Below are 57,210 nucleotides of genomic sequence, written 5' to 3'. Positions count from 1 at the left end.
TCCCGTGGTCCTGGTGGTCGCCTTTTTCGCGATCGGCCTCGTGGTGGAGCAAAAGCGAGCACACGCCAGCTGGCTGATGCTTCTCAATCAGATGCTGCCCATCTTGGTCGCAGGCGCGACCGGCGGCGTGATCACTCTTCTCTGGCTCAAGACGAAGAGCACCACCGTCGACGCCTTCCTCGCCACCAGCTATCCCGGAGCGCGACTGACGAAGACCGGATCCAGCGATCTCCTCTCCCTGGCGCGCGTTCTGGGCTCCTCGTTCTCGGAGTCCCTCAAACGCGGCGGTGGATTTCTCGGCACCAACTCCTCGGAGGCATCCACCTTTTTCCTGATCGGCGTCTTCATGCTGCCGGTGGTCGGCTGGATCATCTACCGTTCCGCCAAACGCCACTCTGCCCTGCCGTGGACGCTCATCGGGCTGACCGCGGTGGTCCTCCTTTTTGTTGCGTTCTTCTACGTGCCCGGCTGGGATGCGGTCGCACATCTGCTCTACCTGGATCGCACCTCCGAGGGGCGCATCCGAATCGGGCTGGGGCTTGCATCGATCGCGATACTCGCCTATGTCATCCGTTCTATCGATCAGGAGGCCGTCAGGCCGAGGACATCTGTGGCTCTGGCCACCGGCGGACTGTTCCTCCTGTCCCAGCTCGGTATCGCGGCCGCGATCTACGTCGGTGAGGGGCGGGCCAGACTGTTCCACGACGCGCCGCTCTGGTGGGCCTACGCACTCGTGTCGGCTGCGGCCATTGTCTTTTTCTCTCGGCGCCGCCTCGTATTGGGCACGGCCGCCTTCCTCGTGGTCAGTCTCCTGAGCACGATCACGGTGAATCCCGTCTATCGGGGTGTCTTTGACCTGCGGACCACTCCCGAGGCACAGGCAGTCATGCACATCGAGAAGACCAGGCCAGGAGCCTGGGTGGGGATCGGCGGGGTGGAGGTCAGCGCGATCCTGCTCGAGTCCGGTGCGGAGGCCTTCAACGGCGTGCAGGGAGCACCGTCGGCGACGATGTGGCGAGAGATCGATCCGCGGTCCCAGTACAAACCGCTCTGGAACCGGCTTGCCGGCATCGGTTGGGTACCGGGTTCGGGAGAACCGAGCGTCAGCAATCCGGCACCGGACCAGATCCTGGTGACCTTCGACGCCTGCTCATCCTTCGCACAGGACCATGTCGACTACGTGCTCTCCGACAATGACCGGCTGCCCACACCGTGCCTGACCGCCGAGAAGCGTTTCACGCCCAATAGTTCGACGTTGACGATCTACCGGGTGATCCCCAAGCGAGGTTGACCGGAGTTCATAGCGCGGGGGCGAAGCCGGAATCGTGTTCTCGCAGGGAAGCAAGGTCCGCTTCCACCATGATGTGCACCAATTGCTCGAAATCGACACTCGGTCGCCAGCCGAGGCTTCGAAGCCTCGCGGGGTCGCCCACAAGCTGTTTGGGATCCGCCGGCCGATAAAGCGCGCGATCGATGGTCACATACGCCTCCCAGTCATCGATTCCCACATAGGAAAAGGCGGTCTGGACGAATTGCCGGACCGAATGCGCTCTCCCGGTTGCCACTATGTAGTCATCGGCTTTCGACGAAGCCAGGATCGTGATCATGGCATCGACGTAATCGGGCGCATACCCCCAGTCACGATGCACGTCGATATTGCCGAGCACTAACCGGTTCGAGAGACCAAGTGAGATCTTCGCTGCCCCGCGCGAGATCTTGCGGGCGACGAATGACTCCGGTCGGCGAGGCGACTCATGGTTATACAGAATCGCGGAACTCGCATGCATGCCGCGAGCACGATAGACACCGACCATCTCGTGGGCGAACGACTTCGCCGCGCCATACGGAGTGACGGGAATCCGAGGAGTCTGCTCTCGTTGCGGTACGTCGAGGGTGTCACCGAAGATCTCGGCACTCGATGCCTGCAAGAATCTCACCTCACGAGACGAGGTTTCCTGGAGGCGCCACGCAGCTTCGAGTAAACGCACCGGACCCACCCCGAGCACATCCGCCGTCTCGGTGGGAAACTGCCAGGACCGTTCGACGGAGGTGTTCCCCGCCAAGTTGTAGATATGCGTGGGTCGCACGCTGACCACTGTGTCAACCATCCCGGCTGTGTCGGCGAGGTCGGAGACATGGGTCACCACAGAGGGAAAAGCGGCAGCCAGCCGGGCCGCACCCTCGTCCGAATGACACAGGCCGTGAACTTCGTGGTCCTCTCCCACCAGCCGCTCGACGAGGTAGGCGCCATCCTGTCCGTTCGCCCCCGTGACCAGAATCGTCTGCTGCGGATCAGTGGCGGGCATGGCGCCAAGCTTACGCGAGCGTCGGATTGTTCAGTGGCAGGTCACCGCGCGACGATACGCCAACACATGAGCGTCTCGGCAGTTCTCCCAGGTGAAGCGAGCTGCGTGGGACACCCCGACCGCCGACAGCTCGTCTCCACGATCGATGGCCAATGCGATCGCATCGGCAATGGCACCCGGGTCGAGGGGATCGAATAACACCGCGGCATCGCCGCACACCTCGGGGATCGAGCCGGCAGCTGAGGCCGCAACGGGACAGCCCGAAGCCATAGCCTCAAGCGGCGGAAGGCCGAATCCTTCGTACAGACTCGGGAAGACGAGTGCAGAGGCCGAGCGATAGAGATCGTGCAACTCGGCGATTCCAACCAGGCCCCTGCGATCCACCCACTCCGGCAACTCGCCCAGCGTGTCCAGACCGCCCCCCGTCAGTACCAGCCGAAGGTCGGGAATCCGACGGCGCACCAATCGCATCGCCTCGATCAGGCGTGCATGGTTCTTGTGCGGCCAGCCGCGAGCCGGATAAAGAACGAAGTTCTCCCGTCGTCCGTGGTTGGGAACGAACCGGGAGATGTCGACGCCGAGGTGCGCCACCTGGATCTTCTCGCCGTCGATTCCGAGAAGGTCGATCATCCGCTGCTTCGCGAATTCGCTGATGGTGATGATGCCGTCGGCCCGGCGAGCGACCCCTTCGTAGAAATGACGCCGGTACAGCAGCTCCGCACGGCTGAACAGCTGCGGCAGATCGAGATGTTGCACGTCAAGAAGCGTCTGCACGAGGGCCTGGCGCTTTGAGGGACGCGGTGCAGGCACGGTGAACGGGAAATGGACCACGTCGGCCGAGGACATGGACGCGCGAAGGGAACGTCCGTGCATGGTGGCCGAGGCGAGCGAGGCGAGGCGCTCACGAGTGGACGATCCACCCTTGACCGAGCCGACGATCGTCTCCGGGATGCCCTCGCTGAAACCGGCGGCCGCCGAAGGAACGAACGCGCGGGCTTCGAGTCCGGGGACGTCCACAAGCTGGCGTGTTAGTTCTCGTGCATAAGTCTCACTGCCGCCCATGCCTCCCGGCACGAGGGTGAGCATCGGCAGCGCCACGCTGAGAATCGTGGAATCGTCATGGTGATTGACCAAAGGGAGCCCCATCATCACGCCCGGGAACTGACCCGCCTGGCCGCCACAGACGACGCCCATCGGATCGGATAGTTCCACACCGGGCTCAGCGGCCGAAGCGCCCGAGGAAGATGCCGCGTCTTGACGAATTCCGATTCGAGGCTGGACTTCGTGCGGTTGGCCACCGTCAGCGAGTCGGGATGCCAGCGAAACGCCGACACCGGCTTCCTGGTCCAGGCAAATGAGCCATGCTTACGCAGCGTGAGAAAGGCGTCGAGATCCATCGCGTATTTCAGCGTGACATCAAATCCTCCGATGGCCTCCAAGGCGTCCAACCGAATCATCGTGCCTGGATGGGGGATCAGATCCGGGCCCCACGGCAGCAGGAATTTCGCAAGCGCGCCGGCATTGCTGGTTGCGAGAAGCTTTCCGCTGGGGTCGATGTACTCGCAGCCGCCATAGGCGAGAACGGTCCCTGGCCTCTCTTCGATGAGCGTCTTGAGCGTCAGCAAGCCACCTGGACGGAACAGATCGTCGTCGCCGATCCAGGCGTAGTAGGTCTCGCTCGTCCGCGCGGACAGCCCCAAATTGGTCGCCGCGGAAATGCCCCGGCCAGGGTCGTCCACGAGGACCGCGCCGTGATCGGCGGCCAGCATGCGAGCATCCACGGCGGTCGTCGGCGCCACCACGGCGAGCGTCAGTTCCACATCGTTGCGCTGCAGATCGATCGCCTCCAGGGTCTCCTGCAAGGTGTCCAGTCGATCGCCGAGCGTGGGGAGAACGACGAGGATGTCCGCTTCAGTCATGGTGGTCTTTCGAATCGTTGAGAGGGAACGCTGTGGATGATGCCGATGCCTGCGCGCGCCGATTCGCCCGCACCAGGTACCCGCCGTGCACGAGCAGCCCTACCACCGGACCGATGAACAAAGCAAGAACCGTGCGCACAGTGAAGTCCACCGGCAAGAACAGGACAACGATAGTGGCGATGGCACCCGCGACCCAGCCCGCGCTATAGACGAGATGCTGCGATCGGGCGAGAACGGCAGGTGCGCTGATGCAGAGCGCTGCCATGAGCGCCGAGGACAGCACGAGCACGCCGATGAGCCATCCAGCCGGCTGCAATCTGCTGGCGGGAAAGAGGAAGTCGAAGATCGGCGGCCCGACCAGCCAGCCGAGTGCTGCCAGCACGATCCCGCCGAAGAGCACGGCCGCCTGCAGACGAAGGAACACCTTCCAGAAGGTGCCGACGTTGTCGCGGAAGGTGACGGTGAAGTAGCTCTGCAGCGACATCGCGACGATGATCAGGGGAGCTCTGGCGAGAGTGATGACGAGGACATAGAGCCCGATCGTGTCCGCGGATTGCCCGCCGGAAGCCAGCTTGAGGAAGAAGGGGAATCCGCTCACCATCGCGCCCGTGGCCGCAGCCGCGATGGCAGTGCGGAGTACGTTCCAGGTCAGGGCACGATAGCCCACATCGAGTTGTGTCCTGCCGACGATCGAACGCCGGATGAAGAGCCAGAGCACGAGGAGCGCTCCGGGAAACGGAAGCGCCGCCGCCCAAGCGAGGGCCACGACGTTATGAGTGAAGGCCAGCACGAGGGCCAGCGCAGCAAGACGGAGCAGGGCGTCTACCACGATCATGAGCGCCAGCGACAGCCACGCAGCGACGCCGTAGAGCGATCCGCTGAGCACGGCAACGAGCACATACGACGCGGCCCCGATCGCCAACGGCCAGACCAATCCCCAGCCTTGCACCGGGAAAACGGCCGAGACCCAGACGGGAGCGGTGCCGACGATGACGACGAAAACCACCAGGGCTGCCACGATGGCGAAGTTCCGCGCTCGGCCGCCACGCCCGAGCCCAGGAACGCCCACGGGCCTCGTGCCCCGCGCGATCTCCTGCTGGATTCCGGCCAGCGTTCCGACGACGAGGTAGAGGAATGACCAGAAAACGGCGAAGAACGCGTAGTGTTCGAGCCCGATCCGGTTCGGCACCAACCAGGTGACGATGTAGGAGGCCACACCCGCAACCGCCGTCGCCACGAGGATGAAGGCGAACCCGGAGATCCGCGCGGGTCGTCGCCCCGCGGGCCTGCCATCCGTCACAGCAATCATCCTAATGTCGAGCCGGATTCGTGCTCGGCGCTCACGACCTTGCCTGAACGCCGGATTGGTAGTATCGGGGCATGCCATCGGCTCTGGAAAGAACGCTTATCGTCATGCCAGCGTTCAACGAGGAGGCGTCCGTCGCGGCGGTCGTGCATGAAGTGTTCGAGACGCTTCCCGGAGCGACTGTGCTGGTCGTCGACGATGGGTCCTCGGACGCCACGACGGAGGAGGCTCTTCGGGCAGGCGCTCTCGTGGCTACGCTTCCCTTCAACCTCGGCGTCGGAGGAGCGATGCGTACGGGCTTTCGATATGCCCTGGACAACGGTTTCTCCAATGTCGTGCAGGTCGACTCCGATGGTCAGCACGATCCTTCGAGCGTTCCACGCCTCCTGGAAGGACTGGAATCGGCCGATCTGGTCCTTGGAGCACGCTTCGCCGGCGAGGGCGACTACACGGTGCGCGGTCCACGCCAATGGGCGATGAAGGCACTCGCCGCGTTCTTGAGCCGGACGACGAAGACCCGGCTCACCGACACCACCTCCGGGTTCCGCGCCAGTGGGCCGAGAGCCGTCGCACTTTTCGCCAGCCATTATCCGGCCGAGTATCTCGGTGACACCATAGAGGCGCTGGTCATCGCGGCGCGAGCCGGCTGCGTCATCCGACAGATTCCGGTCTCAATGCGTCCCCGAGCGGGCGGGGTCCCCTCGCACGACCCGTTCAAAGCGACCGCGTATCTTGCCAGAGTGGGAATGGCCCTGGTGTTCGCGCTGTCCCGTCCCGCTTCGTCGCTGAGGATCGAAACCAAGTGACCGTCACTACCACAAGCTATATCTTCGGTATCGTCTCCGCTCTTCTCGCGCTTGGCGTCGTCGTCGAGTTGCTGCGACGTCGCCAGCTCAGGGAGCGCCACGCGATCTGGTGGCTCATCGCGGGCACGCTGGCGCTCATCGTGGGCGTCTTTCCCTCAACGCTGGAGTGGGCCGCTTCTCTCATCGGCATCGAGGTCCCGCTTAATCTGGTCTTTTTCGTCAGCATTGCGGTGCTGTTTCTGGTCTGTCTGCAACACAGCGCGGAGCTGACGCGCCTCGAGGCCAAGACCCGGACACTCGCCGAGCGTGTCGCGTTGCAAGACCTGCGCCTTCGTCAGCTCGAGCATCCTGCCGACGACGAAATCGAGTAGTGCCGGCCATACCTGGTATGCTCTCCTCTGATGACAATACCTCGGTTTTTTCGCCATCGGTTCAGTTCGGTCATGTTCGTACCGATCCTGGCCCTGCTCAGTCTCGTGTTCTGGGGACTCTCCTCCCCCGCCGGCTCCTCGCCCGACGACGATTTCCATCTCGCCAGCATCTGGTGCGGAGCAGGCGAACGGGCCGACATCTGCACACAGCCCGACGATAAGCCGGACCAGAGGACGGTTCCACAGGCTTTGCTGGGCGGTTCCTGTTATGCGATGAAGCCGGCAGAAAGTGCGGCGTGCCAGGGGCGCGATTTTGGCACAGACCCGCAGAAAACGATGACGACGGATCGGGTCAACCTTCCCGGTGGCCTTTATCCCCCCGTCTACTACGCGGCGATGAGCGTCTTCGTCGGTTCGAACGTCGAGGTATCGGTCCTCGTCATGCGCATCGTCAACAGCCTGATCTTCGTCGCCCTCCTGACGAGTCTGTACCTGCTCCTTCCCTGGCATCGACGATCCACTCTGGTCTGGGCGACGGCGATCACCATGGTGCCGTTCGGCATGTTCCTGGTGCCGTCGACGAACCCCAGCGGATGGGCAGTGTTGTCAGCCTCCGCGCTATGGATCGCGCTGCTCGGGTACTTCGAGTCGTCCGGCCGGAAGAGAGCGGGTCTCGCCGTCGTTGCCGCTCTCGCCACAGTGATAGGAGCTGGCGCGCGGGCCGATTCCGCGGCCTACGCTGGACTGGCCATCATCGCCGCCGTCATTCTCGCGTTCCGCCGGGACAGGAAATTCCTCCTGCAGTGCATCCTGCCGCTCGTCCTCGCCGCGATCTGCGCGTTTCTCTACCTCTCGGCCGGACAATCCGATGCCGCACCGTCTGCCGGCGGGATCGATTGGGGCGTTGCCGTCACGAACCTCCTCGGCGTGCCGAGCCTCTGGACAGGGGCCTTCGGCGGATGGAATCTCGGCTGGCTCGACACGGCGCTCCCCCCACTCGTCTGGGTGGTGACGTTCGGAATCTTTTGCGGATTCCTGCTCCTCGGCCTCGGCATACGGCATCGTCGTAAGGGCATCGTCGCCGCACTGGTCTTCGCCGCTCTCTGGCTGGTCCCGACTTTCGTCCTGACGCAGGCCAAGGTCCTGGTCGGCAGCTTCGTGCAACCCCGCTACATCCTCCCGCTCATCCTGATCCTGGGCGGGATCGCGCTATTGCAGCATCGCTCGGCTTTCCTGCCGCCGTCGCGGATCCAGCTGGTCGTGACGGTCGTCGGCCTCTCGCTCGCCAACGCGATCGCGCTGCATACCAACCTCCGCCGCTACGTCACCGGAGCGGAGGTCGGGGGATGGAACCTCGACGCCCGGGTCGAGTGGTGGTGGAACCTGCCGTTCTCTCCCATGTTCGTCTGGATCGCCGGATCGCTGGCCTTCGCAGCCATGCTGGTCCTCATGACCGCTGTCTGGAATCCGGAGGGCAGGGTGCGATTCGCGAACCGTCCGGAACCGATGACGGTGGACACGCTCGCCGGGTGACTAGCGTCGACGGAGCCGGTTCCGCACCTTCTGCAGCACGACGCGGACTCCCCCGTTGCTGAGATGATGGCGCACCAGCCGCACGTTGTGCCGGAAACCGTACGGCTTGCGACGCTTCTTCCTCACCGGCACGGTCGCACTACCGTCGTTCGACGCGAGACGCCGCTCCAGGAGGTCGGCGGCACGGTGGGGCGCCTGAACGAAGTCGACGAGCGGAGCGAGCGTGTTCTCCCAGAAGAAGCGCTCCCGCACCCGTCGGATGTTGTCGCGACTGCGGGAGATGAACTCCTCGTCGAACAGGATGCGCTCGAGCGCCGTCGCGAGGGCCTCGACGTCCCCGGAGGGAACCACGATCCCGAGGCCCTCCTCGGCGACAAGCTCGGCGAACGTGTCGCCCTCCGTGACGACCATGGGAAGCTCGGCCCACAGGTAGTCGAGGATACGTGTGCGGAATGAGAAGGTCGTCTCGACATGGGAGAAGTGGGTGCTCACGCCGGCATCGGCCTCGGTGAGGAAGTTCTGCCGCTCCGAGTAGTCGACCCAGGAGTCGTTGAAGAAGACCGAGGCATCGAGGACACCGAGGTCGGCGGCGAGCGCACGCGATTCGCTCACGATCGCCATCTCCGGCACACCGGGATGCGGGTGCTTGGTGCCCTGGAAAAAGAGGCGGACACTGGGCCGGCTCCTCGCCAGCTCGGCCACCGCCCTGATCAGCGCTTTCGGGTCGAACCAGTTGTAGAGGCCGCCAGACCAGAGCAGCACTTTGTCGTCCGCTCCGATTCCCGCATGCACACCCTTGAGCACCTGAACGCGGTGCTCCGGCGGAGTGCGGTCCAGCCCGAACGGCACGATGTCGATCAGACCGGTGAGGTCGGGGTCGTCCGCATAGTTGGCGGGATTGATGCGTCCCAAAGCCGCGAGCTGGCCGAGATAGAAGAATCTCTGTCGCTCCGAGGCGCAGAGCAGGAAGTCGGCACGCGCGAGCTGCTCATTGAGCGTCGCCGTCGCATCCGCGACCTGCTTGTCCCAGGTCGCTGCGGGCAGTTCTCTGGCCTGTTCGAGCTGCTCCAGATGCATCGGGTCGTAGATGTCGGCGACGACGATCTTCTCGGTGTCCTGCAATGCCTCAAAGACCTGCATCGCGTGACCCTGGAAGACGATGACGTCCGCCCACGCCTCGAGCGGTTCGAAGGCTCGGTTGTCTCCCGCCCGGACGTGCACAACGCCGAACGGCGCCTCCACCGGTTCGAGCGATGACATCGTCACCAACCTGACCTCGTTCCGCGCGGCGAGAGCCTCGGCCATATGCCAGGCCCGGATGGCTGGGCCGGCCATCTTGGCGCCGATCGGATCGCCCGTGATGACCAGAACCTTCGTCAGCTCAGGCCGCTCCAGCACCTCGAAGGCCTGAACGATGTTCTCGTAGCCCTCCAGATAGGAGCCGTCGTCGTTGGACGGTGCGTCGACGCGACGGAACAACGACCAGATCGCCCGGTCGGACACGACCCTGGTGGCCTGGATCTGGTCGCGCGAGGCGGTCAGTGACGGGAGATGCTGCACAAACTGATCGATGGCATAGACGCTCGCGAGGAGCTCTTTCGACACCGGCTGTGCGGGATCGTCGTCTCCCCCCGACGAGCGGAAGTCAAACTCCGTCGAATCGTTGCCGGCCTTCGAGACGCCGCGTCGGATGGACAGGGACAGCGCACCGGGCAGAGCCTGGTCGAGACCCGCCTGCTCCAGATTCTTGTAGAGCGCGAAGAGGGCGTTCCGCTCGAGGAAGTAGTCCTCCTTGAACGAGCCGAACTTGCTCACCGAGCCATGGTGCTTGTGGAACGCCACGGACAACGGCTGATAGCGATAGCGGTAACCGAGCAGATTGAGGCGCCATCCGAGATCGACGTCCTCGAAGAACATGAAGAAGCGCTCGTCGAAGCCGCCGAGACGATCGAAGACGTCTCGGCGGACGAACATCGCCGAGCCGGTGCCGAAGAGCACATCGGCGGCCTGGTGCGCGTGGAACGGCACCCGCTCTCCGACGAATGGCTTGTATCCCATGCCGAACCAGGTCATGGCGGAGTCGATGTAGTCGACGAGGCCGCCATCCCAGTCGAGCACCTTGCTTGCGACGGCACCGATCTGCGGCGACTCGGCGAACGTGTCGACGGCCGCGCCGATCCACTGCGCGTCGGGTTTGGCGTCGCTGTTCAGGAATCCCACGAACTCGCCGGTGCTGTTGGCGACGCCAAGGTTGCATCCGCCTGCGAAGCCGAGGTTCTCGGCCGACTCCACGAGCTTCACCCACGGTGCGGCCTCGCGGATGAGCTGTGCGCTCCCGTCTCCCGAGGCGTTCTCCACAACAACGACTTCGAGCCGGTCCTCAGGCCAGTCGACCTTTCGCAGCTCGTTGACCGCCTCGATCGTGAGATCGGCGCCTCGAAAGTTCACGAGAACGACGGAGACAACGCCCGGCCTGGACTCAACCATGTCGAACCTCTTTCCACCGCACGCAATGCCCACACGAGCCTACGGCAATCATCACGCGGTCCGTTTCAGCTGCGCCGTCCCCGCACCGCTCTGATCATGTCGCTCATCGCACGGAGCGGAGCGGTGAGTCTCCAGGACGAGCTGGCTTCCATGCCCTGCACCCTCGTCGTGAGGCGACGCACCTGAAAGCTGCTCGCCGGCTCGATGCCGAGCGCACGATCGGTCGCCTGCCGCGGGTTGAGGCAGAAGGCGATGAGCGGCTGCAGGACCACCGCCCACTTCATGGTCTGCGAGAACTCGCCGACGCGGCCGGCGATTCTCAGACGTTCCGCATCGTCGTAGAGCAGGTCTTCGAGGGCCCTCTCAAGCGCGGTCACGTCCTCCGGCGGGACGGTACGGCCCAGATCGTTCTTCGTGACGATCTCGGCGAAGGTATCGCCGGTCGTGCTGACGATCGGCAGCGACGCCCACAGGTAATCGAGAATGCGGGTGCGGAAGCTGTACGCCGTCTCCAAATGGTCAAGATGGGTGCTGACACCGACATCGGCGTCGAGCAGATAGTCGGCGCGCTCCTCGTATGGCACCCACCCCTCGTTGAAGAAGACGACGCTGTCGAGCAGCCCGAGCTCCTTGGCGAGCTCCCGGGCCTGGAAGGCCATCTTCATCGTCGGCACGTCGGGATTCGGATGCTTCACCCCGAGGAAGAAGAGCCGGACGTCTGGCCGTCGGGACGACAGGCCGTGAATCGCCCTGATCAGGGTGAGCGGGTCGAACCAGTTGTAGATGCCGCCGCCCCAGATGACGACCTTGTCGTTCGGGCCGATGCCAGGCACCGTGCCCTTGATCCCATGGGTCCGCTGCACGGGCGCGGCGTCCTCGACACCGAACGGCACCACGTCGAGCAGCGAGCGCAGGCTCGCGTCGTCATCGTAGGTGGCCGGATTGACGCGACCGACCGCCGCGAGCTGCCCCAGCCAGAAATCGCGCTGCTTGTCCGAGGCGCACACCATGAAGTCGGCCCGCTCGATCTGCTCGTTGAGCACGCCCAACACCGAGGCCGACTCGAGGAACCGCTCGTCGGTGGGAAGCTCCTTGCCCTGCTCGAGCTGCTCCAGGTGCATCGGGTCGTAGATGTCGGCCACGATGATCTTGCTCGAGTTCTTCATCCAGGGCACGCTCGCGAGCAGGTGCCCCTGGAACACCACCACATCGGCCCAGCGCTCGTGCGCTCGCAATTCGGCCGTGGTCGCATGGAGCACCTCGAAGTCGGGATGATCGAGCGACGATGAACTCGTGGAGATCAGCCGCACGCTCGTGACCTTCGACAAGGCCTTGGCGATCTCGAAGGCCCGGATCGCCGGACCGGCCATTCGCTTGCCGAGCGAGTCCGCGGTCACGATGAGGATGTTTGGCGATGGGGACATAAACTACGTGGTCTTCCTGGATTGACGGACGCGCCCGCTCGAATGACTTCGAGGCGCCGCCTGTCGATGTTAACATCCGCTTGTCTCGGAGCGCTGAATGCCTGACTTCCCCGAAAGAATCGGCGCGCTCGCTAGACTGCACTGTGCCAGTGCGGATAGCCTCCGCCGAATTGACAAAAAGGACCCCGGCCTCGGAATGAGCTTGACACCGCCCAAAGTCTCCCTGTCTGCTTCTTCCCCGGCGAACGCCACGCCTAAGAGGGGCGCGGCTTTCCTTGCCTGGCTCAAGCGCGCTTGGGTCCCCGTCGTCCTCGTCGGCGTCGCGCTGCTGTCCTGCACGATTGTGACCCTCAATCACTCTCATCAGCTTTCGGCCTATGACGAGTGGGTCTACTACGACGCCGTGACCAAGGTGCCCACCCAGGGGATCGTGCATCAGGGCGAATACATCGGTGAGCCGGCGCTCGAAGAGATGGCCTGCTTCGGCGATCCATACGGCGCACGCGGAGAGAAATGCACCGGACCGAAAGGCGATTACAGCGATCACGCCGTTTATCCCCTCGGCGGCAAGACGACGGCGGACATCTACGCACCGGTCTACTTCGACATCACCTGGGTGGTCGCACAGCCCATTCGATGGGTCACCGGCCTCGATCTGCTGACCGCAGCGCGACTGACCGGATTCTTCTGGCTGGGCGCGGGATTGATCGCTTTCTATGCGCTCACGAGGGAGCTGAAGATCCACAGGCTGACCGCTCTCGGTCTTGGCCTGGTGGCCATAGGAACAGTGCCATCCATGTATGCCTTCACATACATCACCACCGATGCGCCCTGTTTTTTGGTCGGCGCAGGCCTGCTCTATCTGGGGGTTCGGTTCGTTCGCGGGACGTTCTCCGGTTGGTGGCTCATTCCCCTTTCCGCACTGGCCGTGCTGCTCAAGATCACCAACATCTTTGCGGTGGGCCTGCTCGCGCTCTACATGTTGATCTACGCGATCATGAAGCGGAAGCAGGACTTCTCTTCCCGGGATCGCGCACCAGCGCCTCCTCGCATCGTGCTCATCGCCGTTCTTTACACGGTTGCGGCGCTGGTGGCGGAAGTCCTCTGGTTGGCCATCCGCTCGGCCATCAGCATCGGACCCGGCCCCAACCAGGGAATCAACTCCCCCCTTTCGATCCGCGGACTAGCCAGCCAACTGACCACCTTCATCGGATTCAACTCCGCGTACACGGTCGACGGCGCCGTCATGCTCCCTTACGCGGTCCTGACCATCACCGGCGTTTTTGGATTCCTGATGACCGTCAGAGGCAGGGGCATCAAACGAGCTTTGAGCATTTCAACCGCTGTGGCGGTCGTGTTCTTTCCTCCCATTCTGGTTGTCGCTATGGGCATCGCGCTCGGGTCGGCATTCCCAGTGAGCACGCGTTACAGCGCGCCGTTGATGCCTGCGATCCTCGTCGCGATCGGGTTCATGATCCAGAACAAAGCGTGGCGCTACATTCTGCTCAGTTATGGAGCAGCTCTTGTGGCGATCGAGATCGCGCGCTCGTTCTACCTGCCGTAGGTCAACTCATTCGGGCTGAAGCAGATCACGAACGACGTCGCCGAGACCGCGACTGTACCGCTCATAACGCCCTGTTCCGGCCTCACGCAACACGAGCGGAACGCGCGCGATGCGCGAAGCGGGAAGTCCTTCCCGGAATCTCAGATGCACCAGCTTGTCCCTGAGCGCGTCGAGATACACGGGGGACACTCGGTTGCTAAAGGACTCCAGACGACGTAGTAACACCTCGGAACGATCGACCAGGTAGTGGTAGCGGTTGCCGCGGGGTTCAATGAGGCGTTTGGCCTTCTCTGCAAGACCCCGGCTGCGTGCGCCGATCTGATTGCGGTCATGCTGGCGATAGTCGATCAGTTCACGCTCTTCGATGTCGAAGCCATCGCTTGCTGCGGCGATCACGGCGAGCCATTCGTCGTGCACCCATGGTGCCGGAAAGGGGACAGCGATCTCGATAAGCCGTCGACGCAGGAGGGCTGTCGCGCCGGTCGAGAGATTGCGCCGCAGGAGCGCTTGGAACCCACGACCGGCATGAACCTCGGCGCGATTGGCCGAAGTGATGTCCAAGCCTTCGAAGAGTGTCTGACCGATCGGGATGCCCGCAGCATCGACAAGCCGGGCATCGGAACTGAGCAGCAGCAGCCCGGGCGATTCGTCGAAGCGTTCGGCGGCGACCGCCAGGCGGTCGGGATACCAGACGTCGTCCTGATCGCTGAGCGCCAGGAGATCACCGTGGCACGCTTCCAGCGCCTGCTGGAAGTTGGCGGTGACACCGAGTGCCTTCGGGTTCTGCAGGACCGTGACCGCGATGGAAGCGGCGCTTGCCTCCCCCAGCACGGAACGGACGAGCTCTACGGTGCCATCCGACGAGGCGTCGTCGGAGACCACGATCTCCGACGGCAGACGCGTCTGCGCGAGAATGCTTCGAAGCTGCTCTTCGACATAAGCCGCGCCGTTATGTGTACACATCGCCACGGAAACGGTCAGCGTCACGCGATTAACCTTCGAGGTGAAGCGAGTCCGTATAGGCCTTCACGGTGTCCTTGACAGGACCGACGGCCATGAGCGAGCCATGGTTCAACCACGCCGCCTGGTCGCACATCTCCTTCACCGTCGTCATGGCGTGGCTCACGAGGATCACGGTGCGGCCGTCTCGCTTGAAGTCCTTGAACTTCCCGAAACACTTCTTCTGGAACTCGGCATCGCCGACCGCAAGGACCTCGTCCACGACCAGGATGTCGGGTTCGACATGGATCGCGATCGAGAACCCGAGACGGACATACATGCCCGAGGAGTAGTTCTTCACCGGCTGGTCAATGAATCGCTCCACCCCGGAGAACTCGACGATCTCGTCGTATTTCTTGTCGATCTCCTTCTTGGACATGCCGAGGATCGAGCCGTTGAGGTAGATGTTGTCCCGCCCGGAGAGCTCGTGGTGAAAGCCGGAGCCGACCTCGAGCAGAGCCGCCATCTTCCCGTTGTGCGTGATCGATCCCTTGTCGGGCCAGTAGATCTTCGCCAGGCATTTCAACAGCGTCGACTTGCCGGAGCCGTTGCTACCGATGAGCCCGAACGTCGAGCCCTGCGGCACATCAAAATCGACGTCGTTGAGAGCCCAGAAGTCGTCGTGCACGGAGGTACGACCGCGCATGATGGCGGCCTTGATGGTCATGTTCCGCTCGTGATAGAGCCGGAACTTCTTGCTCACGTCGTTGACGTGGACGGCGATGCCGGTCATAGTGCCTCCGCCAGCCCTCTCTCCTTGCGGCCGAAGATCCACAGTCCGAGAGCAAAGGCACCGAACGCCCAGATCGCGCAGATCAGCAGATCGGACCAGTTCGGAAAACGGTTGTCATAGAGCAGTGCTCGAAAGACCTCGACGAAACGTTCCATCGGATTCCAGCCATAGATGTCGAGGAGCGTGATGTTCGTTCCCAGCAACCCGCCGATCTTCGCCGAGCCGTTCTGCACGAGGGAGATCGGGTAGATGATCGGCGTGAGGTACATCCAGAGCTGCATGACGATCGCGAGCAGATGTTCCGTGTCCCGGAAGTACACGTTGGCGATCGACAGCATGAGGGAGACTCCGGCGGCGAAGATCGCGAGAAGAAGCATCGTCACCAGGACCATAGGAAGCCACGGCAGGACGAATGCCCCGGCGATGCTCAGCACGATCGCGAGGACCGCCATCTCGAACAGCCAATTGAAGCCGACGGCCCCGACCTGGGCGAGCGGAAGGGCGACACGAGGGAAATAGACCTTCTGAATCAGCCCGGCATTGGCGACAAGCGATCCGCTTCCGGCGTTGAGCACGTTGGCGAAGAAGAGCCACGGCAGCAGGCCGCAGAGCAGGGACAGGGCGTACACCTTGAGGCCGCTCGGATCTCCCGTTGGAGGCGTCTGCACGAACAGCACGGAGAAGATGAAGGTGTAGATCAGCATCTGGGCGAGCGGATTCGCCAGCGACCAGAGCTGGCCGAAAATGGTGCGCTTGTATTTGCCCTTGATCTCGCGAAGAGTGAGATTCGCAAGGAGCTCTCTGGCCGAGAGGAGTTCCTTGAAATATCGCATTATGCCTCGCTGGGTGGGCGGCTCCGGGTGGGCCGCGAACCAATCTAGCCTAGAGGAGCAGCGCTGAGACTCTGCCCATCGTCCGAAGGTAAGATCATAAGCTCTATGACCAGGTCGCCGTCTCCGCCCCCCCTCGTCGGGGTCGTCACCGTGAGCTTCGACTCACGGGAGGTGTTGTGCGATTTCGCCGATTCGGTGCAGAAGGCGACGACCATGCCATTCCAACTGGTCATAGCCGACAATAAGCCCGTTGCGGGTTCGAGCGTCGCCGACATCGCCGACGCGCATGGCGCCGATTACCTGGCGCTGCCGTCGAATCCCGGCTATGGGGCAGCGATGAACCGGGCGGTCAGCACCCTCCCGCCCACCGTACGGTGGGTGCTCATCAGCAATCCGGACGTCGTTCTTGGCGAGGGATCGATCGATCTCCTGGTACGTGCCGCGGAGTCCGATGAGCGCATCGGATCCGTCGGCCCGGCGATCATCACGCCCGATGGCAATATCTATCCGTCGGCGCGGCGAGTTCCCTCGCTTCGAACTGGGGTCGGTCATGCGCTCTTCTACAACCTCTGGCCCAACAATGTGTGGAGTCGTGCCTATCTCAGCGAACTCGACGTCGAGCCGCGAGATGCCGGCTGGCTCTCCGGAGCCTGCCTCCTGGTCAACCGTGACGCATTTACCCGGATCGGCGGCTTTGACGAGGGGTATTTCATGTATTTCGAGGACGTCGATCTGGGCGATCGGTTCGCCAAGGCCGGGTTTCGCAATGTGTACCATCCGCAGTCGCGCGTCCTTCATACCGGCGCCCATTCAACGGGGACCGAGTCCGAGCGCATGCTCAGGGAGCATCACAGAAGCGCCAGCCGGTTTCTCAGCCGGAAATACTCCGGCGTCTGGCTGTGGCCAGTCCGAGCGGCACTGAAGGTGGGGCTGAAGGTGCGGTCAATGATCGAAGCACGACACGGCCGCCTTCGCGAGAAAGCCTAGAGAGGTCTCGCTAGCTCTCTAGGAGTCCCACCAGGTAACGCCCGTAACCGCTTTTCACCAGCGGCACCGCGAGCGCCGCGAGCTGACGATCGTCTATCCACCCGGCGCGCCAGGAGATCTCCTCGATGCATCCGATTTTGTGTCCCTGCCGGTCTTCGATCACCCGAACGTATTCGGATGCCTGCATCATCGACTCGAAGGTGCCGGTGTCCAACCATGCGGTCCCGCGGTCGAGCACCCGAACCTGCAGTTTTCCCGCCTGCATGAACCGTTCGTTCACCGTCGAGATCTCGAGCTCGCCTCTGGCGCTCGGCTCGATCGTCTTGGCGATCCCGACGACAGAATTGTCGTAGAAATACAGTCCGGGGACGGCATAATTGCTCTTCGGATTCGCTGGCTTCTCCTCGATGGACACCGCCACCATCTCGTCGTCGAACTCCACGACGCCGTAGGAGGTGGGATTGGACACGTGATAGGCAAAGATCAACCCACCCTCGATGTCGTCGTGCGCCCGCAGCGAGGTGCCGAGGCCGGCACCATGGAAGATGTTGTCACCAAGGACAAGGGCGACGCTGTCGTCTCCGATGAATTCTTCACCGATGATGAAGGCCTGAGCGAGACCATCGGGAGACGGCTGCACCGCGTACTCGAGTGTGATCCCCAGGTCACGACCGTCCCCGAGCAGGGCTCGGAATTGACCGTTGTACTCCGGTGTCGTGATGATCAGGATCTCCTTGATCCCCGCCATCATGAGCGTTGAAAGGGGGTAATAGATCATCGGCTTATCGAAAATAGGCATGAGCTGCTTCGAGATGCCCTTGGTGATGGGCCAGAGTCGTGTGCCGGAGCCCCCGGCGAGAATGATTCCCCGCATCGTCATCGGCCACCGTTGAGGGAGGCGTAGAAGGTCTGCAGGTCGTCCCATCTGGGCAGAAGGCCCGCTGCCTCCGCCTCCGCCAGAGAGGGCGCGTCGACATCCTTGGCAGAGAGCACGGCATCTCCTGCTTCCTCCGGGAAAACCAAGCCGATCTCCGGATCGAGCGGGTTGATTCCATGCTCCCGAGGCGCATTGAACACGTCGCTGACGAGGTAGGTCACCGTTGCATCGTCGGTCAGGGCGACAAAGGCGTGAGCGAGGCCTTCCGCGAGATAGATGGCCCGAAAATCGACGTCATCGAGCCTCACGGCGTCCCAGCGCCCGAAGGTCGGCGACCCGACCCGGATATCGACGACAAAATCGAGAACGGCTCCCCGTGTCGCCGTCACGTATTTGGCCTGGCCGCGTGGAACGTCCGCAAAATGGATCCCTCGGACCACGCCGCGCCGGGACACCGAGGTGTTCGCCTGGCGGAGATCGAGCGGGTGACCGAGGACCGCCTCGAGCTCGTCGAAGCGATACCACTCCATGAATACCCCGCGATCATCGCGGAATTGGCGGGGAGTTATCTCGTATGAGCCGGGGATCGAAAGTTCGCGGATCTGCACGCAGGGAGTCTACCAATGGCAACCCAGCCGACCTGTTGAGCGGCGGCGGCCCGGAAATGTCAGACTATTGCCGTCGTCGTCCGTTCGAGAAAGGAACCGCCATCTCGCAACGCTCCTTTGTGTTGTCAACGCTCCGTCGGCTGCACCTGGAGCAACCAGCTCGTTTCGTGCACGGCATCGCCCGACGCTTGGCACGGCGCACCGAGGTGGCTGCCACCAGAGCCCGGCAAGGCCGACGCGACGCTGGTCTCAGGCGCGCGTACCACCGAGTCCTGCACGGGGACATCGTCTTCGATCGATTTGGCGATGCGCCGAGGCCCGAGGCGTTGGCCATCGTCGTCTGCCTCTGGAACCGTCCGGAGCGCCTGGCCGATGTGCTGAGGATCATCGATGCTCAACGCACCTCCCGATCCCTCCGTCTGGTGTTATGGAACAACAACCCGCTGGACGACGAGTTCTACCGGTCGGTCATCGCCTCCTATAGGAGCGAAGGGTCACTCACCTCGATCGAATTGCACAGTTCACCCATCAACATCGGTGGGATGGGGCGCTTCGTGGCCATGTCCGAGCTGGTTCGTCACGGTTATACCGGGCCGTTCATCATGATGGACGACGATCAGAACTTCGATCGCGACTTCGTGGAGACTTTGATCGCCGCCTGGATCCCCCGGTCGATCGCCGGCGTGTGGGCGTGGAACAACTCGGGCGATTATTGGGATAGAACTCAGGTGGTGGAGTCCGGCGCCTCCGCGATGCATGTGGGAACCGGCGGTGCGATATGCGACTCCGCCATCGTCGGCCGGCGGACGTTCTTCACCAGGATCCCCATGCGGTTCCTCTTCATGGAAGACATCTGGATGAGCCGGCTCGCTCAGGCCAGCGGATGGCGTCTGACCATGGTCGATGCCCCCGTGCAATTCGTCCTCAGCGAGCTAGACCAAGGCCATGCGCTGTTCGACTACAAGGAGAGCTTCTACCGCTGGTTGAAAAACCCGCGCCATATCCCTGCCCTGCTCGACGGCTAGTCAGGATCGGCGTCTGCCGAATGCACGGAGGGGGGCGGTCAGCCTCCAGGAGGTGCTGCTCCGATACGCGCGGGCCGCGTTTTCCGCGGACTGGGCCGCACCCTCGGCCGATTGCAAGGCCCCCCTGAGGCTCTCGTTCTCATCCCTGAGCACGGCAAGCTGCTGCTGCACCAGGGTCAGAGAGTTCTCCAGCCGCCCGATGTCCGCACCCGGCACGCGGAGAGCGTCCGCCATGCGGTCCTGGGTGCGGGCCCACTTCCTGTCCACTCGGATCGGCCATTCATGCCATTCGGAGCTCATGTTGTCGATGTCGACGGCCGTGACGGCCACCTTCGCGGCATCCAGCACAAAATTGATCGACAGCTGGTCGCGCCGTGAATAGCGGAGGATGTGATCGTTCCAGAGTCGCATCGCCTCCGACACCGCGGCGGTGCGTCGCCGCGCGAGCAAAGCCGTCCAATACGGCTGTTCGTGGAGGACGGCCGGCCTCAGCGTCGAATAGTGGATCAGCTGCTCATAGACCCGTGCCGGGTCGTCGTAGCCATCGGTCGCCACCGCGTCGAACTCTCCGATCACGCTGGTCCGATAGCTGTGATGCGGCAACGCGATGTCGGCATCGGCCAACCAACGGCCGAGCAGCTCCCGGGGGTCGACCGTCAGTCTCACGCTGTTGTCGATCCAGAGGGTCTCATCGTGGTCGGGGAACAGCTGGTATCCGAGCACCTTGAGATAGCGTGCGCTCCGGATGGAATCCAGGGGAAATCTCGGCTCGATGAGGCGGATCGACCAGCTGGTGCTGCGCAGATCCGGATCGTCGGTGAAACAGACGAAGTCGATGTCGCTGGAGGCCGCAATCGGCTGCTCGTTGAGCTGTTCGTATCTGCCAATGAGCGCCGTGTAGACGATCCTCCGAGGAGCCGGGACATCAATGGGACCAGCTTCTCCGCTCATAACGGGGAATCTATCGCCCGGCCGCCGTGAAAAGCAATTCGGTCGGCCCAGGATAGGCTGCCCGAAGAAAATGTCGTGGGGGGATCCGTGGACTTGCAGAGCGCTCAACGCGGATCGTCGAGTCGCTCCGCCGCTATCGATGCCGCGCGTGTCCTGGGCATCGTGGCCGTCGTGGCTGGCCATGTCTGGGGAGACACCGCCGTCGGTACGGTCGTATATCCCTGGCATGTTCCTCTGTTTTTCCTGCTGACGGGATATCTGTGGACCGGCGGTCGTACCTTCCGCACCGAGCTGGCAAAACGCTGGGCGACCCTCGGGAGGCCCTACGTCGTGTGGCTCGTCATCTTGCTCGCGGCGCTGTGCATCCTCTTGAAGCTGGGCGGGAATCTGCATGCGGGAGCTCTCCTGGGGCCGCTCTATGGAGGGGGGCTTGCGATCCGCCCCTTCACCACTTTTTGGTTCGTTTCGGTGCTGTTCTTCTCCGCGCTGCTCTACCGGTTGGTGGAGAGGCTGCCTCTCTGGTCGCAGTGGGCGATCGCGGCGGCGGGATTGGCTGTCGCCTACCTAGACGGAACATGGCTCTCGACCACCCCGCTGGGAATCGGGCTCGCGGTGCCCTGCCTGTCATTTGTGCTTGCCGGGCGTCTCTTCCGCGCGCACCGCCACAGCGTCCGTCATCCCGCCGTCGTGGGAACGGCACTCATCGTCGTCGCAGCGATCCTGGTCGCCAGTTCGATCTCGCCCCGACTCGACATCAAGAACGGCAACTTCGGCGTTCCCGTCCTCGGAGTCGTCGTCGGCCTCATGATCGACATCGGCCTTGTCCTAGTCCTGGAAGCGGTCATGCCGCGACTCCCGGGATGGTTCTCCCGGTTGTCGATCAGACTTGCCGCCGGGGGGATGCTGGTCGTGCTCGCTCATCCGGCGGTCCTGTGGCTCCTCAACACGCCCGAGCACGGTCGCAAGCTCGGATTCCTTGCGGCGCTGACCATCCCGTGGGCCCTGTCGCTCATCGTGCTTCGAACCCCGCTTGCGCCCTGGCTGACGGGCGTCAACAGGATCTCATCGCCGCGAGCGAAGACCAGGGTCTGAGCTCAACAGGGAGCGAACGCCTGAGCGGCGGCCGTCAGAACGGTGGTCCCCCCCAGCGCAGTCACGGTCATGGGCGCCGCGGCGATCAGCTGATCAAGCGCCCCGTTGGGCACGCACTGCCCGGGAATGAGAAACATCGGAACGCCCAGCTTGCCGGCCAGAGCTCCACCGGAAAGTCCATCAGGGAATGCCGTGCCCGCTGCCATGAAGGCCGCTGTGGGATGCGGGTAGGTGGCGGCGTTCACAGCGATCGAGGTCGAGTAACGATCCACTCCGGCCAGCCGATTGACGGCGGTCACCCCGGGGACCCCTCTTACCGAGCCCAAGAACTGATCGGTCACCACGGAGGTGCCGCCGATGATGGTGACGGTTGTCACCCCCCAGCTCTGCAGTGCCGCGACCAACGCGGCAGACGCAGAGGCGGCAGTCCCATCAACCAGCAGTAGCGGCGCATCCTTGAACCCGGCCGACGAAGCGGAGGAGAGGGCGTCGGGGAAGTTCGAACCGGCGGCCAGATAGACCTTACCTGAGCGATCGGCCCCCAGCACCCTGCCTACCTCTATCGAGGTGTTGTATCGATCGGTGCCGCTGATACGAGTTGTCGGCGCAATGGTGTTCAAATCTGCCACGACCGCATCCGACATCGCGGCGACTCCTCCTACAGCAACAATCCTTTGCGGCTGAAGCCGTGTCAGCTCGGCGCGAACCGCGGTCGGGACCGAGGCGCCGGTGACCAGGAGCAAGGGCACGCCCTGCTTGGCCGCAGCAGGAGCCACGCTCAGCGCATCGGGGTAGTTCTCACCAGATGCTACGTAGACCACCGGCACTCCCGGTGCCGTCTTCTTCGAGACTTGCACGGCTGTGTCGTATCGATCGGTTCCCTGGATCCGGGTGCTCGTCAGCGACGTCGGCACACTCACCGAGGCACAGCCGATCCCGACGTCGGCCCCCAAACCCTGATTGACGGCATATGCACACAACTGTTGAGAGCCGACCGAGGCATGGATCGTCGCCGAAAAACCATGGTTCGTGCCCGCTACGGGGAACGTCGCCTGGGAAGCCGAATTCGAGGTGTTCGCGGTCACCACCTGAGTCCATCCCGCGTTACTGGTTATCCGAACGCTGATGGCCGCGGACTGCACATCGGCGTCCACCGCCCAGCCGGAGACGGTCACCGTGTTATTGCCGACGGTGGTCGACTGGAGCGCTCCCGAAGGGTTGCCCACCGGACTTCCGAACCAGTTGTTGTAGAACACCCAGAAGTTGCGGTTACCGTACGAACCGCAAGGGGGAGCTGACCCCGTCAGGTTCGCAAGCGCCGCAGCATTCGGAGTGTAGGGGGTGTAGTTGTACAGAGCCGCCGTCGCGTAGTTGAGAACGTTGACGGTAACAGATGGGCAATCCTTAAGAACGCCGTTATCCAGATACGGGGGCGCGTAGGCGATCGTTTGAAGGCCTGGCTGTCCCAGGTACTTTGCCGCCTTGTAGGTGTTGAACTGCAACGCCGCCTTGTAGACCTGCTTGCCGAAGCCGAGCGAATCCACCGCACAGGGCGCCGTATCAGAGCACGCATATCCCATTGCCCGTTGCATTGCCGGAGCGGAAGGCGTGAGATTGGTAATCAGCGCTTGCTCCTTTTGGAGCGTCACGAGAATGACCTTTGCGCTGATTCCACACGCCTGCTGAGCTTTGAAGATGATGGTCGATGCGAGGTCGTTCGTGCCGCCAGGATACGCTCCGCACCTCGTGTTGCCCGTGCTCGTTGATTTGATGGCCGCGTGCGCATCGGTCGATTCCCGATAATTCTTCAGACACAGGGAGTTTCCACACGTCCCCGGTTCCTTAGATTCGAGAAATGCCTGGATCTGCGCCTGGGTCATCCCGTTGGCGTCGTAGAACTGCGAGTCATCGATGATGTAGCCGGGCTGGAAATCAGAGCCGGAGAGCGCCTGGGCCGGCTGGACCGGCTGCACGACGACCAGCCCGACCACCGTGAGGGCGAGGGCAACCGCGATGGTCGTGAAACGCGTCAATGCACGCCTCCCCGGGCTGCGATTCATCATTCTCACGTCCATACCCCCCGATGCCGTCTCGACATACCTCTGCTCGATACTAGCCATCGGTACCGCTCGGACCGGGGAGCCCAGCCGCATTTCTCCCGCGGGCTCCCGGTACAATCGTCCTCGTCACGACCTAAAGGAGACCCACCCCGTGAAAATCCTCGTCACCGGCGGTGCCGGCTTCATCGGCTCCAACTTCGTACGACGGACTTTGCAGGATGCCTACCCGGGGCTCGAGGGCGCCGAGGTCGTCGTCCTCGACGCGCTCACCTATTCCGGAAATCTGGAGAACCTCGCGCCCATAGCGGATTCGCCGCGGTATCGCTTCGTGAAGGGCGACATCCGCAATTCGGACCTGCTCGACCGGCTCATGCCGACCGTCGACGCGGTGGTGCACTTCGCTGCCGAGTCCCACGTGGACCGCTCCGTGCGCGACTCCGGCATCTTCGTGGAGACCAACGTCCTCGGCACCCAACGGCTGCTCGACGCCGCCCTGCGCGCGAACCTCAAGCGGTTCGTGCACGTCTCCACCGACGAGGTCTACGGCTCGATCGCCGAGGGCTCGTGGGACGAGTCCCGTCCGCTCGAGCCGAACTCCCCCTATTCCGCCTCGAAGGCCGGCAGCGACCTGCTGGTCCGCAGCTACTTCCGCACCCACGGCCTCAACGTCTCGATCACCCGCTGCTCCAACAACTACGGCCCGTACCACTTCCCCGAGAAGGTCATCCCGCTCTTCGTCACCAATCTCATCGACGACAAGCACGTTCCCCTCTATGGCGAGGGCAACAACATCCGGGACTGGCTGCACGTCGACGACCATACCCGCGGCATCGCCATGGTGCTCACCCGCGGACGTGCCGGTGAGATCTACAACATCGGCGGCGGAACCGAGCTCACCAACCGGCAGCTCACTCAGCTGCTGCTGGATGCGACCGGGAAGGACTGGTCCTACGTCGACCGCGTGCAGGATCGGCTGGGCCACGACCTGCGCTACAGCGTCGACATCGCAAAGATCCAGGACGAACTCGGGTACGAGCCGCAGGTTCCCTTCGAGCAGGGACTCGCGGACGTTGTGCAGTGGTACCGCGACAACCGCGCTTGGTGGGAGCCGCTGAAGGCACGAGCAGCACTGTGAGCCGGTATCTCGTCGTCGGAGCCGGCGGCATGCTCGGCCAGGATCTCCGGTCGGCCCTATCGGGCCGTCAGGTGAGCGCGCTGACGCACGCGGACCTCGATGTGACCGACCTCGCCGCCGTTCGCGCCGCCGTCGCCGGCCACGACGTCGTGATCAACGCCTCGGCGTATACGAAGGTCGATGACGCGGAGACGCATGAGGACGAGGCCTACGCCGTCAACGCGATCGGCCCGCAGAATCTCGCGATCGCGGCCGCCGAGAACGGCGCCAGGCTCGTCCAGATCTCCACCGACTACGTCTTCGGCGGGTCCGCGACAGCGCCCTACGCCGAGCACACGCCGCCCGCCCCCATCTCTGCCTACGGACGGACAAAGGCCGAGGGAGAACGCCTGTCCTGGGCCGCGCATCCGACCGGCACCTACATCGTACGCACCGCCTGGACCTACGGCGCCGGCGGACCGAACTTCGCCAAGACGATGCTGCGGCTCGCCGCGAGTCACGACACGGTCAGCGTCGTCACCGATCAGCTGGGCCAGCCGACCTGGACGGCGGATCTCGCGCGACAGATCGTCGAACTGCTCGATTCGGAGGCCCCTGCGGGCATCTATCACGCGACCAACGCCGGCGAGGCCAGCTGGTTCGAGTTCACGAAGGAGATCTTCCGGGTGGTCGGTCTCGACCCGGACAGGGTCACACCGACGACGAGCGCGCAGTTCGTGCGTCCGGCACCGCGTCCCGACTATTCGGTGCTCGGCCACGAGGAGTGGGCGAGGGTCGGCCTCTCACCGATGCGCAACTGGCGAGCCGCACTCTCGGCCGCGCAGTCCGCCGGCGTCTTCGACGATGCAGGTGGCGCCGGCGCCTAGCGCGGCTCGCGGCACACGAACGCGACGTGGCTGCTGTTCCGGTGCATCTTGAGCTCCGGCGGATACTCGACGATCTCGACGCTTCCGAACCGTCGAGCGAGCCGGCTCCGCTGGCTCTCCACGGACGGATACCGCCCGACATAGGATGCTCCGAGGGCCTCAGAGTAGGTGTCGACGGTCAGATCCGCGCCGTCGGAACACTGGTTCTTGATCACGGCGACACCGGCGGTGGCGAGCGCACTCACGATGACCGAATAGACGGCTTCCTCTTCCTCTTCCGTGAGATGGGTGATCACGCCGAAAAGCAGCACGAGGTCGAATCTCCCCTCCGGAACGTAGTCGACGACGCTCGAGTGCACAAAAGCGAAACGATCGTCTCCTTCGAAGCCCGCGGCCATCCCCGGCTCCTGGTCCACGGCCACGAGGCTGTCACCGGGGCCGCAGATGCTTCGCGACAACTCGCCGAACCCGCTCCCGAGATCGAGGATCCGCGTGTCATCTCCGACCAGCGGGCGGAGGAGGGCCTGGTCGAACGCAAGCATCCCGTCCCCCGTCCAGCGCGTGTGCCCGGTCAGAGCGCGCTTGCGCCAGAACTCCTTGACGATGTCCTTGTCCATCTCAGACCTGCTCTTTCCATTTGCCGTGCGCCGTGCGCTCGGATAGCCATTTCGATGCCCGCCGCAGATCATCCGGTTCGTCGATCTCCACGCAGTCGACCATCGAGGCGGGGAGCGGGAGCTGGGGCAGCAGACTCTCGAAGACGTGCCCTCTCCCGAATCCCACAACCTCCTCCCGGGGGAAGCGAAGAAGGCCGGACCATTCCAGATCGCTCTCGAGACCGAAGCCCATCTCCTTCACCGTCTCGGCGCGCGCATCCAAGAGGGCGCCCACCGGGGTCTCCGACACCCGGCGCGTCAAGCCGACGAGCCTCGACCGGCCGTTCACGAAGGCGGCGAGGCTCTCGGGCGCGACGAGTAGATCGCCGTCCAGCGAGATGACCCAGTCGCCCGCGAGTCGCGCACCTCGCGCAAGCGAGGCGGCGGTTCCGGTCGACCGGAAATCGTGGTTGAGGACGACCGGGACGTCCGGCCGGTGCTCACGAAGGTAGGAGATGATCGTGGCGGACTGAAAACCGGCGACGACAACGACATCGACGCCCTCGAGGAGATCGAGCTGCCACCCGAGGATCGGCTTGCCGTTGATCTCCACCGTGCTCTTCGGACGATCGAGGCCCAGCCGCGTTCCCAGTCCGGCGGCATTGATCACAACCGTGACAGAATCCGACACAGCGCTCCTTCACTATTGACGACACAATCGGCAGCGGACAGCAGGAGGTCGGGAATCGTGTGGATGATCTGCACGCCGATTCCGAAGTCGGCTCCCATCACGATGCCGGCATCGTTCGCACCGTCCCCGGCCATCGCGGTGAAGTTCGAGGAGAACTGGGGCAGTACCGTCGCCTTGTCGAGGACCCCGCCCGGCGCGATCCCGATCCCGCTGGTGGTGAGCATGGACGTCGACGTGAATCCCCGAAGACCCCATTTGTCCAGCCAGGGCTCCACCCAGCAATCCAGGTTGCCGGTGACGACCCAACAGCGTTCCTTACGCTCGCTGATCCACCCCATCAGCTGTTCGTTCACGGGGACAGACCTGACGATCTCCGCGACGACGTCGAGCGGGACGTCTCTCAGCATGTCCACGCGCATGCGGAACGACTGATCGAAACCGTACTCGCCCTGCATCGTGCGATCCGTGAGCTCTCGCATGCCGCCCAACCCGATCTCATCGGCGAGAAGCGGGAGCAGCTCCTCCCTCGTCAGCGTGCCGTCGAGGTCGAACAGGAAAACGGGACCGTCGTCAGGAGCGACAGCCTGATCGGAACCGACCGTGACGATCACGAGCCGAACCTGTCGCCGATGCGATCGATGGACTCTCGGAGGGCTCTGGTGAAGCGCTGTGGCGGGAGGAGGAAGTCGGAATGCAGCCAGGGATTGCGACTGTCGTAGTCACGAAGGCCGGCCGTCCCCGCCCCGAGGACATAGCCGAACCCCACGTCGTTCAACTGCGCGATCGCCGCCGGCAGGACAAAGTCATGGAGTTGCTCCGAAGTGATGGCGAGCACCTCGCTCCCCTGCCCCATCAGCAGGTAATTGGCCATCACCGCGCCGCTCGCACCGACCACGAGAGCGGCATGGGAGAAGAGGTCGACCTGCTGAGCCCAGGTCAGCCGGCCAGGGTCGACGACCGTGAGACCGTGTGCCTCGGCGATGGGGATGAGGTCGTCCTCGTTGACGAGACCGCGGTGAGCCGAACGACGCTGGAGGAAGATGCGCTTCCCCGGCGGCCGCGAATCGGTTCCGAGCCAGGCCCGACGCACGGCAGCCAGCGGCTCCGGATTCATACTCAGCCCGCGCGACCACGCAACGCGCGTGGTGTCGAGGATCTGCACGGGCGGCGCAAGGACATGCAAGCGATCGAAGCGATGGGCCAGGCGGGAGTCGATGCGGAGGACCGGGCGAGGGGACAACGACGACAGTGCGTCGATTCCGGCCTGCGGCGTCCGTTCGCTCACCACAAAAGGTACCTCGTCGGAGATCGACGGGTCGAGTTGCATCGCCCGTGGCAGATACTCGATCAACCAGTGATACCAGTTGTTATCGTTCCGGCCGCTCAGCAGTATCCCTTCAGGATGGCGTCGTCTCGCGAGATTCCGCCGCCGGACGAGCGCGCGCGAGGTTCTGCTCTGACTGCCGTAAACCGAATCCCACTGACCCGCGACGAAGTCCAGCGCCGGATCCGCCGCCGGCTCGTAAGCGATGAGACTGTCGCCGACGAGAACGGTTCCGCCGTCCTGAACGAGCGCATCCGTCAGGTGAAGCCAGCTCTGTTCGACGTGCGGAATCCGATCCCGTCCGGCATGCGCGCGCAACTGCGCACCTTCCTTTGCCCAGACGGGCAACGGCCGAGCCGATCCGGGAACGACCGCTGCGGCAGGCGTCGGCCGTCTCACATCGACGACCCTCAGAGCGGACCGCCGACGCGCGATCGAGCCATGGGCCAGCATCTCGAATCTGTCCGCCCATTCCGGATCGGTGTCGGCGTCAGCGATGGCGGCGACAACGGATTGCGCGGTGTCGACCATGCTCGCGTCGTCCAGGAGCTCGTAGAGCTCCCGAGGGCGTTCCTTGGCCAAACCGGCGATCCAGGTCCCGGGATCGATGTCCGAGATCCGCGGCGATTCGGTGATCGAATCGAGATAGCCGTGAACCGGCCGTTCCCCCTCCTCGGGAATACGAATGGACGGCACGCCCGACTGCGGATAGCTCTGCGTCAACGCCTCCTCGACCTCCGCATTCGATCCAGGAAACGGCACGAGCTGCCGGAATCTCTCCACGGCGCCGAAGGCGAACGGGGCTAACGCGACGCCCTTCCGAACAGACACGATGACCCGGAATCCGAGCCTCGTCCGTCTCGTGCCCAGGCTCTCGGCGACGTCCGCACGGATGGTCCGCCGCAGGGTGATCCGGTAGCCGGGGTTCACCCGTCTGAGACGGCGAATGCTCAGCCGCTGCGAGAGAGAAGGCGCGATCCAGCCATCGAGGTAGAGCTCGAACCTGGTCTTGCGCTGCCGATTGTTCGCCACGAATTCGCGGAGGATATGTCTGGCCGACTCGCGCGCGTTCTCGTCGTTGGTCCGCCAATAATCGGCGACCGGCTTCGCCAATGATTCACGGAAAGCACGATACGGCTCGGGACGGAGTCTCATCCTTATAGCCCGGTGGTCGTCGGATCGATGCGGCGAATGGAGGATTCCCCCGCGGATTCCTCATAGGCCTCGCCCGTCACCGGGCAGATCCATAGCCCGCCACTTCTCCGGAGCGTCACTCCCGAGCGCCCGACCCATCCGATCCTCCGAGCGGGGACGCCGGCCATCAGAGCATGGTCGGCAACATCATCGACAACGACGGAACCGGCCGCGACGGTCGCCCACCGCCCGATCTCCACGGGAGCGACACAGATGGCACCCGCACCGATGGATGCTCCCCGCCGAATGGTCACCCCCACGGGCTCCCAGTCGTCCGGCCCCTTCTGACGGCCGTCGGGCATGATCGCTCTGGGGTGACGATCGTTGGTCAAGACGACGCGTGGACCAATGAACACACCATCCTCGATCTCCGCGGGCTCATAGATGTAAGCGCCGTTCTGCACCTTGCAACCGGCGCCGATTCGCGCTCCCGGGCCGACGTAGACGTACTGACCGAGGCTGGTGTTCGCCGCAATGACCGCGCCGGAACGAACGTGGGTCCCCTGCCAGACCGTGACGCTCTCCGCCACGGTCGCACCGGGATCTATCGTGGCACCGGCGTGGATGGTCATGCCGTCCTTCCCCTTCTCGCGGCGTTCTTCCGCGCTTCCCCTCGTGTCGAGGATTCGTCCAGTTTCTCCCTGACCGCGAGCGCGCGCCCGACGTCCTCCCCATTCATGGGATCGGCGCGCACTGCGAGACGATCGACGTCCTCGACGCTCAGCCCCATGCGCGCGAGCGACTCCTCTCCGTCCTTCTCGCCAAGCCGGCGCAGGACGAAGGCGAGGCCTCGGCGCACCAGCAGGCGGTTCTGATGGAGGAGTTCGAGCAGGCCGACCTGCTCCTCGTGGACGAGCCGGGAGAACCGTTCCGGTTCCACCCCTCCGGCGGCCCCCAGCCTGACGAGGGTCTCGGGGCGAGAACGTTCCAGGAAATCGGTGAGGACGAACTCCGTCTCCGTCCAGATCCGACGTGAACGGGGAGAATCGATGTCGAGATGGACTCGAGAGAGATTCGTCGTGTGCTTGCGGTACTCCACCACCGGAACGGGAAGGATGTCGAAGGTCCCTCGCTCAGCCAGCCGAAGCCACAGGTGATAGTCCTGCAGATGGTCGAGGCCGGCGTGGAATCCGCCGAGGTCGAGATAGTCGGAACGTCTCAGGGAGACCGAGGGCGCACAGATCAGATTGCCGAGCGAGAAGAGATGGACAAGCGTGTCAGGGATCCTCGTATCGGGGAAGAACTCGGACGCACACCAATCGGGCAGAACCGCACCGAACTCGTTGAGCACCCTCGGAACGCTGGCGCTGAGGACGACGTGCGGATCGTCGAATGACCGGAGCTGCCGCTCTACTCTGTCGGGCGTGGACCGGTCGTCCCCTCCCTGGATGACAACGATCTCCCCCGTGCCCATCTCGACGCCGACGTTGAAGGACCGCGAGACCCCGAGGCGACGTTCGTTGCGAACGAGACGAAGGTTCGAATGGGGCAGTCCCCCAAGCACGGCGACGGTGTCATCGGAGGAGGCGTCATCCACCACCACCAGCTCATCGACCTGATCGGCAAGGCTCGCGACGGCTTCGGCGACGAAGGCGCTCTGGTTGTAGGTCGCGATGACTCCGGTGGTGCTGAATCGCGGGCTCATGAAGCTGAACCGCTCGCCAATAGCCGGAGTGAACGACCGTCCACGAGCATCCGGGTCTGTTCGATCAAGGACGGATGCACCACGACGTGGGAACGGTCCAGCAGGTGCGGCCAGAGTCCAAGATCCGCTTCGTCCACCGTCAACAGCGATGCACCGCGTGACAGCCAGGCATCGATCTCCGCAACGGTCGATGCGTCGACCGCCTCCGACGAAGGAATCACGAAGGTGACCGTCGCGGCCTCCGCGGGCGTGGACCAGCTCCAACTCTCGATCGCCGAAGGCTCGTCATCCACGACTACGAGTTTTTCGGATTCGATATTGATCTGCAAACCGTAAGGAAGGACGAGGACGTTCGCGAGGCCGAGCCTGGAGACCAGCGACGAGAGGGCCCTCCCCTGAGCCGCCGATCTCGGAGCGACCGCCACCGTCCGCGTCTCGTGGCCGATCAGCTGCTCCGCGCGCGAACGACCGAGGTCGGACCTCACAAAGACAAGCCGGTCGACGTGCTCCCACGACAGGCCGGACAGCCCCAGATATTCCGTCTCCAGCCTGACGATCGTGAGGTCGGGGCTGGCGGCTTCACCTCCGATCTGGGAGATCACCGTCTCCTCCGAGGCCAGAAGGTAACCGGGGACCACGGTGAAGCGTCCTCCGTCGGCTTCCCCGGCTGACGGTCCGGTCGAATAGCTCCACGTGGCGAGACGGCGCCAAGGAAGATCGGGATGACGGGAGACGAGGAAGACGGCGCCCGTGAACCTCGCAATCGTCGCGTCCGGCGATGCCGCATCGATCAGCATGAGTTTGAAGCTCAGCCACGCTTCCGGATGCGCCTCGGACAGAATCCGCAGGGGCGGCGGGATCTCCACATTCGATTCGGCTTCGAGAAGGAATCGTTGGGAATCGAGGTACGGACTGGTGACGATGCTCCAGTATTCGGGAGTTCTGAGGTACTCGTCCACCACGGTCCGCGACGAGGCCTCCCCCAGCCACTGGCTCATGTACGCGGGGTCGAAAAGCGGATGCGGCGAGCGCGCCTCCCGATGTCCGAAGACCTGATAGTGAAGCCACGGGGCGACGCCGGAAGCGGCGACATCGGGATTGTTCCATTCATAGAAGGCGGACGAGAAGAGGGGATGCGGATCCCCGTAACGTCCGCGCCTCGAAGTCAGCGCCCGGCCGAGCGACTCTTCGGCCCCGGCAGAGGAGGGGTCGTCCTGCTGCCCCCCTATCAGGAGCTCGAGAGGAATCCGATCGACGCCGTGCATCGCGATGATACCGAGAATCCGCTTGGGATCAGCATGCGGATATGACCGCGCGAGATAGCTGCGAACGGCGTCAACGCAGCGCGCTGAGGCAGTCGTCGAACGGATGCCCAAGCTCCGCCTGATCGCCCTCATGACTCGGACGAAGAGCTGCGTTTTGAACATGGTCTCCCAGTAACGGCGGATCAATTTTGCTTCACTGCACGGCTGTTCCGGCACAGTCGCTCTGACTTGCCATTTGAGTAATCTTATTGCTGCTAGGGTCGTGCCCATGAGTCACTGGTCCGTTCCGACTATCGTTCCTGTGCCCGAAGTGAGGGACCAACTCGGCGCACTCGGCGTCGTCGAAAAGGATTCGCCGTTCCCGTTCCCCATCAAGCGCGTCTATTTCCTCTACGACGTCCCGTCGAACGCCGTCCGTGGGTCGCATGCCCACAAGATGCTTCATCAGCTCATCGTCGCGGTATCGGGCAGTTTCGAGGTGGAACTCGATGACGGCCGCACGAAGACCAAATTCCTCCTCAGCAGCCCGAACGCCGGCTTGACCGTCCCGCCGGGCTACTGGCGCACGCTCAAAGACTTCTCCGCCGGATCGACGGCACTGATCTTCGCCTCGGAGGAGTACGACCCGAGCGACTACATCCGGGACTACGACCAGTTCATCGCCTGGGCGAATTCATGACCACGGTTCCGTTCTTCGACCTCGGTTCGCACATCCGCGACAGGGGAACCGAGATCCACGGAGCGATCGAGGAGGTCATCGCCGGCGGCTATTTCGTCGGCGGCCCGCTCGTGGAACGCTTCGAAGCGGAGTTCGCCGACTACCTCGGAGTGGACCACTGCGTGGGAGTGGGCAACGGCCTCGACGCTCTCCGCCTCGCGATGGAGGCGAGGAACATCGGGCCGGGCGACGAAGTCATCGTTCCGGCCTTCACCTTCTTCGCCACCATCCTCTCCGTCATCCAGATCGGCGCGACACCGGTTCCCGTCGACGTCTCGCTGGAGAGCGCGAACCTGGACCCTTCCGCGCTCGAGGCCGCCATCACGGAGCGGACCCGCGCGATCATGCCCGTTCACCTCTACGGTCGCTCAGCCCCGATGGAGGCCATTCTCGAGATCGCCGGGCGGCACCGGCTCGACGTCTTCGAGGACACGGCGCAGGCCCATGGCGCCTCGTCTCCGGCGGGGATGGCCGGAGCAGTCGGCACCGCGGGCGCCTTCTCCTTCTACCCAACCAAGAACCTCGGAGCGCTGGGGGACGGCGGGGCCGTCACCACGTCGGACGGAGAACTGGCGGCCAGGGTGAGAAGCCGACGCTCCTACGGCCAGGGTGCGACCAAGTACGACCATGTCGACAGCGGCTGGAACAGCAGGCTCGATGCCATGCAGGCGGCCATCCTCTCGCTGCAGCTTCGGCATCTCGACGAGTGGAACAGCCGTCGACGGCAGATCGCGACGACATATTTCAGCGGTCTCGGGGAGAGGGCATCGAGCGTCGTCGGGCCGAGAGACGTCTCTGACAGCGTCTGGCACCATTTTGTGCTCAGATCACCCGACCGAGCCGGCCTTCGCGCTTTCCTGGCCGAAAACGGCGTCACGACCGATGTCCATTACCCCTACGCCGCCTACCGTCTCGAGCCGGTTCAGCGGGTCCTCGGCGCAGAGCTTCGCGAGAGGCGCTTCGCGGTCGCCGACACTCTCGCCGATCAGGTCACGAGCCTTCCGATGGGGCCCTGGATGTCCGATGGACAGATCGATCAGGTTGCCGACGCGCTCAGCCGCATTCCCGAGGAATTGCTGGCTTGAGGCCTGATCGATCCTGAGCGGCGACCACCTGGGCTCACTTCGCGCGAGTCCGCACCAGTCTTAGGAAAGAGCCGGCGGATTGCCGTCCACGAGGTGGACCGTTTCGATCGAGGCGATCGGGCGGAAACCCAGTTTGATCCACGCGCGCTGAACCGCGATATTGTGAGATTGAGTCGAGATCACTAATTGTGAGACACCCGTCCGGGCTCCCTCATCGAGGATCTGGCGAACAAGCCTTAGGTAGAGCCCGCGACGTTGGAACGGAGTGGCAATACTCGCCAGTTCGATGTCCCAAATGTCCCCGTCCACGTGAACCACAGCCAGTCCGGCCACGCGGGCCTCGTGGTTCACGACGAACAATCGATTCCTAGAGTCATTCAGAGTGCTACGAGCCCACTCGGCGTATCCATCCGCGATGAGGTCCGAGCTGATCAACGGATTGCTTGCGTAGTGATTGATGTATCCGAGGAACGAATCGGCTATGACCGATTCGACCTCGCCCATCCATGAATGGCGCTCCTCGGCGCCGAGTTCGAGAACGTCCGGGTCGCTGAAACCGCTGTCGGCGAGACATGCTTCCCAATACGCCAGCGATCCTCCCGGATAAACGGAACGAGTTCCAATGTCAACCGACTTCAACAGGGAGACGAAATCAGCCGGATAGCGGAGAATGATGATCTTCGCCCGAGATCGTTCGATATGGCGCTGCACTTCTGCCGCGATGACCCGCGCCTGTCGGTCATCGTGTGTATCGAAAGCTCCAACTGTGATCCGATCAGTTATCACTCCGAACCGGTCGGACTCGCTCCGACTTGTGGCGCTGGAGACTTGTCCCTCCAAGGGTCCCGAAAATCCCATCCCTAGTAGGCGCCGGTCGTGAGGGTACGAAAAGCCTTAACGCCGTCGATGACACGAGCCACGCTCTCCTCTGGCATCCCCGCCCAGAGCGGGAGACGAACCAGCCGCAATGCAAAATCAAGGCTTTCATCGCAGCTATAGGGCGTACGCCCCAAGCGGAGGCCCGCAGGGCTGGAATCAAGCGGGATGTAGTGAAAAGTCGCGATGACGCCCTTGTCTCGGAGGCTGCCGAGAAGCGCCATTTGCGCATCGTGATCGGGCATCACCAGATAGAAGACATGTGCCGTATGCGATCGATCCTCGCCGACCTGCATGAGCCGGACACCCGAGGCTTCCGCCCACTCTGCCAATTCGGTTTGATAACGGTTCCACACACTGTGGCGCTGTTCCTGAATGGTCCCGAACTGCTCAAGCTGCGAGTCCAAGACTGCCGCGTTCAGCTCGCTCATCAGGTAACTCGAGCCCACATCGACCCATGTGTACTTGTCCACTTGCCCGCGCAAAAAACGCGATCGATCGGTCCCTTTCTCCCGGATTATTTCGGCACGTTCGGTGAGCGCCCTGTCGTTCACCAAAAGCGCTCCTCCCTCGCCTGAATGAACGTTCTTGGTGTCATGGAAGCTCTGCGTACCAAGGGTCCCGATTGTGCCGAGGCTCCTGCCCTTCCATGAACCTCCGAGCCCGTGGGCGTTGTCCTCAATGATCGCCAGATCGTGGTCTTTGGCGATGGACAGGACCTCATCGAGCTCCACGGCAACCCCGCCGTAATGGACGACAGAAATAGCACGGGTCCTTCGGGTTATTGCGCGTTCTATCAGGGACGTATCAATATTGCCGCTTCGCGGATCGATATCGACGAAAACCGGCACCGCGCCCATCAGCGCAACCGCTGTTGCAGCGGAAGGAAATGTGAAGCTGGGCAGAATGACTTCATCACCTTCTCGCAGATCCAGCAGAAGGCTGGACATCTCAAGAGCATGCGTGCACGAGGACGTCAAGAAGACCCGCTCCGCGCCGGTGATGTCCTTGAGCTTCTCAGTCGACGAGACCGTGAAGCGGCCGTCCCCATGCACGTGTCCTGAGTCGAGCACCGCAGAGAGATTATTCAGCTCGTTTCGAGAGCGAAATGGCCTGCTGAAAGGGATTACAGGGAGCACCATAAAAGCAAGTATTTCACGAATATTTGGGCCGCCCGAGTGCACCGCTGTCGACCACCCGCCCGGCTGAATTCACTCGTCCCGATACACTCAAAGTCGACAGATGCTATGGAGCGTCGCCTTGTCATGTCTTCAGGAGTGGTATGCCTCAGTTCAGCGATAAACAACGCAGAACAGCGTGGCAAGCATTCCGCTATCTCGCTTCTGCCGGATCCGTGTCTCTCGTCTATCTGGGACTCCTGGCATTGGGGCTCCTCCTGGGCTGGCAGTATTTCCTGGCGATCCTCGCCGCGCAGGTGGTCACGATCGCGTTGGCCTTCCCGGTCTATCGTGTGTTTGTCTTTCAATCGCGAGGATCCATAAGAATCGATTTTGTGCGTTTCCTCTCGGTGTGGTCTGCAGGGGCCATTGCGGGAATCGTCTTCACACCCTTGCTGGTGGAATTCGCCCACCTCGATCCGTTCGTTGCGCAGGTCATCTCGATTGTGGTCGTCAGCGTCGGATCATTCGTCTCGCACCGATTTTTTTCTTTCAGGACGTCCTCTCAAGTGAAGGCATCCGAAAGCTCGGCTCCCGCACGGGACGAAGAAAGGCATTCATGAAAGTCACCGTGGTTGTGCCCTGTTATCGTTCCCGCGGGACGCTTGGCGAACTCGTCGAGCGGATAACGGCTTCGATGGACCTCCTGGTGGAATCTCGGGCCGTCGACGACTGGGAGTTGATACTCGTCATCGACGGAAGCCCAGATGACACCGCCGTCGTCGCCCGCGAATCAGCTGCGAAGGCGCCCGCCATTCACGTCATCGAATTCACACGTAATTTTGGCCAGCACAACGCGTTGCTTGCCGGGATACGTGCCGCGCGGCACGACACGATCGTCACAATGGACGATGATCTTCAGCATCCGCCCGAAGAGGTATTCAAACTTCTCAGCATGCTCGAAGACGAACGCATCGACCTCGTCTACGCCGTCCCCGAAGAGGAAGAGCACGGAGCGCTCCGGTCTACAGCATCCCGTTTTGTCAAGGGCTCGCTTGCGCTGGCGGGGGTGCCCAATGCCCGGTGGGTAGGTGCCTACCGAGCATTCAGAACGGAACTCAGAGAGGGTTTCGCGCTGGTGGACGACCCGCAGTTAAACCTCGACGTCCTGCTCTCGTGGTCGACCGTTTCGGTCGCACCGGTGCGGGTCACGATGAATAAGCGAGAGGAGGGTCACTCGAGTTATAGCCTCGCCAAGCTTGCGAGTCATGCGTTCAACATGATCACCGGTTACGGGGTCGTCCCGCTCAAATTGGCGACATGGCTGGGATTCGGGTGCGGGGGGCTAGGCATCGTCCTTCTCATTGTCGTTCTCATTCGATATCTGGTGGGAGACACGACAGTCGCGGGCTTCACCACGACCATTGCATTGATCTCACTATTCTCTGGCGCCCAGATGCTCACGATCGGCATCATCGGCGAATACCTCGGGCGCCAACATTTCCGAAGCATGCACAAACCGGCTTACGTGGTGAAACGCCAGGATTTGCTGAAAGCGGTGTCAACGGACGAAGGTGGGGAGAATGCGTAGGTTCTTCTCCTTGGGCTTGTCCATAGCCTTGCTGATCGGTTCTTACGCAGTGGTGACCCTTTTGACGGCGTGGGTTCGATGACGTCGATGGACCGCAACATGCCTGGCGGCTTCGAGACGGTCGTCTCACGAATCCTTCCACCTCGATATAGAACGATCCAGAATTGGGTTTTGCAACTCGCGATTGTATTTGTCTGCCTGTTCTTCACAGGTTTGAACACGACTCATGGGTATGTGACCCTTGGCCTTTCCGCCGATCGGATGTCCAAGATCTTTGGCTTCGCCGATGATGGATCATATTTGCAGGCGGCTCAGAACCTGATCGCCAATGGTCGCAGCACTCCGGAGTGGGCCTGGGTCCTGAACCTTTGGCCGCCCGGCATGGTCTGGCTCGATGGCTTGGTCGTCAGATTGTCGCCATGGCCGTTTGGGGTGACGATCGCTCTAGTGACGACGCTCGTCTGGAGCATCCCGCTCGCGCTCCTGACGCGACCATTCATGAACAGTGCAAAAAATGCGGGCATCGTCGTCGCTGCGGAACTCCTGATCTTGGCCACATCACCCTTTCAATCGTGGATGTTCGACGAAGGTCTCTTCTACGCAGACGGTCTCGCTGCCGCGCTCTTTCTCACCGGTTTGCTCCTCATAGTCAATAGAGCGCGATCAGAGGCGCCGTTCCCCATATGGCTCCGGGATGGGATCTTCGCGGGAGTCTCCTTCGCGGCCAGCATCTATCTGCGTGCCTCCTACCAACTGATCCCCTGGGTCCTAGCCGTAGTCGCTGCCCTCCTCTGGATACTTGTCCTTGTCCGTCGTAAACGAAGCACTGGGCGCTCGGGCTTGATCTCTCAAGCTGTCATGTTGTCCGTCGCCTTCATCGGCATCCTCATGCTCATGCAGCCTTATGCCTCATACAACCTAGAGACAAAAGGACGACTGGCCTTCGTGACGACTGAAGACCTCGTCTATCAGCACACGTGGGAAAATCCCCGGACGGACAAGATCCCTCAATGGATGTTGGATGGCGGTTCAACGATCGGATGCGACCTGGACCCCACGACGTGCGCGACCGTACATCGAGAAGAGGCCGGTGGCAAGGTCCCCAGTTCCGCAGAACTTCGCACAGACCTGATCCGAGCTATCGTGGAGCATCCCTTCAAATTCGCCGGAAATCGCATCTCGTTCGTGACCAGGCAGTGGTTTGTTGACGAGCGGGATTCATACAGTCACGTGCAAACGAACTTCAATACCGGGCCAATCACCTACTCGGCCTCTTCCAACCTCAACCCGCCACAAGGAATCCTGTATCTGGGCCTCTTCGTCCTTTCGCTCATCAGTGCCGTGCTCTTAGCGGCCCGAGGACGTTGGAGCCTCCTGATAGTTCCGCTGATCGCAGCCGCGCTTCTTGCTCCCTTTGCGATCGTCCACGTCGAGGCACGATACCTGATCCCTCTCAAGCTCATGGGTCTGATCGCCCCGCTCCTTGTGATGACGATTCTGTTCGACCGACGCACGCGTCATCGCTCGGTCGATTAGCCACTGTCCGGACAGAATCACCGAGGAAACGAAGAGTCGCGAGTGATCACATCCCTGCTCAGAAGGGCGTTCCGGCGCCTGCCGTCACAATCGCCGCCGCACATCTGCTTGGCCTCTATCCCGCTGCAGACCTCTGAGCACCTCGTCGCCGTCGCTGACCAGGCCGTGGCGGCCGGCTTCGAGGTCTGTTGGCTGCTCTTCACGCCGCCGCACACACTGTCCTCGGCATCTGCAGAGCAGAACGCCGACCTGATGGCCGGACATGCGATGCAGACCATCACCGATGTCGACGAGCTCGAGGCGCACTACGCGGAGAAGGACCCGGCCGCGATCTTCCTGCAGACCCCGTATCCCGAGCACTACCCCGAATGGTTCTGGCAGAGCAGCAAGCGCGACAGGATGTGCTTCGCCGGCTATGGGGCGACGCTCTCGACCTGGGAGCAGGGTCTGTATCAGCTGCCCACGCTCCACAACTGCCGCTGGTTGCTCGCCGAATCGGAGTTCAACCGGCGCAAGTACATCGAGCACGGGAACGATCCGTCCCGGATCGTGGTCGCCGGGAATCCCCTGATGTTCGAGTTGCGCAGCAGGCTCTCGAGGGCGCCGGCGACCGAGAACACGCCTACGACGCTCCTGTGGGCACCGCACTGGACCTCGACCTGGTTCGAGAATGCCCGCGGGTTCTCCCGCTGGCGTGAGGCGGTCGGTCCGCTCTACGACTTCTTCCGGGAGCATCCCGCTATTCGACTGCTCGCACGACCGCATCCGCTGCTTCTCGAGAAATTCGTCGAGGTCAGCGCGTCCGACGCCGATCCGGACGACACGGATGAAGGGACTCTCCGCTCTCTGCTGGCGTTGGGCAACGTGACGTTGTCCACCTCGACCTTCGTCGATGACATCATCCGGTCGAACGCTCTGGTCACCGACGGGGTCTCGATCATCGCCTATTACTCGGCCACGGGTAAGCCCCTCGCGATCATGCGGGACGCCGACAGCCCCCCGTTCAACGAGGTCGGCGAGCAACTGTGCACGGAGAGCGATCTTCAGCCCGATTCCGCATCGTTGGCCAGATGGTTGGACGAGCAGTCATCCGACGGTTTCGGCACGATATCCCCGGCTCGTCGCGAGCTTTCGGCGCGGGTGTATGTCCCGACGAAGAACTCGCCGATATCGATCTGGGCGGCCGCGGCGGGAATTGCCGGCACCAAGGGCTGACCCCCGTTCGCGGGGCAGCCGGGCTCGCTGGTAAGGTCGAAGCGGGGACGAGGCACCCCGATAATTTCATTGGAGTGACATGACGACCCTTCGTGTGATCGTGGACCAGATTGTGGCCCCGATCCCCGGGGGAATCGGTCGGTACACCGAGGAGCTGACCCGCGAGCTGATCCGGATCGCCCCTCCGGACTGCGAGGTCACCGGCGTCGTCTCGGCGTCCCCGGAACGGGATTACGACCGGCTGCTCACCGTTCTCCCCGGCCTCGCCGGCCTCTACAAGAGCGCCCTGTCGCGACGGGAACTGGAACTCGCCTGGCAGCACGGTCTGACCCGGCTGCCCGGCGGCGGCATGGTGCACGCCACCGGCCTGTTCGCCCCCCTGAACAAACACGACAGAGTGAACAACGTCGGCGAGCAGACGGTCGTCACGGTGCACGACACCCTCCCGTGGACGCATCCAGAGGCGCTCTCGTCGCGACGCCTCGGCTGGTACAAGGCCATGGCGAAACGCGCCCACCGATTCGCCGATGCCGTGGTCGTGCCCACCCACGCGGTCGCCGCCCAGCTCGACGGCATTCACGACTTCGGAGATCGAATCCGGGTCATCGGTGGGGCGGTCAGTTCGAAGCTGGTCCTGCCCATCGATCCGGAGGAGCGTGCCGCCCGACTTGGCCTCCCCGACCGTTACGTCCTGAGCGTGGGCACGCTGGAGCCGCACAAGGGGATCGTGCCGCTCATCCAGGCGATGGCGAGACCCGAGCTGGACGGCATTCCGCTGCTCATCGCCGGCCCAGAGGGCCGCAAGGAGATGGACATCCAGCGGATCGCCGCCGACGCGGGGCTCGACGAAGGGCGGGTGCGCTCGCTCGGCTACCTTGCGGACGCCGATCTGGCGGTCGCCCTCGACCGGGCATCCGTCTTCGTCTTCCCCAGCCTGGCCGAAGGCTTCGGACTGCCCGTGATCGAGGCCTTCAGCTTCGGAACACCGGTGGTGCACTCGGACGACCCGGCGCTGGTCGAGGTCGCCGCGGGATCCGGCCTCGTCGTGGCACGCGACGATCCGGACAGCTACGCGGACCGGCTCGCCGGAGCGATCGCCTCCGTGCTCAACGATCCCGCCCTGGCAGAACGACTGGGCTTCCTCGGCCACGACCGCTCCAAGGCGTTCAGCTGGACCGATTCGGCCGAGAGGGTCTGGCAGCTGCACGCCGACCTCTAGGGTCTGCCGAGCTTCGAATCCGCTAACACGCGTGCCGCCCAGCGGCCGACCGCTCGCGCGAACCGGTGGGCGGGCAGCTCGACGAACCGCGAGAACAGCTCGGCGACGACGAGCGCCAGGAGGAAAGATACGGGGATGACGATGGTCGAGTGGCCGCGCCCGATGAGGCTTCCGATCGCGACGATGATGGGCACGTGCACCAGGTAGAGGCTGAAGGACACACGCCCGAGCCATCGAAAGGCCTTGGTGGACAGCATCCGGATGGCGGGCCTCCAGAAGGCCGCGAGCGCCACCAGACCGAAGGCCCCGATGAACACCACCGAGTCGGTGACGACCCGGAGGTCCTTGGCGTCCGGCCTTATCCCCCATATCTCCCAATGGAGATTGATGAGCGCCAAAGACAGCACGAGCACAACGGCGCCACCGACGCCGGACCATCGTGCGACACGCGGATGTGACAACCAATCCCTGATGTCGTCGACACGGACGGCGAGCACCGTTCCTATCAGGAACACCGGCAGATAAACGAAGGATCCGTTACCCGTGAGCTGGCCGGCGAAAACCAGGGGGACCGTGGCGATAAGAAGAGCCCACCACCATTTCCTCACGCCAAGGGCGATCACCACGAAGATGGGCAGGGCAAGGGAAAACGTCACCTCCCAACGCAGCGACCACAACGGGTTGTTGAGGGGGGCGCTCCCGAACAGCACGTCGGTGGCGGAGAAGGCCCCTCGCCAGGAAATCGATGACGTGCTCGCGGAAGACACCCAGAGGCTGCTCGCCGACCGCTGGTCTTGATGGGAGACGAGGATCCAGACGATCGCAAGAAGGATGGAGGCGACAATCGGAAGATAGAGCCGCACGACGCGTCGAGGGTAATAGGCGACCCAGTCGAACCGGGACGAGCGGAGGACGGGTAGCGCGACCACGAATCCGCTCAGCGCGAAGAAGACGAGCACAGCTTCCGGCCCGGCGACGAGTACCTGCGCCGGGCCGGAAGTGAACCACCAATAGAGCGAACCCATCGCCGGTGGTCGGGCACCCGGCTTCAAATAGACGTCCGCAACCGCAGGCATAGTGAGCGAGAGGTGATGGAGCACCACGATTACTGCTGCGAGTCCCCGAAGACCATCGAGAGACACGAAGCGCTCCGCGTGCGTGCCTCGCTCCGGCGGCACGACCGAGGGGGAACTCGCCATCACGGCGCGGGGCTTGCCGTCTTCGGCGCGACCGCGGCCGCCACGAGCTCATGGATCTTGGCGTAGTCGGGGTTGCCAGGCTCGATGGTCGGCGGTACCAGATCGAGCTGGGTGACCGCTTGCTTTCTCGCCTTCCCGGCGAGATCGACGAAACCGCCGAGGGCCGCCGAGGGGATGTCCGTCTTGACCACCTGCGCTCCCGCCGCGGCGATCGCCTGGAACTTGGAGAGCACCACCGAGGGCTGGAACTGCTTGAGCATCGCCTCCTGCACCTGGCGTTGGCGGGCCATCCGCTGGAAGTCGTTGCTGTCGTAACGCGTGCGGGCGTACCAGAGGGCAGCCTGGCCATCCATCTTCTGCTTACCGACCTCGAAGTAGCCCTGCGGCGTCGCCCCGGTCACCCCGCCGTACGGGGTGCGGGCCGGCACATCGATCGTGATGCCGCCCAGGGCGTCGATCAGGTCGGCGAAGCCCTGCATGTCGATGAGTGCGTAGTACTGGATCTTCAGACCGAGCACCCCCTCCGCCGCATCCTTCATCGCTTCGATCCCGGGCGAGCTGCCCTGGGACTCGGCCTTCGGATAGAGGCTCGGATGCTCCTCCGCGTAGGTGTAGAGGTAGTCGATGAGGCACAGATCGCCGCAGTCGTAGCCGTCGGGGAACGGCCCGTACAGCGGGGACCCCTTGGCGAACGGCACCTGCTCGAGGTTTCTGGGAATGCCAATGATCGTCGTCGCACCCGTCGTCGCGTCGATGCTAGCGATCGAGGTGCTGTCCGGTCGCAGTCCCACCCGGTCGGCGCCGGCGTCACCGCCCAGCAGGAGGATGTTGTACCGGCCGTCGACGGGAGCCACCATCGTCGTGCCGCCGAAGATCTTGGCGAGGGCGGACCGTGCGCTGCCGGCGCTGACGGCGCCGTAACCGGCGACACCCGCGACGACGACCAGCACGACCACGGAGAACAGGGCGATGGCGGGGCGCGCAAGCGGGGCGGTTCGGATCAGGCGGGTGAGCCGCAGGGTGTCGAAGGTCAGGATGATCCAGAGCAGCGCATAGGCCGCGAGCACCACCTGGATGACCGTGAGCCCGATCGTGTTCGTCACGACGCCGTAGATCACCGAATGCGCGACCGCGAAGACGACGGCGCCGATCACGATGAGCGCCCAGAGCAGGAAGGTCGTCCCGACGGCGAAACGACCGAACCGGCGGTTGCCGGCGAGGATCTGTGCGGAACCGGGGATGAGCACGTTGAGCCCCACGAGCCACCAGGCTCGTTTGGTCATGACCGGCTCGGAACGGACATCCGGATACCGGATCGGACTGGTCGCGGTCACAGGCTCGATTTCAGGGCGGCGTTCTTGTCGGCAACGAGCCGCTCAAGGCCCTTCGCGTAGTCGGCGAGCCTCACCGTGAGCTCCGGATCGGAGGCGGCGAGGATCCGGATGGTCAGCAGCCCGGCGTTGCGGGCGCCCCCGATCGAGACGGTCGCGACGGGGACCCCGGCGGGCATCTGCACGATCGACAGCAGGGAGTCGAGTCCGTCGAGCTTCGACAGAGCGACCGGAACACCGATGACGGGCAGGGTGGTCACCGCCGCGAGCATGCCGGGAAGGTGGGCTGCGCCGCCCGCACCCGCGATGATGACCTTAAGCCCGCGATCGTGCGCCTGCCTGCCGAAGTCGATCATCTTCTCGGGGGTGCGGTGTGCGGAGACCACCTCGACCTCGTGATCGACGCCGAACTCGGCGAGCACGGCCGAGGCATCCTTCATCACCGCCCAGTCGGAATCGGAACCCATGACGACGGCGACGACGGGCTCAGACATAGCCATCAGCCTAGGTCGCCGCTGTCGAAATGGGCGGCAGCGGCACGCGCCTGATAGACGACCTGGTCGAGGTCGTCCCCGCCCGCGGTGACGTGTCCCACCTTGCGGCCCGGGCGCGGCTCCTTGCCGTAGTTGTGCACCTTCACCGTCGGCTGATCCTCGAAAGCTGCGGGATACCGGTCCGCGAGGGTGCCGGAGTCGGGGCCGCCCAGGATGTTGACCATCACCGACCAGCGGTCGCGGCATCCGGTCGCTCCGAGCGGAAGGTCAAGCACGGCGCGCAGGTGCTGCTCGAACTGGCTCGTGGCGGAGCCTTCGATGCTCCAGTGCCCGGTGTTGTGCGGGCGCATGGCGAGCTCGTTGACGAGCAGGCGATCGTCGGTGGTCTCGAACAGCTCCACCGCGAGCACGCCCGTGACGCCGAGCCCCGCCGCGATCGTGTGCGCGATCTCCGAGGCGACGTCGGCGAGCTTGCCCGCCGAGGCCGGCGCCGGGGCGATGACCTCCGCGCAGACGCCGTCGCGCTGGACACTCTCGACGACGGGCCAGGCGACGATGTCGCCGGACGGCCGACGGGCGACGGACTGCGCCAGCTCGCGCCGGAAGTCGACGACCTCCTCCGCCAGGAGTGACTCGCCGAGCGCCAGCCAGTCGTCCACCTCGCCGGGCGAGGTGACGATGCGCACCCCCTTGCCGTCGTATCCTCCGCGGGCCGTCTTCACGACGGCCCGACCGCCGTTGTCGTCCAGGAAGAGCTGCAGGTCCTCGCCCGTCTCGATCCTCGCCCAGACGGGGACGGGAATCCCGAGCTCCGACAGGCGCCGGCGCATCAGCAGCTTGTCCTGCGCGTAGAGCAGCGCGTCGGGCCCGGGATGCACCCGCACCCCGCGCGCGACGAGCTCGTGCAGGATCTCCTGCGGAACGTGCTCGTGATCGAAGGTCACGACGTCCACGCTCTCGGCGAATCGCAGGACATCGTCCCTGTTCCGATGGTCGCCGAGCTGCTTGACCGCGAGATCCGCCGATTCTCCGGCGTTTTCGGCCAGCACCCGGAGGTCGATTCCGAGGTCGATCGCCGCGGGGATCATCATCCGGGCGAGCTGCCCTCCGCCGATTACGCCTACCGTGAGTGCCATGGTTCCAGCCTATCGACGGGACCTCCGAGCGGGCGAGGTTAGGATGCTTGAGGCTCATCCCCTCACCTACAGGACTCACGTGCTTCCCCGGCTCCTTTCCCTCGTCAAGGTCGTGTACTCGACCCTGTTGCGCTATCTGCTCAAGTTCGGGGTCGTGGGACTCATCGGATACGTCGTGGACGTCGGCATCTTCAACGTGCTCTGGCGGAACGACGGGGAGGGCGGCAACTTCTTCCAGGGCCCGATCGGGGCGAAGATCGTCTCGGTCGCCGTCGCCACCCTGGTCAACTGGGTCGGGAACCGCTACTGGACCTTCCGCGAGAACCGCCGCCGGAACTTCGTCCTCGAGCTGCTCGAATTCGCCATCGTCTCCGTGCTCGGCCTGCTCGTCGGCCTCGCCTGCCTGTGGCTGTCCCACTACGTGTTCGGGCTCCATTCCCGGCTCGCCGACAACATCTCGAGCAACGTGATCGGGCTGGGCCTCGGCACGGTCCTGCGCTTCGCGCTCTATCGCTACTGGGTATACGGGCTGCACCGCAAGGACGGCCTGACCGCTCGCCAGAACAGGGTGGAAGCGGCCACCCTCGTGCTCTTCCAGGACGAGGCGCTCGTCAACCGGGAGACGGCCGAGGAGCAGACCTCCCGCTAGCGGGTCCCCCAGATCGTGGTGTCGTCGGACTGCTGCGAGGCCGCCGCCTGACGCCTGGCCGCGATCGGGTTGAGGCTGTTCTCCATGAGGTCGTGGAGGGCGCTCTGCACGAGGTCGGCTCCCGGCACGTCATGCAGCACCACCGGCTGCTCCAGCCCGGTGTTGATGAGCACCGTGCCGCTGCGGAACAGGCTCTGCAGCCCGTTCTGGCGCACGGTGACGTCGTAGCCGCGGCTGTGCAGCAGCTCCTGACGGATGCGCACGAAGAAGCCGGTGCGGATGATGATGCGCCGCGTGGTGATGGTGTACCGCTTGCCGAGCCAGGCTAGGAGCGGCAGCAGCCAGAGCAGCAGGATGACGAGGGCCGCGCCGGCCACGAGCGCGATGTTCTCCCATTCCTCGTTGAAGCTGCCGGCGAAATAGCCGAGGGCGAGGGCGGCGGCGATGAGCACGACGGACGGCCAGAACAGCACGCGACCGTGCGGCCGCAGGCGCGCGACGACCCGCTCGGTGTCCTGGGCCTCGATCGTCATGTCCTATTCATACCGCAGATGTGTTACGTCGCCCGCGGCGACAGCCACAACGGCTCCATCCGATGACCGCCGAACCAGCAGGCGACCGGTGGGATCGATGTCCACCGCCGTGCCGACCAGGTCGTCTCCGCCGGGCAGCTGCACTCGCACCTCCTGGCCGAGGGTGCTGCACAGCTCCGACAGCTGCTCGCTGACCCCGCTCGCCGCCGGGTCGGCACCGTACCGGAGGAACTCGGAGGAGAGCGACCGCAGCTCGACGAGATAGCGGGAGAGCGCGGCATCCGCGAGGGCCTCGCCGGCGAGAGCGATACCGCCACGACGCGGCCCGTTGAGACCGAGCGAGGTGGAGGTCGGGGTGGGCAACTCCTCGGCGGGGAAGGCGAGGTTGAGGCCGGCGCCCATCACGACCGCCTCGCCGCTCGGCAGCAGTTCGGCGAGCAGCCCCGCGACCTTGAGCCCGTCGACCTGCACGTCGTTCGGCCACTTGAGGGTCACGGTGTGGTCGGCGAGCAACCCGGCGACCGCCTTCGTCATGGCGATGCCGGCGATGAGCGGCAGCCATCCATAGTGCTCGAGGCCGAGGGGCTCTCCGGCCGGGAGGCGCGGTCGCAGCAGCACGGAGATCGCGAGCGACCGGCCGGGGGGCGCGACCCAGACCCGGCCGAGCCGGCCGCGTCCATCCGTCTGGTTGTCCGTGACCAGCACGGAGAAGTCGGGCCAGTCCTCCCCGTCCAGGCCGGATGCCCGGCCGACCAGCTCGGTGTTGGTGGAACGGGCCTCGTCGAGGATCTCGAGACGGGCGGCCGCTGCGACGCTGATCGGAAGGTGCATGCCCCCAGGCTACGGCTCTGTCGGACCGCCGACGGTAAAGTGAACGCGTGACCGCAGACAACACAGTGCCCGCTCAGGACGACGTCTATACGACAGCCGGAAAGCTCGCCGACCTCAAGGCGCGCTACCACGAGGCCGTGACGGCGAGCGGCGAGGCGGCGGTCGAGAAGCAGCACGCCAGGGGGAAGAAGACCGCCAGGGAACGCATCGAGCAGCTCCTCGATCACGGCTCCTTCGTCGAGCTGGACGAGTTCGTGCGGCACCGCACCCACGCCTTCGGGATGGAGAAGAACCGTCCGTACGGCGACGCGGTCGTCACCGGCACCGGGACCATCCACGGCCGCCAGGTGGCCGTCTACAGCCAGGACTTCACCATCTTCGGCGGTTCCCTCGGCGAGGTCGCAGGCGAGAAGATCATCAAGGTCATGGACCTCGCGCTCAAGACCGGCGTCCCCATCATCGGGATGCTCGACTCCGGCGGGGCGCGCATCCAGGAGGGGGTCGTCGCCCTCGGCAAGTACGGCGAGATCTTCCGGCGCAACACGGCGGCCTCCGGGGTCATCCCGCAGATCTCCATCATCATGGGGCCGGCGGCCGGCGGCGCCGTCTACTCCCCCGCCCTCACCGACTTCGTGATCATGGTCGACAAGACCAGCCAGATGTTCGTGACCGGACCGGATGTGATCAAAACGGTCACCGGCGAGGACGTCGGCATGGAGGAGCTCGGCGGCGCGCTCACCCACAACAAGATCTCGGGCGTCGCCCACTGGCTGGCGAGCGACGAGGATGACGCGCTCGACTACGCCAGGGCGCTGCTGAGCTTCCTCCCGAACAACAACCTCGCCGAGCTGCCCGTCTACGAGCACAAGGTCGAGCTCGAGATCACCGACGAGGACAGGCGGCTGAACACCCTCGTCCCCGACAGCGCCAACCAGCCGTACGACATCAAGACGGTCATCGAGCACATCGTCGACGGCGGCGACTTCCTCGAGACGCAGCCGCTGTTCGCCCCCAACATCGTCGTGGGCTTCGGCCGCGTGGAGGGCCGCTCCGTCGGCATCATCGCCAACCAGCCGAACGCGATGGCCGGCACCCTCAACATCGAGGCCGGAGAGAAGGCCTCGCGCTTCGTCCGCTTCTGCGATGCCTTCTCGATCCCGATCATCACCCTCGTCGACGTGCCCGGCTACCTGCCGGGAACCGATCAGGAGTGGACCGGAGTCATCCGGAGGGGCGCGAAACTGCTGTTCGCCTACGCGGAGGCGACCGTGCCGCTCGTGACCGTCATCACCCGCAAGGCCTACGGCGGCGCCTACATCGTCATGGGCTCCAAGCAGCTCGGCGCCGATCTCAACTACGCCTGGCCGACCGCCGAGATCGCGGTTATGGGCGGCCAGGGCGCCGTGAACATCCTCTACCGCAACGAGATCAAGGCGGCGGAGACGGCCGGCGAGGATGTCGCGGCCGTGCGCACCAAGCTGGCCAACGAATACACCTACAACGTGGCCTCGCCCTTCCTCGCCGCAGAACGCGGCGAGCTCGACGGGGTCATCGAGCCGGCGGCGACCCGCGTCGTCGTGATCAAGGCCCTCCGCGCGCTTCGGACCAAGCGGGCGAGCCTTCCCCCCAAGAAGCACGGGAACATCCCGCTGTGACCGGGCAGGCGCCGGACGAGACACCGGCACCGGACTTCTCGGTGGTCTCCGGCAATCCCACCCCGACGGAGCTGGCGGCCGTCACCGCAGTGCTGACCGCCATGCTCGATGAGGCCGGCCACGCCGATGACGAGAGGGCGGGAACCGAGACGGATGCCTGGCGGCGCAGCCAGAGGGGCATCCGCGCACCGATCCGGCCGGGAACGGACACCTGGCGGAGCTTCTCCGGCTGAGCCTCCCGGTCCCCCAAAGTGACGACTATACGCGGCCTCGACGGCGGGGCATTATTGACTTTGCTAGGTGTTTCTCTTTGAGACGCACCGCCATTCATTAGCCGACTAGGGTAAGCGGGCTAATGAAATGGGGGCGGGTCAGGACGATATTCGGGTTATCGTTCTGACCCGGGGTTGTAAACGGGGTCGACCTCACGGTCGGCCCCGTTTCGACCGTAGGACCCCGTCGTCGACTCGCCGCACCTCGGTGCGGCGTGCGGGTCACGGCTTCGCGCGCGGGATCTCCAGCCAGAGATCGACCTGATCCTCGTCGTCGTCCTCGTCGTACGCATTGTGGCTTCCCAGAGCGCTGGCGTGACCGCCATCGTGCGAGCTGAGGCCGACGACCGTCACGGCGATGTCGGACTCCTCGGCGACCGTCCGCGCGATGAGCTTTTCGGTCTGGGTGTCCCGAATGGCCTCGGCCAGACGGTTGAGCACCCGCTCGAGGTCGTCGGCATCGAGGTCGTCGATGCCGCCCTCGTCGAGAAGCGTGACGGTCGTCCCCTTCCGCCTGGCCACCATGATCTGTTCCCTGACCCGGTCGTTGAGCAGCTTGCGGCCGCGGATCTCGTCTCGGATCGCCCCCTCGAGGTAGAGGCACTCCAGCCGCTGCGCATCCGTCAGCTCTCCGTGCGCCGCCACGATCTGGCGCAGCATCGGCAGCGCCTTCCTGCTGGTCTGCTCGAGCCGCATCTGGCGCTCGGAGACGTGGGCCTCCTGCGCCGCACGCCAGTCCACGGCCTCCCGCTCGGCGAGCTCGTACTGGCGGGTGTCACGGCCGGCCTTCGCGAGCGACAGCGAGAGCGCGTGGGAGACGGCGACCCAGGTCGTGCTGCCGATGACGCCGTAGGCGACCAGTCCGCCGACCCCCGACCAGGCGACCGTCTCGACGATGAGCGCCCCGATCCCGATCCAGGCGAAGGTGTGTCTGCGACGGGTGGACACGATGACCATCAGTGTTCCGATGGCCGCGGTGTGCCAGGCGGCGTAGCTGTCCGGCGGGACGGTCGCGACCTGGCTGGTGACGAGCAGCGGGACCGTGAAGGCGACCGCCGCATCGAACGCCGCCAGCCAGATGGGCATCCGCAGGCCCTTCGACAGCCACAGGCTGAGGACGGTGGCGAGCGCATACAGCGCCATGGCGGCCAGATACGGTCCGTTGTGGACGGGAACGTCGAGCGAGACGAACGCGAGCACCAGGTGATACGCCGAGAACACCGCGGCGAGGCCGATGATGAGATACCGCGGGATCGAGATGTTCATCGCGGCACCTCCCGTTCGGTTTTCGCGGCCGGGACGTCCTCGGCGGCGGGCGCGGGCCACACGATGCCGATCACCGCTCCATGCCCTGGTGAGGAGACGATCTCAACCGTTCCGCCGGCATTGGTGACCCGCTCGACGATGGACACCCGCAGACCGAGGCGTTCGTTCGGCACCGCGTCGAAATCGAATCCCTGCCCGGTGTCCCCGACCTCGATGCGGATGCCGTCCCCGGCGAGCGGGCCGATCGCCAGCCAGTGCGAGACCTCCGGGCCGTTCCCGGCGTGCTGCAGGCTGTTCACCATCGCCTGTACCGCGGCCGAATACACCGCCTCGGCCGGCTGAATCGGGATCGCGCCCCCCTCGATGCCCTGCATCCGCAGGTCGAACGGGGCGGACAGTGTGGAGGTGGCTCCCACGATGCGCCTGGCGAGCTGGCGCAGGCTCACCGTCGAATCGCCGTCGGGTGCCGCGACGACCGCGTCCCTGAGGTGGCCGATGGCATTGCGCGCCATCCTCGTCGCCAGCTCCTTGGTCTCCGGAGTCTCGGCGCGGGCCGCCGACAACAGGGTGGTCAGCACGCTGTCGTGCACGATGGCGTCGACCTGGACGCGCTCGACCTCCGTCGCGTGCTGGCGGACGGCATGCGCGTACCGGTCCAGGGCGGTCGCCTGGGCGGCATCCACGGAGGCCGCGGCCTGCCGCAGCAGCGTGATCAGGATGAGGCAGGCGCCGCCGAGGATCATCGCATAGGCGGTGTCGAGAGCGGCCGCCTGCCACCCCTTTCCCCCGCCGGACGGCGTCATCCTCACGATGCCGTATACGACCGGTGCGATCACCACGTAGGCGGTGGCCACCCACACGCCGAAGGCGACCGCGGCCGTTCCCGTCGCCACCGAGCAGAGCAGCCACAGCCAGGGTCGTTCCGACGCGACGGCGGTCGGATCCAGGGCGACGAACGGCCAGACGATCAGGGCGATCAGGTAGGCGATCGCGATGAACCCGTTGACGGTGAAGACGAGCCGGCGAACCAGCGCCGCGACTCCGGACAGGACGATGCCCCCGAAGATCGCGACGGCCATCGCCCAGCCGAAGACCGGGTTCATCCGCGGCATCTGGCTGAGAACCGTCGGGAGCGCCTGGGCGGCGAAGACGAGGCCGAAGACCGCGACCGACCGCGAGACCACCGTCTCGACCTGGCGACGACTGATCGGGTTGTGTGGCTGCCGCGCCTGACCCGATTCGACGACGACCGGTCTAGCGGCCATCTACGCTGTCGGGATCCAGGCCGGGAAGGATGCCGTCCTCGACGGCCCGACGCAGCAGATCCACCTTCGTCGGGGCCGGCCGACCGACCTCCACGTACTTCAACCGGATGCGATCGAGGTACTCGCGGGCGGTGGAGTAGCCGATTCCGAGCTGTTTGGCCGCCAGCTTGAGCGGCAGGCCGGAGGCGTATAGGTGCAGAATCTCCCGCTCGCGGCGACCCAGCTGGGCCTTCGCGAAGTCACGGTCGGCGTCGATCGCCGTCGCCCACTCGAGGTTGTTGAGCACGTCGCCGTGAGCGACCGCCTCGACCGCCGACATCACGGTCTTGGTCGCGGAGGACTTGGGGATGACGCCCGCCGCCCCGGCCGCGAGGGCCTCTCGAACGAGGACGACGCGGTCCGCGATGCTATGGATGAGCACGGCCGATCCGGTGGCCTGCACCCGCTTGACGTTCTCGGTGACGTTCGAGCCGTCCCCGAGCGACAGATCGAGCACCACGACGTCGTTCTGCCTGCCGTCGAGGGTGTCGATGAACTCCTGGACGGATGCCGCGGCGAGCACGAAGTCGAACCCGGCATCGATACAGGCGGCCTTCAGCCCGAGTCGGACCGATTCGTGGTCGTCGACGACCGAGACCCGCACCGCCCGACGTGCCGTAACAGCAGTCTCGTCGGTTGTCGTCTGCGCCATGCTTTCCTGTCTCCCGTGCTGCTGGAATCCAGCCCTGCCTCACCCCATGGTACCGGGCGGAAGCCCCGGACCACCGACGAACGCCTCGCCGGGCGGTCGATGTCGAGAAATTCCCTAAAAAACCTCGGCCGGGACGAGCGTCGCGACCGCCTCGACGTGATGGGTGTTCGGGAACAGATCGAAGGCCCGCAACCGGGTGAGCTCGTACCCGAAGCCCCCGAACAGGGCCACGTCCCTCGCGAGGGCGACGGGATCGCAGGCCACGTAGACCACCTGCGCCGGTCGGAGCGCGGCGATCTCGCGGACCACCGCCTTGCCCGCGCCCGACCGGGGAGGATCGAGCACGATACTTCCCCTGGCCAGCCGGTCCCGTTCCGCGGAGCTCGCGGTTGCGCCCAGCTGCGTGACGTAGTTCTCCACCCGCGCGGTGATCGCCGCGGCCCCCACCCACTCCGAGAGGTTCTCCGCGGCGTGATCCGTGGCGAGCGGATCGCTCTCGACGGTCGTGATGCGCAGAGCCGACCCGAAACGGTCGCCGAGCGCCGCGGCGAGCAGACCGACCCCGCCGTAGAGATCGAGGTTCGCCGCCCGCGGATCGAAGCGGTTCGCATCGACCGCCTCCTGGACGGCCGTCGTCAGGGTCTGCGCGGCGTGACGGTGCACCTGCCAGAAGCCACGGGCATCCAGGCGGAAGTCGCGGTCGCCGACCCGCTCGAGGATGCGCTGGGCCTTGGGCCGCTGCCCGGTCGCCTTCCGGCCCTGCTTGCGCGCGTCGGTCCGCTGCGCGCCGCTGGTCAAGACAAAGGGATTGCCGAGGCTCGGCACGACGACGTCAATGTGGTCGATGCCCGGAAACCTCTCCTCGAGCGGGGCGATAGCCGCCAGCTCGGGGACCGCGAGCGGGAGGTCGTCGACCGAGATCACGCGGTGCGACCTGGCGGCGTATGGTCCCGGCCTGCCATCGGCCGCGACGTGCAGGCGGACGCGGGTGCGCCATCCGGTGCCGTCCTCGGCGCCCGGCAGCGCATCCACGGTGACATCCGTCTGGATGCCCGCCATGCGCTGCAGCGAATCGGCCAGCACCTGACGCTTCAGCTCGCGCTGATGGGCCGTGACGATGTGCCCGAACTCCGCGCCGCCCGCTCGGTCCTCCGGAGCGCGGTCGATGCCCGCCGCCGGCCAGATGTGCGGCCTGCGGAACTCGGATGCCTCGACCACGGACAGGGTCTCCGCGCGCCAGAACGACTCCTTGGAGTCATCCGTGATCCGCGCCAGCACCGTCTCCCCGGGGATGGCATCGCTGACGAAGATCACCCGTCCCTCGTGACGGGCGACCGCCACGCCGCCGTGGGCTACGTTGGTAACCTCGATTTCGACCTGCCTGCCCGACCATTCACCCATCCTCCGAGCTAACCACAGGAGTCCCGTGCGTCTGTACCTCGCCTCCACCTCACCCGCCAGGCTGGCGACCCTTCGAGCCGCGGGCATCGAGCCGGTCGTGCTGCCCTCCGCCGTCGATGAGGAGGCCGCCGTCGCGGCCGCCGGTCCCCTGACCGCGGAGGAGATGGTGCTGCTGCTGGCCCGACTCAAGGCGTCCGCGGTCGCCGATCGGCCGGTCGACGGCTCCCCCCTCGACGGTTTTGTCCTCGGTGGGGACTCGGCCTTCGAGCTCGACGGTGTGGTCTATGGCAAGCCGCATCTCGCATCCGTCGCCCGCGAGCGATGGCTGCATCAACGCGGGCGCACCGGCCTGCTCCACTCCGGTCACTGGCTCATCGACCACAGGGGTGGTCTGCTCGGTGAGGGCCGGGGGGCCGTCTCCACGGCCAGGGTCACCTTCGCCGCCGATCTGACCGAGGCGGAGATCGACGCCTACATCGCCACGGGGGAACCGCTCGAGGTCGCCGGGGCGTTCACGATCGACAGCCTCGGTGCGCCGTTCGTCACCTCGGTCGAGGGCGATCCACACGCCGTCGTCGGGCTATCGCTGGCGACGCTGCGCACCCTTCTCCTCGGATTCGGGGTCGCCTGGCCGACGTTGTGGAACCGCTGACCGGCGCCGCATCCTTCCGGCCATGGCTTCCCGGTCCTTGTAGATGTCCCCAGCATCAACCCGAACATTTTTGTATGCCTGTGCCAAAGTGTGACCGCGGAACGCCAATAGGCTAGGTAACTATGCCCCGTATCACGAAGGTCCTGGTCGCCAATCGTGGCGAAATCGCCGTACGAGTCATCAGAGCCACGAAGGACAGCGGGATCGCCTCCGTCGCCATCTACGCGGACCAGGACAGGGATGCCCGCCACGTGAAGCTCGCGGATGAGGCGTATTCCCTCGACGGGGTCACCGGTACGGACACCTATCTGCGCATCGACAAGGTGCTGTCGATCGCCCGCCGATCCGGGGCGGACGCCGTGCATCCCGGGTATGGATTCCTCGCGGAGAACGCCGACTTCGCGCGCGCGGTGATCGACGCCGGCCTCATCTGGATCGGGCCATCGCCAGAGGCCATCGAAAAGCTGGGGGACAAGGTTTCCGCCAGGCACATCGCCGAGAAGGTCGGCGCGCCGCTCGCACCGGGGACGCTCAATCCGGTCTCGGGAGCCGACGAGGTGCTCGACTTCGTGGACGCCTATGGCCTGCCGGTCGCCATCAAGGCGGCATTCGGCGGCGGCGGACGCGGTCTCAAGGTCGCCAGGACCCGCGAGGAGGTCCCGGAGATGTTCGACTCCGCGACCCGCGAGGCGGTCGCCGCCTTCGGCCGCGGGGAATGCTTCGTCGAGAAGTACCTCGATCAGCCGCGCCACGTGGAGACCCAGTGCCTCGCCGACGCCTATGGCAAGGTCGTCATCGTCTCCACCAGGGACTGCTCGCTGCAGCGCCGGCACCAGAAGCTGGTCGAGGAGGCCCCCGCCCCCTTCCTCAGTCAGGAGCAGAACGACCTGCTCTACCGCGCATCCAAGGCCATCCTCAAGGAGGTCGGCTATCTGGGGGCCGGCACCTGCGAGTTCCTCGTCGCCAAGGACGGGACCATCTCCTTCCTCGAGGTGAACACGAGACTCCAGGTCGAGCATCCCGTCTCCGAGGAGGTCACCGGAATCGACCTCGTGCGCGAGCAGTTCCGCCTCGCGGAGGGCGGCGCGCTCGACTACGACGATCCCGTGGCCGAGGGTCACTCCTTCGAGTTCCGGATCAACGGGGAGGACCCCGGCGCCGGTTTCATGCCGTCCCCCGGTCCCGTGCACTCGCTGCGGTTCCCCGGTGGTCCAGGGGTGCGCGTCGACAGCGGCGTGACCACCGGCGACGTCGTCAGCGGGGCCTTCGACTCGCTGCTGGCCAAGCTCATCGTCACCGGCTCGTCGCGCCAGGATGCCCTCGAGCGGGCTCGCCGCGCCCTCGACGAGTTCGAGATCGCGGGGCTGCCGACCGTGCTGCCGTTCCATCGGGCGATCGTCAGGGATCCGGCATTCACCTCCGAGCCGTTCTCGATCTACACCCGCTGGATCGAGACCGAGTTCGTGAACACCATCGAGCCGTGGAGCGGTTCCCTCTCCGAATCGGCTCCCGCCCCCGACCGTCGCAACATCGTCGTCGAGGTCGACGGCAAGCGCCTCGAGGTGAGCCTGCCCGCCCGGCTGGCCTCGACCTCGGAGAGCCTCGTGGCGCCGCCGAAGCGCCGCGACCGGCACTCGACGACCGTCACCGCGACCGGTGCATCCGTGAAGGCGCCGATGCAGGCGACCGTGGTCAAGCTCGCCGTCGCGGAGGGAGACAAGGTCGTCAAGGGCGATCTCATCCTCGTGCTCGAGGCCATGAAGATGGAGCAGCCCATCACCGCTCACCGCAACGGCACGGTCTCCAACATCAACGCGAACGTCGGGTCGACCGTGTCCTCCGGCTTCGTGCTGCTCGACATCGCCAGCTGAGGCCCTGCC

54 protein-coding genes (1 of these 54 only partly in view) are annotated in these 57,210 nt (G+C 64.6%); 22 read left to right on the top strand and 32 right to left on the bottom strand.

The features are described 5' to 3' along the window. Positions 1–1,291: the 3' portion of a DUF7657 domain-containing protein gene (locus VGC18_RS02875; RefSeq protein ID WP_331094021.1), read on the top strand. 737 nt of this gene lie to the left of the window's left edge; the window shows 1,291 of its 2,028 coding nt (coding positions 738–2,028); its start codon lies off the left edge, out of view; it ends in the stop codon at positions 1,289–1,291. Positions 1,292–1,298: 7 nt separating this feature from the next. Here VGC18_RS02875 and VGC18_RS02870 read toward each other — a convergent pair whose 3' ends face one another. Genes VGC18_RS02870 through VGC18_RS02855 form a run of 4 tightly spaced genes read right to left on the bottom strand, consistent with a single transcriptional unit; the run spans position 1,299 to position 5,525 of the window. After that, positions 1,299–2,306: a GDP-mannose 4,6-dehydratase gene (locus tag VGC18_RS02870; RefSeq protein WP_331094019.1), complete on the bottom strand. Its 1,008-nt coding sequence runs from the start codon at positions 2,304–2,306 to the stop codon at positions 1,299–1,301. A 30-nt stretch (positions 2,307–2,336) separates the two neighbouring features. Beyond that, positions 2,337–3,500 (bottom strand): glycosyltransferase family 1 protein, encoded by a 1,164-nt coding sequence (locus tag VGC18_RS02865; RefSeq protein ID WP_331094017.1) that lies wholly within the window; start codon positions 3,498–3,500, stop codon positions 2,337–2,339. Further along, positions 3,455–4,225 (bottom strand): hypothetical protein, encoded by a 771-nt coding sequence (locus VGC18_RS02860; protein WP_331094015.1) that lies wholly within the window; start codon positions 4,223–4,225, stop codon positions 3,455–3,457. Before VGC18_RS02860 ends, VGC18_RS02865 begins: the two co-directional genes overlap by 46 nt. Next, positions 4,218–5,525 carry a hypothetical protein gene (locus tag VGC18_RS02855; protein WP_331094013.1) on the bottom strand — a complete coding sequence of 436 codons (1,308 nt, stop codon included), beginning with the start codon at positions 5,523–5,525 and terminating at the stop codon, positions 4,218–4,220. The genes VGC18_RS02860 and VGC18_RS02855 overlap by 8 nt, the downstream gene beginning before the upstream one ends. An 80-nt stretch (positions 5,526–5,605) precedes the next feature. Here VGC18_RS02855 and VGC18_RS02850 point away from each other — a divergent pair, with 80 nt between their 5' ends. From VGC18_RS02850 to VGC18_RS02840, 3 genes are all read left to right on the top strand, one after another. After that, on the top strand, positions 5,606–6,337 hold the full coding sequence (locus tag VGC18_RS02850) for a glycosyltransferase family 2 protein (protein ID WP_331094011.1): 732 nt from the start codon (positions 5,606–5,608) through the stop codon (positions 6,335–6,337). Next, positions 6,334–6,708: a DUF2304 domain-containing protein gene (locus tag VGC18_RS02845; protein WP_331094009.1), complete on the top strand. Its 375-nt coding sequence runs from the start codon at positions 6,334–6,336 to the stop codon at positions 6,706–6,708. Before VGC18_RS02850 ends, VGC18_RS02845 begins: the two co-directional genes overlap by 4 nt. Positions 6,709–6,780: 72 nt before the next feature. Continuing rightward, positions 6,781–8,241, top strand: a complete 1,461-nt coding sequence (locus tag VGC18_RS02840; protein ID WP_331094007.1) for a DUF2142 domain-containing protein — start codon at positions 6,781–6,783, stop codon at positions 8,239–8,241. On the opposite strand, the gene VGC18_RS02835 is transcribed toward VGC18_RS02840, so the two are convergent. Together VGC18_RS02835 and VGC18_RS02830 are read right to left on the bottom strand one after the other, a co-directional pair. Further along, entirely contained in the window at positions 8,242–10,728 is a 2,487-nt protein-coding gene (locus VGC18_RS02835) for a glycosyltransferase (protein WP_331094005.1), read from the bottom strand. 65 nt (positions 10,729–10,793) lie between these two features. After that, complete coding sequence (locus tag VGC18_RS02830) at positions 10,794–12,152, bottom strand: glycosyltransferase (protein WP_331094003.1); 1,359 nt, start codon at positions 12,150–12,152, stop codon at positions 10,794–10,796. A gap of 97 nt (positions 12,153–12,249) precedes the next feature. Between VGC18_RS02830 and VGC18_RS02825 the strand changes: the two genes are divergently transcribed. Next, entirely contained in the window at positions 12,250–13,716 is a 1,467-nt protein-coding gene (locus VGC18_RS02825; RefSeq protein ID WP_331094001.1) for a hypothetical protein, read from the top strand. Positions 13,717–13,722: 6 nt separating this feature from the next. Here VGC18_RS02825 and VGC18_RS02820 read toward each other — a convergent pair whose 3' ends face one another. The 3 genes from VGC18_RS02820 to VGC18_RS02810 are packed head-to-tail and all read right to left on the bottom strand — an operon-like array spanning position 13,723 to position 16,281. Continuing rightward, complete coding sequence (locus VGC18_RS02820) at positions 13,723–14,703, bottom strand: glycosyltransferase family 2 protein (RefSeq protein ID WP_331093999.1); 981 nt, start codon at positions 14,701–14,703, stop codon at positions 13,723–13,725. A 4-nt stretch (positions 14,704–14,707) separates the two neighbouring features. Beyond that, on the bottom strand, positions 14,708–15,448 hold the full coding sequence (locus VGC18_RS02815; RefSeq protein ID WP_331093997.1) for an ABC transporter ATP-binding protein: 741 nt from the start codon (positions 15,446–15,448) through the stop codon (positions 14,708–14,710). Then, positions 15,445–16,281 carry an ABC transporter permease gene (locus tag VGC18_RS02810; protein ID WP_331093995.1) on the bottom strand — a complete coding sequence of 279 codons (837 nt, stop codon included), beginning with the start codon at positions 16,279–16,281 and terminating at the stop codon, positions 15,445–15,447. The genes VGC18_RS02815 and VGC18_RS02810 overlap by 4 nt, the downstream gene beginning before the upstream one ends. Positions 16,282–16,386: 105 nt before the next feature. Here VGC18_RS02810 and VGC18_RS02805 point away from each other — a divergent pair, with 105 nt between their 5' ends. Further along, positions 16,387–17,268, top strand: coding sequence for a glycosyltransferase family 2 protein (locus VGC18_RS02805; protein ID WP_331093993.1), 882 nt, complete (start codon positions 16,387–16,389; stop codon positions 17,266–17,268). Between the two features lie 10 nt (positions 17,269–17,278). Here the strand turns inward: VGC18_RS02805 and rfbA are convergent, their stop codons facing one another. Together rfbA and VGC18_RS02795 are read right to left on the bottom strand one after the other, a co-directional pair. Next, positions 17,279–18,142 (bottom strand): glucose-1-phosphate thymidylyltransferase RfbA, encoded by an 864-nt coding sequence (rfbA, locus tag VGC18_RS02800; protein ID WP_331094032.1) that lies wholly within the window; start codon positions 18,140–18,142, stop codon positions 17,279–17,281. A gap of 2 nt (positions 18,143–18,144) precedes the next feature. Beyond that, positions 18,145–18,753 (bottom strand): dTDP-4-dehydrorhamnose 3,5-epimerase, encoded by a 609-nt coding sequence (locus VGC18_RS02795; RefSeq protein ID WP_331093991.1) that lies wholly within the window; start codon positions 18,751–18,753, stop codon positions 18,145–18,147. Between VGC18_RS02795 and VGC18_RS02790 the strand changes: the two genes are divergently transcribed. After that, positions 18,720–19,778, top strand: coding sequence for a hypothetical protein (locus VGC18_RS02790; RefSeq protein WP_331094036.1), 1,059 nt, complete (start codon positions 18,720–18,722; stop codon positions 19,776–19,778). The two genes, VGC18_RS02795 and VGC18_RS02790, sit on opposite strands and share 34 nt — an antisense overlap. On the opposite strand, the gene VGC18_RS02785 is transcribed toward VGC18_RS02790, so the two are convergent. Further along, complete coding sequence (locus VGC18_RS02785; protein WP_331093989.1) at positions 19,779–20,729, bottom strand: glycosyltransferase domain-containing protein; 951 nt, start codon at positions 20,727–20,729, stop codon at positions 19,779–19,781. Between the two features lie 87 nt (positions 20,730–20,816). Between VGC18_RS02785 and VGC18_RS02780 the strand changes: the two genes are divergently transcribed. Further along, on the top strand, positions 20,817–21,821 hold the full coding sequence (locus tag VGC18_RS02780; protein WP_331093987.1) for an acyltransferase family protein: 1,005 nt from the start codon (positions 20,817–20,819) through the stop codon (positions 21,819–21,821). 2 nt (positions 21,822–21,823) lie between these two features. Here the strand turns inward: VGC18_RS02780 and VGC18_RS02775 are convergent, their stop codons facing one another. After that, positions 21,824–23,884, bottom strand: a complete 2,061-nt coding sequence (locus VGC18_RS02775) for a cell wall-binding repeat-containing protein (RefSeq protein WP_331093985.1) — start codon at positions 23,882–23,884, stop codon at positions 21,824–21,826. A gap of 148 nt (positions 23,885–24,032) precedes the next feature. Here VGC18_RS02775 and rfbB point away from each other — a divergent pair, with 148 nt between their 5' ends. Together rfbB and rfbD are read left to right on the top strand one after the other, a co-directional pair. Continuing rightward, on the top strand, positions 24,033–25,016 hold the full coding sequence (rfbB, locus tag VGC18_RS02770; protein WP_331093984.1) for a dTDP-glucose 4,6-dehydratase: 984 nt from the start codon (positions 24,033–24,035) through the stop codon (positions 25,014–25,016). Further along, the gene (gene rfbD / locus VGC18_RS02765; protein WP_331093982.1) at positions 25,013–25,882 is read left to right on the top strand and encodes a dTDP-4-dehydrorhamnose reductase; all 870 of its coding nucleotides are present in this window, start codon (positions 25,013–25,015) and stop codon (positions 25,880–25,882) included. The genes rfbB and rfbD overlap by 4 nt, the downstream gene beginning before the upstream one ends. On the opposite strand, the gene VGC18_RS02760 is transcribed toward rfbD, so the two are convergent. From VGC18_RS02760 to VGC18_RS02730, 7 genes are read right to left on the bottom strand one after another with little or no spacing between them, the layout of a single operon-like run. Then, complete coding sequence (locus VGC18_RS02760) at positions 25,879–26,499, bottom strand: class I SAM-dependent methyltransferase (RefSeq protein ID WP_331093980.1); 621 nt, start codon at positions 26,497–26,499, stop codon at positions 25,879–25,881. The two genes, rfbD and VGC18_RS02760, sit on opposite strands and share 4 nt — an antisense overlap. Position 26,500: 1 nt before the next feature. Then, complete coding sequence (locus tag VGC18_RS02755) at positions 26,501–27,169, bottom strand: NTP transferase domain-containing protein (protein ID WP_331093978.1); 669 nt, start codon at positions 27,167–27,169, stop codon at positions 26,501–26,503. Next, positions 27,145–27,780 (bottom strand): HAD-IB family phosphatase, encoded by a 636-nt coding sequence (locus VGC18_RS02750; protein ID WP_331093976.1) that lies wholly within the window; start codon positions 27,778–27,780, stop codon positions 27,145–27,147. The genes VGC18_RS02755 and VGC18_RS02750 overlap by 25 nt, the downstream gene beginning before the upstream one ends. Continuing rightward, complete coding sequence (locus VGC18_RS02745; protein ID WP_331093975.1) at positions 27,777–29,606, bottom strand: glycosyltransferase family 61 protein; 1,830 nt, start codon at positions 29,604–29,606, stop codon at positions 27,777–27,779. The genes VGC18_RS02750 and VGC18_RS02745 overlap by 4 nt, the downstream gene beginning before the upstream one ends. 44 nt (positions 29,607–29,650) lie before the next feature. Continuing rightward, positions 29,651–30,259, bottom strand: coding sequence for an N-acetyltransferase (locus VGC18_RS02740; RefSeq protein ID WP_331093973.1), 609 nt, complete (start codon positions 30,257–30,259; stop codon positions 29,651–29,653). Beyond that, positions 30,256–31,332 (bottom strand): glycosyltransferase family 2 protein, encoded by a 1,077-nt coding sequence (locus VGC18_RS02735; protein WP_331093971.1) that lies wholly within the window; start codon positions 31,330–31,332, stop codon positions 30,256–30,258. Before VGC18_RS02735 ends, VGC18_RS02740 begins: the two co-directional genes overlap by 4 nt. Further along, on the bottom strand, positions 31,329–32,813 hold the full coding sequence (locus tag VGC18_RS02730) for a hypothetical protein (RefSeq protein WP_331093968.1): 1,485 nt from the start codon (positions 32,811–32,813) through the stop codon (positions 31,329–31,331). The genes VGC18_RS02735 and VGC18_RS02730 overlap by 4 nt, the downstream gene beginning before the upstream one ends. An 85-nt stretch (positions 32,814–32,898) precedes the next feature. On the opposite strand from VGC18_RS02730, the gene VGC18_RS02725 reads away from it, so the two are divergent. Next, positions 32,899–33,276 (top strand): FdtA/QdtA family cupin domain-containing protein, encoded by a 378-nt coding sequence (locus VGC18_RS02725; RefSeq protein WP_331093966.1) that lies wholly within the window; start codon positions 32,899–32,901, stop codon positions 33,274–33,276. Continuing rightward, entirely contained in the window at positions 33,273–34,400 is a 1,128-nt protein-coding gene (locus tag VGC18_RS02720) for a DegT/DnrJ/EryC1/StrS family aminotransferase (RefSeq protein WP_331093964.1), read from the top strand. Before VGC18_RS02725 ends, VGC18_RS02720 begins: the two co-directional genes overlap by 4 nt. A 60-nt stretch (positions 34,401–34,460) precedes the next feature. On the opposite strand, the gene VGC18_RS02715 is transcribed toward VGC18_RS02720, so the two are convergent. Further along, a complete protein-coding gene (locus VGC18_RS02715) occupies positions 34,461–35,186 on the bottom strand; it encodes a GNAT family N-acetyltransferase (RefSeq protein ID WP_331093962.1) in 726 nt (241 codons plus the stop codon). A gap of 74 nt (positions 35,187–35,260) precedes the next feature. Next, complete coding sequence (rffA, locus tag VGC18_RS02710) at positions 35,261–36,418, bottom strand: dTDP-4-amino-4,6-dideoxygalactose transaminase (protein WP_331093960.1); 1,158 nt, start codon at positions 36,416–36,418, stop codon at positions 35,261–35,263. A gap of 140 nt (positions 36,419–36,558) precedes the next feature. Between rffA and VGC18_RS02705 the strand changes: the two genes are divergently transcribed. The 5 genes from VGC18_RS02705 to VGC18_RS02685 all read left to right on the top strand — a co-directional run bounded on the left by VGC18_RS02705 (position 36,559) and on the right by VGC18_RS02685 (position 41,955). Beyond that, complete coding sequence (locus VGC18_RS02705) at positions 36,559–37,017, top strand: GtrA family protein (RefSeq protein ID WP_331093958.1); 459 nt, start codon at positions 36,559–36,561, stop codon at positions 37,015–37,017. Continuing rightward, positions 37,014–37,985 (top strand): glycosyltransferase family 2 protein, encoded by a 972-nt coding sequence (locus VGC18_RS02700; protein ID WP_331093956.1) that lies wholly within the window; start codon positions 37,014–37,016, stop codon positions 37,983–37,985. The genes VGC18_RS02705 and VGC18_RS02700 overlap by 4 nt, the downstream gene beginning before the upstream one ends. 171 nt (positions 37,986–38,156) lie before the next feature. After that, on the top strand, positions 38,157–39,521 hold the full coding sequence (locus VGC18_RS02695) for a hypothetical protein (protein WP_331093954.1): 1,365 nt from the start codon (positions 38,157–38,159) through the stop codon (positions 39,519–39,521). 108 nt (positions 39,522–39,629) lie between these two features. Continuing rightward, positions 39,630–40,736 carry a hypothetical protein gene (locus VGC18_RS02690; protein WP_331093952.1) on the top strand — a complete coding sequence of 369 codons (1,107 nt, stop codon included), beginning with the start codon at positions 39,630–39,632 and terminating at the stop codon, positions 40,734–40,736. Positions 40,737–40,815: 79 nt separating this feature from the next. After that, positions 40,816–41,955: a glycosyltransferase family 1 protein gene (locus VGC18_RS02685; RefSeq protein WP_331093950.1), complete on the top strand. Its 1,140-nt coding sequence runs from the start codon at positions 40,816–40,818 to the stop codon at positions 41,953–41,955. On the opposite strand, the gene VGC18_RS02680 is transcribed toward VGC18_RS02685, so the two are convergent. From VGC18_RS02680 to VGC18_RS02665, 4 genes are read right to left on the bottom strand one after another with little or no spacing between them, the layout of a single operon-like run. After that, entirely contained in the window at positions 41,952–43,154 is a 1,203-nt protein-coding gene (locus VGC18_RS02680) for an acyltransferase (RefSeq protein ID WP_331094030.1), read from the bottom strand. The genes VGC18_RS02685 and VGC18_RS02680 overlap by 4 nt on opposite strands. Continuing rightward, a complete protein-coding gene (locus VGC18_RS02675; RefSeq protein ID WP_331093948.1) occupies positions 43,154–44,488 on the bottom strand; it encodes an LCP family protein in 1,335 nt (444 codons plus the stop codon). Before VGC18_RS02675 ends, VGC18_RS02680 begins: the two co-directional genes overlap by 1 nt. Beyond that, the gene (purE, locus tag VGC18_RS02670; protein ID WP_331093946.1) at positions 44,485–44,979 is read right to left on the bottom strand and encodes a 5-(carboxyamino)imidazole ribonucleotide mutase; all 495 of its coding nucleotides are present in this window, start codon (positions 44,977–44,979) and stop codon (positions 44,485–44,487) included. The genes VGC18_RS02675 and purE overlap by 4 nt, the downstream gene beginning before the upstream one ends. Before the next feature lie 5 nt (positions 44,980–44,984). Beyond that, positions 44,985–46,115 (bottom strand): 5-(carboxyamino)imidazole ribonucleotide synthase, encoded by a 1,131-nt coding sequence (locus tag VGC18_RS02665; RefSeq protein ID WP_331093944.1) that lies wholly within the window; start codon positions 46,113–46,115, stop codon positions 44,985–44,987. A gap of 43 nt (positions 46,116–46,158) precedes the next feature. Here VGC18_RS02665 and VGC18_RS02660 point away from each other — a divergent pair, with 43 nt between their 5' ends. Then, positions 46,159–46,764 carry a GtrA family protein gene (locus VGC18_RS02660; RefSeq protein WP_331093942.1) on the top strand — a complete coding sequence of 202 codons (606 nt, stop codon included), beginning with the start codon at positions 46,159–46,161 and terminating at the stop codon, positions 46,762–46,764. On the opposite strand, the gene VGC18_RS02655 is transcribed toward VGC18_RS02660, so the two are convergent. Both VGC18_RS02655 and VGC18_RS02650 read right to left on the bottom strand, forming a co-directional pair. Beyond that, entirely contained in the window at positions 46,761–47,297 is a 537-nt protein-coding gene (locus VGC18_RS02655; protein WP_331093941.1) for a PH domain-containing protein, read from the bottom strand. The two genes, VGC18_RS02660 and VGC18_RS02655, sit on opposite strands and share 4 nt — an antisense overlap. 3 nt (positions 47,298–47,300) lie before the next feature. Beyond that, on the bottom strand, positions 47,301–48,128 hold the full coding sequence (locus VGC18_RS02650) for a biotin--[acetyl-CoA-carboxylase] ligase (RefSeq protein WP_331093939.1): 828 nt from the start codon (positions 48,126–48,128) through the stop codon (positions 47,301–47,303). Between the two features lie 47 nt (positions 48,129–48,175). Here VGC18_RS02650 and VGC18_RS02645 point away from each other — a divergent pair, with 47 nt between their 5' ends. After that, complete coding sequence (locus VGC18_RS02645; RefSeq protein WP_331093937.1) at positions 48,176–49,783, top strand: acyl-CoA carboxylase subunit beta; 1,608 nt, start codon at positions 48,176–48,178, stop codon at positions 49,781–49,783. After that, entirely contained in the window at positions 49,780–50,016 is a 237-nt protein-coding gene (locus VGC18_RS02640; RefSeq protein WP_331093935.1) for an acyl-CoA carboxylase subunit epsilon, read from the top strand. Before VGC18_RS02645 ends, VGC18_RS02640 begins: the two co-directional genes overlap by 4 nt. Positions 50,017–50,277: 261 nt before the next feature. On the opposite strand, the gene VGC18_RS02635 is transcribed toward VGC18_RS02640, so the two are convergent. The 4 genes from VGC18_RS02635 to VGC18_RS02620 form a co-directional block, all read right to left on the bottom strand. Further along, positions 50,278–51,321 carry a hypothetical protein gene (locus VGC18_RS02635; RefSeq protein WP_331093933.1) on the bottom strand — a complete coding sequence of 348 codons (1,044 nt, stop codon included), beginning with the start codon at positions 51,319–51,321 and terminating at the stop codon, positions 50,278–50,280. After that, positions 51,318–52,586, bottom strand: a complete 1,269-nt coding sequence (locus VGC18_RS02630) for a sensor histidine kinase (protein WP_331093931.1) — start codon at positions 52,584–52,586, stop codon at positions 51,318–51,320. The genes VGC18_RS02635 and VGC18_RS02630 overlap by 4 nt, the downstream gene beginning before the upstream one ends. Further along, the gene (locus tag VGC18_RS02625) at positions 52,576–53,277 is read right to left on the bottom strand and encodes a response regulator transcription factor (RefSeq protein WP_331093929.1); all 702 of its coding nucleotides are present in this window, start codon (positions 53,275–53,277) and stop codon (positions 52,576–52,578) included. The genes VGC18_RS02630 and VGC18_RS02625 overlap by 11 nt, the downstream gene beginning before the upstream one ends. Positions 53,278–53,391: 114 nt before the next feature. Continuing rightward, on the bottom strand, positions 53,392–54,678 hold the full coding sequence (locus tag VGC18_RS02620; protein WP_331093927.1) for a class I SAM-dependent RNA methyltransferase: 1,287 nt from the start codon (positions 54,676–54,678) through the stop codon (positions 53,392–53,394). A gap of 25 nt (positions 54,679–54,703) precedes the next feature. Between VGC18_RS02620 and VGC18_RS02615 the strand changes: the two genes are divergently transcribed. After that, the gene (locus tag VGC18_RS02615; protein ID WP_331093926.1) at positions 54,704–55,330 is read left to right on the top strand and encodes a Maf family protein; all 627 of its coding nucleotides are present in this window, start codon (positions 54,704–54,706) and stop codon (positions 55,328–55,330) included. Between the two features lie 122 nt (positions 55,331–55,452). Beyond that, positions 55,453–57,201 (top strand): acetyl/propionyl/methylcrotonyl-CoA carboxylase subunit alpha, encoded by a 1,749-nt coding sequence (locus VGC18_RS02610; RefSeq protein ID WP_331093924.1) that lies wholly within the window; start codon positions 55,453–55,455, stop codon positions 57,199–57,201. Positions 57,202–57,210: the final 9 nt, after the last annotated feature.

Source organism: Lacisediminihabitans sp., from assembly GCF_036404185.1.
Classification (GTDB): domain Bacteria; phylum Actinomycetota; class Actinomycetes; order Actinomycetales; family Microbacteriaceae; genus Lacisediminihabitans.
Note: the sequence above shows the minus strand (reverse complement) of the source record. Positions and strands in the feature narration are given on the sequence as shown.

Excerpts from the sequence above, each read along its gene's own strand:
- VGC18_RS02870 (WP_331094019.1), bottom strand. The coding sequence starts at position 2,306 with ATGCCCGCCACTGATCCGCAGCAGACGATTCTGGTCACGGGGGCGAAC.
- VGC18_RS02865 (WP_331094017.1), bottom strand. The coding sequence starts at position 3,500 with ATGGGCGTCGTCTGTGGCGGCCAGGCGGGTCAGTTCCCGGGCGTGATG.
- VGC18_RS02860 (WP_331094015.1), bottom strand. The coding sequence starts at position 4,225 with ATGACTGAAGCGGACATCCTCGTCGTTCTCCCCACGCTCGGCGATCGA.
- VGC18_RS02850 (WP_331094011.1), top strand. The coding sequence starts at position 5,606 with ATGCCATCGGCTCTGGAAAGAACGCTTATCGTCATGCCAGCGTTCAAC.
- VGC18_RS02840 (WP_331094007.1), top strand. The coding sequence starts at position 6,781 with ATGTTCGTACCGATCCTGGCCCTGCTCAGTCTCGTGTTCTGGGGACTC.
- VGC18_RS02835 (WP_331094005.1), bottom strand. The coding sequence starts at position 10,728 with ATGGTTGAGTCCAGGCCGGGCGTTGTCTCCGTCGTTCTCGTGAACTTT.
- VGC18_RS02830 (WP_331094003.1), bottom strand. The coding sequence starts at position 12,152 with ATGTCCCCATCGCCAAACATCCTCATCGTGACCGCGGACTCGCTCGGC.
- VGC18_RS02825 (WP_331094001.1), top strand. The coding sequence starts at position 12,250 with ATGCCTGACTTCCCCGAAAGAATCGGCGCGCTCGCTAGACTGCACTGT.
- VGC18_RS02815 (WP_331093997.1), bottom strand. The coding sequence starts at position 15,448 with ATGACCGGCATCGCCGTCCACGTCAACGACGTGAGCAAGAAGTTCCGG.
- VGC18_RS02810 (WP_331093995.1), bottom strand. The coding sequence starts at position 16,281 with ATGCGATATTTCAAGGAACTCCTCTCGGCCAGAGAGCTCCTTGCGAAT.
- VGC18_RS02805 (WP_331093993.1), top strand. The coding sequence starts at position 16,387 with ATGACCAGGTCGCCGTCTCCGCCCCCCCTCGTCGGGGTCGTCACCGTG.
- rfbA (WP_331094032.1), bottom strand. The coding sequence starts at position 18,142 with ATGCGGGGAATCATTCTCGCCGGGGGCTCCGGCACACGACTCTGGCCC.
- VGC18_RS02790 (WP_331094036.1), top strand. The coding sequence starts at position 18,720 with ATGAGCCGGGGATCGAAAGTTCGCGGATCTGCACGCAGGGAGTCTACC.
- VGC18_RS02785 (WP_331093989.1), bottom strand. The coding sequence starts at position 20,729 with ATGAGCGGAGAAGCTGGTCCCATTGATGTCCCGGCTCCTCGGAGGATC.
- VGC18_RS02775 (WP_331093985.1), bottom strand. The coding sequence starts at position 23,884 with ATGATGAATCGCAGCCCGGGGAGGCGTGCATTGACGCGTTTCACGACC.
- VGC18_RS02760 (WP_331093980.1), bottom strand. The coding sequence starts at position 26,499 with ATGGACAAGGACATCGTCAAGGAGTTCTGGCGCAAGCGCGCTCTGACC.
- VGC18_RS02740 (WP_331093973.1), bottom strand. The coding sequence starts at position 30,259 with ATGACCATCCACGCCGGTGCCACGATAGATCCCGGTGCGACCGTGGCG.
- VGC18_RS02735 (WP_331093971.1), bottom strand. The coding sequence starts at position 31,332 with ATGAGCCCGCGATTCAGCACCACCGGAGTCATCGCGACCTACAACCAG.
- VGC18_RS02720 (WP_331093964.1), top strand. The coding sequence starts at position 33,273 with ATGACCACGGTTCCGTTCTTCGACCTCGGTTCGCACATCCGCGACAGG.
- rffA (WP_331093960.1), bottom strand. The coding sequence starts at position 36,418 with ATGGTGCTCCCTGTAATCCCTTTCAGCAGGCCATTTCGCTCTCGAAAC.
- VGC18_RS02705 (WP_331093958.1), top strand. The coding sequence starts at position 36,559 with ATGCCTCAGTTCAGCGATAAACAACGCAGAACAGCGTGGCAAGCATTC.
- VGC18_RS02700 (WP_331093956.1), top strand. The coding sequence starts at position 37,014 with ATGAAAGTCACCGTGGTTGTGCCCTGTTATCGTTCCCGCGGGACGCTT.
- VGC18_RS02685 (WP_331093950.1), top strand. The coding sequence starts at position 40,816 with ATGACGACCCTTCGTGTGATCGTGGACCAGATTGTGGCCCCGATCCCC.
- VGC18_RS02680 (WP_331094030.1), bottom strand. The coding sequence starts at position 43,154 with ATGGCGAGTTCCCCCTCGGTCGTGCCGCCGGAGCGAGGCACGCACGCG.
- purE (WP_331093946.1), bottom strand. The coding sequence starts at position 44,979 with ATGTCTGAGCCCGTCGTCGCCGTCGTCATGGGTTCCGATTCCGACTGG.
- VGC18_RS02665 (WP_331093944.1), bottom strand. The coding sequence starts at position 46,115 with ATGGCACTCACGGTAGGCGTAATCGGCGGAGGGCAGCTCGCCCGGATG.
- VGC18_RS02660 (WP_331093942.1), top strand. The coding sequence starts at position 46,159 with ATGCTTGAGGCTCATCCCCTCACCTACAGGACTCACGTGCTTCCCCGG.
- VGC18_RS02655 (WP_331093941.1), bottom strand. The coding sequence starts at position 47,297 with ATGACGATCGAGGCCCAGGACACCGAGCGGGTCGTCGCGCGCCTGCGG.
- VGC18_RS02650 (WP_331093939.1), bottom strand. The coding sequence starts at position 48,128 with ATGCACCTTCCGATCAGCGTCGCAGCGGCCGCCCGTCTCGAGATCCTC.
- VGC18_RS02635 (WP_331093933.1), bottom strand. The coding sequence starts at position 51,321 with ATGAACATCTCGATCCCGCGGTATCTCATCATCGGCCTCGCCGCGGTG.
- VGC18_RS02630 (WP_331093931.1), bottom strand. The coding sequence starts at position 52,586 with ATGGCCGCTAGACCGGTCGTCGTCGAATCGGGTCAGGCGCGGCAGCCA.
- VGC18_RS02625 (WP_331093929.1), bottom strand. The coding sequence starts at position 53,277 with ATGGCGCAGACGACAACCGACGAGACTGCTGTTACGGCACGTCGGGCG.
- VGC18_RS02620 (WP_331093927.1), bottom strand. The coding sequence starts at position 54,678 with ATGGGTGAATGGTCGGGCAGGCAGGTCGAAATCGAGGTTACCAACGTA.
- VGC18_RS02610 (WP_331093924.1), top strand. The coding sequence starts at position 55,453 with ATGCCCCGTATCACGAAGGTCCTGGTCGCCAATCGTGGCGAAATCGCC.